Source organism: Pseudomonas sp. RIT357 (assembly GCF_000632245.1).
Classification (GTDB): domain Bacteria; phylum Pseudomonadota; class Gammaproteobacteria; order Pseudomonadales; family Pseudomonadaceae; genus Aquipseudomonas; species Aquipseudomonas sivasensis.
The window spans coordinates 57,672-115,342 of sequence record NZ_JFYX01000013.1 but is presented as its reverse complement, the minus strand read 5'-3'; the positions used below and the strand labels follow the sequence as shown (position 1 = coordinate 115,342).

Below are 57,671 nucleotides of genomic sequence, written 5' to 3'. Positions count from 1 at the left end.
GCACGGCATGGGGCGGGTGCTCGGCCTTGCCGAAGTTATCGGCGGTGCCGCTGAGCCACGAGGTGACCACGTTCCATCCGGCGCGGCCGCCGCTGATATGGTCCAGAGACGCGAACTGACGCGCCACTTGGTAGGGCTCGGTGTAGCTGACGGTCACGGTGGCGACCAGGCCGATATGGGTGGTCAATGCCGCGAGGGCTGACAAGATCGTCAGCGGCTCGAAACGGTTGAGGTAATGGGGGCTGGATTTGGCGTGTATATGCAGGCTATCGGCGATGAACACAAAGTCGAATTTGGCGGCTTCGGCCAGTTCAGTCTGCTGCTTGTAGAAGCCGAAATTCGTACTGGCATTCGGTTGTGCCTGCGGGTGGCGCCATTCGCCCCAGCCGTGGCCGACACCGTGGACCATGGCACCCAGTTTTAAATGGCGTGGTTTTAGTTGACGTGGCTGGCTCATGTTCTGTTCCTTCAGCGCGAGACTTGGTTGTTGGGGGCACGCTTGGCGTTAAAGCTTTTGTCGAAGCCCTGTGACACGTCGATGTGTTTGGTCAGCAGGCCTTCTTTTTGGTAGGTGTCGGCGGTGGTTTGCAGGCCACTGATCACGCTGTCATCGATCAACACCGGGCTCAGACGTGTTTCCTTGGCCACCGCCACATGCACGGCCAGTGGCAGGCCGGTGATTTTGGTCTGGGCGGCGGCGTATTCGTTGGGGTGCGTATTGGCCCAGGCGTAGGCGCGATCGACGCGGGCGACAAAGTCGTCCAGCTGCGTGCGCTTGTCGGCAATGGCCTGGCTGGTGGCCGCGAGGTACAGGTGGTTGCTCAACAGCGTGTTGCCACTGGCGATGATTCGCGCCTGGCTTTGGGAGGTCACCACGGTGGTGTAAGGGTCCCAGGTCGCCCAGGCATCGGCGGTGCCGTTATCCAGCACCAAGCGGGATTCGGCGGGCAACAAGAAGATGAACTGCACATCCTGGCTGGTCAGGCCCGCGCTGGCCAACGCCTTGATCGCCAGGTAATGCCCGATGGAGCCACGCCCGGTGACGATTTTCTTACCCTTGAGGTCGGCGGCCGTCTTGATTGGCGAGTCCTTGGGTACCAGCAGCGCGGTGGTGTTGCGCCCTTCGGCGTGGATGATGCTGACCACTTTTAAGGAAGCCCCGGCGCCCAGCGCGAACACGTAAGGCGCATCGCCCAAGGCACCGACATCCACCGCGCCGGCATTCAGGGCTTCGCCCAGGGGCGAGGCGGAGGGGAACTCCGACCACTGGATGGCATAGGGCACGTCTTTGGTTTCGCCGGACACTTCCAGCAGCGTCTTGATCGTCGATTTCTGATTGGCCACCCGCAGTGGTTGCAGGTCGGCGGCGTGGGCGCTGGTGGCCAGGCCAAGGGCCAGGGCAGTACCCAGGAACAGGCGCTTGAAGGGGGTGGTAAAGACCATGGGATAGAGGCTCCAGGCAGATCAAAAAAGGTGTGGGTTACCTCCGCCTGGAAAGGGGTCGGTGAAGCCTGCCCCCATTCAGAGGCAGGTGTGTTGGATGATCAGATCACGTAGAACCCATGGGTCCCATCACGGGCCAACTGGGCAACCAAACCGAACTCCCAATCCAGATATGCCTGCATGGCTTCCTTGGGGTTGTCAGTGCCTTCGTACGGACGGCGGTAGCGGTCGATCCGTGGTGAGGCCAGGTGGGTTTCGCCTTCTTCCAGGGGCAATTTCGCGTTGATCCAGCCTGCCGTGCCGTCTTCCAGCAGGAACACTTGCTTGCCGGTGATGGCTTCGACTTCGGCCACCGCCAGGCGCGCCAGTTGGCTGCTGCCGCAGGTCAGCACGTAGCGCTCGGCGCTCGGCACTTTGGCGAGGGCCTGGGGCAGTTGCGCGCGCAGGGCCCACCAGGCGCCGGGGATGTGGCGTTTGACGTAGTTGGCGCTGGCGGTGAAGTCCAGCACCACGGTGTCGCCGTGGGCCAGCCAGTCGGCGAGGGTGTGGGGGCTGATCAGTTCGGCTTGGGGCGGCGTGGGCACCGGGGCGACCCAGGCGCCTTTTTCGCTGAAGTGCGCCGCTTGCAGGTCGTCCAGCACGTGCACGTCCCAGCCCAGTTGGGCGAGCCAGGACGCGGACATGTTGGCGCGCACGCCGTCGTCATCCGCCAGCACCAGGCGTGCGCCGCGTACGCTGGCCACGTGATCGGTTTCCTGGACCAATTGGCCGCCGGGGGTGGAGCGAGCGCCGGGCAGGTGACCGGCTTCGAATTCTTCCGGGGTGCGCACATCGAACAGGTAGGTGGTGCGAGTGGTTTCCTGCTGCCAGGCGTGCAGATCGTCCAGGGTGGCACGGCCAACGCGGGCTTTGTCGGCGACGCGGCGTGCCTCGATGGCGGCGACCTGGCGATGTTCTTCCGAGGTTGGGGCAAAGCGTCGCGCCTGGCCGTGGGCGAGTGTTTGCCCGGCCAGGGTCCAGCCAATGGTGCCATTGCGCAGCGCGGATACCGGGTTGGCCACGCCCGCATTGATCAGCGACTGGGTGCCAATGATGCTGCGGGTGCGCCCGGCGCAGTTGACGATAATGCGCGTGGCCGGATCCGGCGCCAGTTCACGGGCGCGCAGCACCAGTTCGGCACCGGGCACGCTGATGCTGGTGGGAATGCTCATGGTTTGGTATTCGTCGAAGCGGCGGGCGTCGAGCACCACCACGTCGGCGTGGCTGTCGAGCAGGGCCTGCACTTCTTCGGCGGCCAGGGACGGCGTGTGACGCTCGCTCTCTACCAGTTCGCCAAAGGCTTTGCTCGGCACGTTCACGTCAATAAACAGCTCGCCACCGGCGCTGCGCCAGCCATTGAGGCCCCCTTCGAGCAGGCTGACCTGGGTGTAGCCCAATGCAATCAGGCGCTCGGCGGCGCGGCTGGCCAGACCTTCGCCGTTGTCGTAGACGGTGACCTGGGTATCACGCCGTGGAATGCGCGAATACACCTCCAGCTCCAGCTTGGACAGCGGGATATTCGCCGCGAACAGCGGGTGGGATTCAGCAAACGGCGCTTCTTCGCGCACGTCGATCAGGGCGACTTCTGCATGGTCCAACAGGGCCTGGCGAATCTGGGCGGAATTGCGGGTCGGTACGGTGCTCATAGGGCAGGGCTCTTTTCTTTGGACAAATCCCAGATGTTCGGGAGGAAGGCGTTGGAATAACCGGAGATAAACAGTTTCTCGCTGCCGTCGGGCTGGTACACCGCACGGCGTACCGCACCGATATTGGCGCCGTACACGTGAATGCTGATGGACACTTGGTCGCTGTGGGCGTTGCTGACCTGATGAATGTCGCCGACCTTGGGCGATACGGCTTCGACCTGGCCCGGCACCAGCTTAATAGGCTTGCCTTCGGCGACCAGGCTGCCGTCGGGGGCGCGTTCAAACCCTTGGGAAAACTCCGCGCCGCGCAACATGCCGATCAGCCCCCACACCCGGTGGTCATGAATCGGCGTGGTCTGCCCCGGACCCCAGACAAAACTGACGACGCTGAAGCGCTGGCGCGAATCGGCGTGCAGCAAAAATTGCTGGTAGCGCTCGGGGTTGGGTTGGGCGAATTCGTCGGGGAGCCAGTCATCATGGCTGACCAGTTGCGCGAGCAGCTTGCCGCCACGGTGCAACAGGTCGCCTTCGCGCGGATTGCCGTCGATCAGTTCCGCCAGGGCGCCAATGAAGGCTCTGAGTCTCTCGGGGTGTCGGGCCTGGGTCATGGCAATTCCATCAGTCGGTGTTGATGGGTTTATCTAAGCATAATGTTTATAGTTAATATGCTATTTTTTAATGATTAGCTTATAGCTGAAGGTAATTTAGAACCGGCGTGTATAGCGTTAGACGTTATCGATCACAGCGTGGGCTATTCAGATAACGTTCCTGCAACTATGCTTCGCGGACATCTTAATGACTGTTCTCTATGTGCGGCCCAAATGAAAATTGACGATATCGATGCCTTTGTCGAAGTGATTCGTTGCCAGTCCATCAGCCATGCCGCCGAGTCGTTGCAACTGACCCAGCCGGCCATTACTCGCCGCGTGCAGAACTTCGAGCAGGCGCTGGGGGTGGAGCTGTTTGACCGCAATACCAAGCCCCTCAAACCGACGTTGATCGGTACCCGCGTGTATGAACAATGCCGGTTGATCCTGCGCGAGATGGATGCCTTGCGTGAGCTGGTAGCCACCGACGCACCCCCCTCCGGCGTACTGCGCCTGGGCGTGCCGCAGACCATCGGCGATGTAGTGCTGCTGGACGCGCTGAAGCTGCTGCGCACTGAGTACCCCGAACTGCGCGCCCAGGTCGCGACCGGATGGGGCAGCCAGTTGGTCGGCAAGATTGAACGGGGCGAACTGGACGCGGCGGCGGCGTTGTTCCCGGCAGGCAAGATCTTCCCGGATAACATCGTTGGCGAGTCTATCGGCAAGATGGAGTTGGTGGTGGTGTGCGCCAAGGCGCAGTTGCCGAAAAAACCCTGCAAGCTGGCGGATGTGTACCAGAACGGGTGGATTCTTAACCCGGATGGCTGCGGGTTCCGTGCCGGGTTGCAACGCACTTTGTCCGATCAGGGCTTGGCGCTGCGGGTCAACCTGGAAACCTTCGGCACTGAATTGCAATTGGGTCTGGTCGCCGATGGCCTGGGCTTGGGCCTGGTGCCGCGTCCCTTGCTGGAGCGCAGCGCTCACCGCGAACAATTGGCGGTAATGCCGCTCAAGGACTTCAAACCGGTGATGGACCTTTGGCTCATCTACCCGCATTTCCTCGGCAACCTGCAAGGGCCGGTGGATGCGTTTGGCAAATGGGTGGCGGCGTCGTTGCACAAGATTCGGGATGCGGCTTGATATGAAAAAAAATAATAATTAGCTTAGATTAAAATGTGCTTTTTATTATTTTTGAGCATCCCCTAGGCTTGCCTGGAAGTCCTTAAGGCCATCCAGGAAGTTTTGCCATGAGCAGCGTCACCTCGATTTCCAGCGTCTCCAACAACGTTCGTCAACGCGTCACGCCAGAAGAGTGGGAAGTGCGCGTGAAACTGGCCGCCGCCTACCGCCTGGCGGCCTTGTACAAGTGGACCGATCACATTTACACCCACTTCTCCGCCCGTGTACCGGGCCCGGAGGAGCATTTCCTGATCAATGCCTTCGGCCTGTTGTTCGATGAAATCAACGCCTCCAACCTGGTCAAGGTCGACCTCGACGGCACGATCGTCGACGACCCCACCGGTCTGGGTATCAACTACGCCGGCTACGTGATCCACAGCGCCATCCACGGCGCGCGCCATGACTTGCAAGCGGTGCTGCACACCCATACTCGCGATGGCATTGCGGTGTCCGCGCAGAAGGACGGCTTGTTGCCGATTTCCCAACACTCCATCGCCTTTTCCGGGCGAGTGGCCTACCACGGCTATGAAGGCATCGCCCTCGACCTGGACGAGCGTGAGCGGTTGGTGGCGGATCTGGGCGACAAGAGCGTGATGATCCTGCGCAACCACGGGCTGTTGACGGCGGGTATCAGCGTCGAACATGCCTTCCAGCAGCTGCAAGGGTTGGAGCGTGCGTGCAATATTCAGATCGCGGCGCAAGCGGCGGGGAATGCTGAGCTGGTCTTTCCGCCACAGGAGGTAGTGGCGAAGGTTGAAGAACAGGCCAAGGCGCATAGCAGCGGCGAGGGGCCGGGCGTGGCGCGGCATTGGAATGCGCTGATTCGGCAGTTGGAACGCAGCGATACCGACTACAAGAACTGATCCTGAGCTTAATGAAGATAGGCAGGTGGGAGAGGGCGAGTCGAATCATCGCACCGCCCCTCCCACATTGGTTTTGCCGTGTTCTGGCTTACGCGACCTGTTTGGCCTGCTCGCGTTCTGCAATCAGTTGGCGGGTGAGGGGGATCAACCGCTTGCCGTAGTCGATCGCATCATTGAGCGGATCAAACCCACGGATCAGGAAGGTGGTGATGCCGAGGTCGTAGTAATCCACCAGCGCTTCAGCCACTTGTTCGGCGGTGCCCACCAACGAGGTTGAGTTCCCTTGCGCGCCCAGCAACCCCGCAATCCCCGTCCACAAACGCTTGTCCAGCCGGGAACCCTGTGCCGCCGCTGCGAGTAGGCGACGCGAGCCTTCATTCGGCGGTTCACGCCGCACAAATCCATTCTTCTCAGCCAACTCAGTGGCCTGTTGCAAGATGCTGTCAGCGCGTGCCCACGCCAGCTCTTCGGTCTCGGCGAGGATCGGTCGCAGCGACAGGCTGAAGCGAATCGTGCGTCCATGCTTGGCTGCTTCGGCCCGGACCTGAGTCACGATCTCGCGCACTTGCTCGTAGGTTTCGCCCCACAGTGCGTACACGTCGGCATGTTTGCCCGCCACTTCAATCGCGGCCTGGGAAGACCCTCCGAAGTACAGTGGGATATGCGGTTGCTGCGGCGACTTCACGGTGGAGTGCGCGCCTTCGACCTGGTAGTAGGTGCCGGTGAAATCGAAGGGCTGTTCGCTGGTCCATTCCTGTCGCACCACACTCAGGTATTCGTCGGTCCGTGCGTAGCGTTCGTCTTTGCCGATATGGCTGCCATCGGCGCGCAGTTCGCGGTCGTCGCCACCGGTGATGATATGCACGGCGGTGCGCCCGCCGTTGAACACATCCAGGGTGGCGAACTGGCGCGCGGCGAGGGTGGGTTGTGCAAAACCGGGGCGGTGGGCGATCAGGAATTGCAGTTTACGGGTGACGCTGGCGGCATGGGAGGCGATCAGCGTGCTGTCCGGGCTGTTGGAGTGGAAGGCCACCAGGGCGCGGTCGAAGCCGGCCTCTTCGTGGGCGCGGGCCACGGTTTCCACGTAGTCCGGTTGCAGAGTCGGGCCGCTGCGTGGATGAATTTCGGATGCATGGTGGCCGCCGATATAGCCGATGAATTCGATGCTCATGGTCTGTCCTTGTCGAGTAGGGAGTGTGTACCTCCGCCGGGCAGGGGGTCGGTCATGCTCGTCCAAGGTAGGGGCCGCGACGGCCGCTGTAAAATGCCGTTTGGTTCTAACCTAATTATTAAAAAATAGAATTATTTTTTGGTTTTATATCAGTAAATAGCATTATCTGAGTCGGCAGCGACGCAACCCCAAGTGTTTGCGAGTTTGGTGCACTTTCTGATAGACGAAAAAAAACCGGCTGATCAGGCCGGTTTGGGGGGGCCCTCGAACAGGGCGGGTTATGCGTGGTTTTCCATCAGACGATCCGAGCCACCTTCAGCTACGCGGTTTTCCATCAGACGGTCCGAGCCACCTTCAGCTACGCGGTTTTCCATCAGACGGTCCGAGCCACCTTCAGCTACGCGGTTTTCCTGCAGACGGTCCGAGCCACCTTCAGCTACACGGTTTTCCATCAGACGATCCGAGCCACCTTCAGCTACGCGGTTTTCCAGAAGACGATCCGACCCACCTTCGGCAACACGGTTTTCGATCAGTCGATCCGAACCGCTTTCAGCAACACGGTTTTCGATCAGGCGATCTGCACCGCCTTCAGCGACTACAGGGTGGGCAAATGCGTTTGCAGCGAGTACCGAGAAAGCGAGGCTAAGCAAGATTTGGCGTTTCATGATGGTGTGCTCCGAGTGTTTTAGTTTGGGTGTTGCCTGGTATGGGTTTGATGTTACGCGTTGCATTTTTTAAGAGAACTTCATTGCGCTGATGGTGACTATCGATGCCAGCGATGGACCGTTTCCAACGGCCATCGCCCGGCTGATCAAGGCATTTGCGGCAGTTCCTGAGGTCGCAGGTCGAACACCAGCACCTCGGCGTCCTGACCTTGACTCAAGTGGATGCGCTGCTCATCACGCACTCGGGCACCGTCACCTTCCTGCAAGCGCTGGCCGTTGATCTCCACGCTGCCCCGGGCCACATGGATGTACACGTGGCGATCCGGCGGCAGGTCAAGGGTTGTGGCTTCGTCACCGTTGAACAGCCCGGCGTACACCCTGGCGTCCTGGCGTACGCTCAGGGAACCGTCGGCGCCGTCCGGCGAGATGATCAACTGCAGACGCCCACGCTTTTGTGCCTCGCTGAAGTGCTCCTGTTGATAGCGCGGTTCGGCACCGGCCACGGCGGGCACGATCCAGATTTGCAGGAAATGCACCCCACGGTTTTGGCTGTGGTTGAACTCGCTGTGGGCCACGCCGCTGCCGGCGCTCATCAATTGCACATCGCCAGGGCGGATCACCGAGCCAGTGCCCAGGGTGTCCTTGTGCTCCAGGGCGCCTTCGAGCACATAAGAGAAAATCTCCATGTCACGGTGCGGGTGCTGGCCGAAGCCTTTGCCGGCGGCGACGCGATCATCGTTGATCACCAGCAGGTCGGAAAAACCCTGCTCGTTGGGGTTCCAGTAGTTGGCGAACGAGAAGGTGTGGAACGACTTCAACCAACCGTGATTGGCGGCGCCGCGTTCGGAAGCTTTGCGAAGGGTCAGCATGGTTGTGTCCTCAAGTGGGCGCTGGCTGCGAGATGCAGGGCGCTTGCGTTGAGAAGAAGGTTACTGGTTACTGAAATATTCATTAAGAAGCTGAAATCTGAATAACTGTCCCTCTCAGATTGACAGTGAAAGGCATGCCATAATGCCTCCCGCTTTCTTCCCCTCGATGGATGCCTTCTGTATGAAAACCGTGGCCATGGCGCTGTTCCCGGACTTCCTCTTGCTCGACATGGCCGGGCCGCTTGAAGTGTTTTCCATCGCCAACCGCTATCTGCCGGCGGCGGCGCATTATCAGATCCTTACTGTTGGCACCGAACCTGGCCCACTGCGCGCATCCAACGGCGTAATGGTGCAGACCGACCTGTTGCTGGAGCAGGCCGACGGTGCCTATGACCTCTTGCTGGTGCCCGGTGGCCCCGGTGCCTACAACGAATGCCATCCGGCGCTGCTGCCCTGGCTAAAAGCAGCGGCGCCACGGGCACGGCGCTTTGGCTCGATCTGCACGGGCGCCTTTGTGCTCGGGCACGCCGGGCTGTTGGACGAGCACCGCGTGACCACTCACTGGCATTACACCGAGCGGCTGATCAAGGCGTTCCCCAACGCCATCGTCGAGACCGACCGTATCTATCTGCAGGACGGGCGGTTGATTACCTCGGGCGGGGTCACGGCCGGTATCGACCTGGCGTTGTCCATCGTTGCACAGGACCATGGCAAGCAGGTGGCGGTGGATGTGGCCAAGGTGCTGTTGGTGGTGATGAAACGCCAGGGCGGCCAGGCCCAATTCAGCCCGATGACCGCGGCCGTGGCGCCCCAGGAAACCGCGATTACCCGCGTGCAGAACCATGTTCTCGCGCACCTGGAGCAGCCGTTCACCATCGAGTCCATGGCCGAGTTGGCCGGCATGAGTGCGCGCCACTTTGCCCGGTTGTTTGCCAAGGATGTGCAGATGACGCCCATGGCCTTCCTGCAAGGCGCGCGCATCGACCGTGCTCGGCAATTGCTGGAAACCACCGATCTGCCGCTCAAGACCGTGGCGTTCCACGCAGGCTTTGGCAGCGTGCGGCACATGCGCTTTTTATTCAGTGAAAAGCTCGGTCTCAACCCTACCCAATACCGACAGCAGTTCAGTTAACGACAGGATGTCCGTCTCGCACACCCGATTGTCCGTATCGCTCCCCGTGCCAGCATTGTCCTGTCATGGGTAGCTGGCAAGAATAGCGTCGAGCCCACGGAAAAGGATGCGCGAACGCCCAAGGCCGGGTGTTTCAGCGCGATTGCAGACATGAACGACCCTCAGGCGATTGACGCGGATAGCACGGTGCGCTTCGGTGCCTATGCCTTTCACCGGCAGCAGCGACTGGTCAGCAAGGCGGGTTGGCCGGTGCCGTTGGGCGGGCGGGCGCTGGATATCCTCGCGATGCTGCTGGAAGCGCCTGGGCAATTTTTCAGCAAGGCCACCCTGATCGAGCGGGTCTGGCCGAATAGCGTGGTGGAAGAGAACAACCTGCGGGTGCACATCGCCGCGCTGCGCCGTGCCCTCGACGGGCAACGGTTTATCCTCAATGACCTCCAGCGCGGCTACTGCTTCGCTGCGCCCGTGCAAGGCGTGGCCGCAGCGGTGCTGCCTAGGCACAACCTGGCCACGCGGCTCAGCCCGGTGATTGGCCGTGATGAACTGCTGGGCGTGCTGGTACGGCGTTTGTCCGGGCAGCGGCTGATGACCCTCACCGGATGCGCCGGCGTGGGCAAGAGCACCTTGGCCCTGGCCCTGGCCGAGCGCGTGTTGCCGCGCTACCGCGACGGTGTGTGGTGGGTCGACCTGGCCACCGTCGAGGCGCCGCTGATGATGCTGCGCCACCTGGCCACGGTCCTGCATCTCGAGCCCAGCGGCAGCGCCACTGAACTGTGCCGTCAATTGGCTTCCCGACAATTATTGCTGGTACTTGATGGCGCCGATCTGCTGCTTGGCGCCTGTCGACATCTGCTGCGTGTGCTTAGCGAACACGCGCCCCGGATCAGTGTGCTCGTCAGTAGCCGTGAAGCCTTGCGTGCCCCGGGCGAATGGGTGTTGCGCGTGCCCCAGTTGGCGCTTCCAGCTCCGTCGGTGTTGGGCAGCGTTGAACAGGCGATGGTGAGTCCGGCGGTGCAGTTGTTTGTTGCACGGGTGCGTGCCAGCCAGCAGGGGTTTGTGTTGCGGCCCCAGGACTTGGCACCGCTGCGTGATATCTGCCGGCGCCTCGACGGTATTCCTCTGGCTCTCGAACTGGCCGCCGCCCAAGTGGACGCCCTTGGCGTCCGTGGTGTGCAGGCGCAAGTGTGCAGGGGCTTGCAGATCCTCACGCGGGGGCGCCGCACAGCGGTTGAGCGCCACCAATCCCTCAGCGCCGCACTGGATTGGACCTACCAGCGCTTGAGCTTGCCGGAACGCTGGCTGTTCCTGCAGATGAGCCTGTTCAAAATGGCGGTGACTTTGCCCACCTTGAGTGAGCTGGTGGTCGGCACGGAGCTGGAGCATGCCGACCTGTCTTACTTGTTGAGTCGGCTGGTCGACACCTCACTGCTGAACCTTGAGCCCGGCCCAGGTTATCCGCGCTATCGCCTGCTCAACAGTGTGCGCAGCTACGCCTTGGCACTTCTGCGCGACCCGCAGCAGGTAGCACGCTTGCAACAGGGCTATGGGCATTACCTGGGGCCGTTTTCAGGCCGGCCGTTTGTCTTGCAACTCGTCGAGCAGGCGGCGCACGCGGATTAGATCCTGGGTGGCGAAGCCTTCGGTAAACCGCTCATAGACTGAACCCAGCAGGTCGCGCGCGGCCTGCACACGAGCTTGCTTGTGCCACAGCCGCGCCAAGCTGTCTGCGCATCGTAACTCCCAGGCCAGCGCGCCTTGCTGGTGCGCCAGGCCCAGGGCTTCGAGCAACAGGCTTTCGGCTGATTGGGCATCGGGCATGGCCTCGGCGCGCACGCGCAGAATCTCCGGTGTGCACCAGCCGGCCGCACCGCTTCGGGCGCGTTCGAAGAGGGCGTCATCCACTGCGATGGCGTTGAAGGTCACCAGGATGTCCTCGACCAGGCCCAACCCTTGTACTTCGGCAATCTGCGCCGTGCCTTCGTAGCATTGCGCCCAGGTGTGGAACAACTGCACTGAATGTTTTTGCGCCTGCTGCAACAGCAGGTCCAACTGATCGCGGGCCGCAAGCGTATCGCCGTTGTACTGAGCGATCACCACCCCAGCCAGGGCCAGGGTGTAGCAGATCGACGTGCCGTGGTTGATCTGCAACGCCAGCGCCAGTGCCTGGCTTGCAGTGCGCCACGCGCGTTCAGGGAAACCGCGCAGCCACAGGATGCGCGCGAGGATGGTCAGCGAAGCCACGCTTTGGTCGTACTGCACACCAAAGCCATGGGTAAACCGGTTGAGATGGCCGCTCTGGGCCATGCGCTGGATCACCTGTTCGGCATTGTGCTGCGCCAGCACCTGATTGCCGGCGAAGTGCTGCGCCAGTACTCGCAGGCGTTGGGCGCTGAGGGCCAGCAACGACTCGGCGTGTGGCCCCAACTGGTCGAAATGCAGGCTTTGCTTCAACGCCTCACGGTAGTTGCCGCTGCACAGGCTGACCGCCATTTGCCCCGACACTGCACGCAGTTGGCCGGGCAGGTTTTTGTCAGCTTCGGCCAGGCGTCGTGCGCAGGCAAAGGCGTCTATGGTCTGCGGCGTACTGCCCTGGGCGTGATAGGAAAAACTGCCGAAGGCCAACTGCAATGCCATGTGCAAGCGCTGGCTCGGCGCACTCGATTGCCCCAGTCGCGCCAGGGCCTTGCTCACGTAGAGGCCGTGTTCGCGCAGCAGCGACAGCTCCTGCCACAACGGCATGGCGCTGACGGTGAGGCGAATGCCCAGCACGTGCACACCCTGGTCGCCCAGGCCCCAGTCGAGGGCGGCACGGATGTCTTCGCGCAGCGGGGCATAGCGGTCGATCCACGGCTGGGTAGCGATCTGCTCCCAATCTTCCTGCGCCTGGTCCATCAGCGCCAGGCAGCGGTTGGCGTGACGTTCACGGGTGGCATCAAGCTCGTCGGCGACACTGAGTTTTTCCAGGGCGTAGGTGCGGGTGATGTCCAGCAGGCGATAGACCATCTCGTCATCGCCGGGCTCCACATTGAGCAAGGATTTGGCGACCAGTTGAGTGATCGAGCCCAGCACCTCGGTCGGTGCGATCTGTTCTCCGGCAATCACCGCCGCCGCGCTGGCCAGGCTGAAACCACCCCGGAACACGGCGAGACGGCGCAGGCAGATTTGCTCGCACGTCGTGAGCAGGTCGAAGCTCCAATCCAGGGTCGCGCGCAAGGTTTGATGCCGGGGCAGGGCACTGCGCCGGCCTCGGGTGAGCAGGCGGAAATTGTCTTCCATCTGCACCAGCAACCCCGGCAGGCCGAAGCGCTCGATCTGCGCCGCCACCAATTCGATTGCCAGGGGAATACCGTCCAGGCGCTGGCAGATATCAATCGCCAGGGGCAGTTCGGCTTCGCTCAGTTCGAAGCTGTCCTGATGGGACATGGCGCGTTCGATCAGCAGTTGCAGGGCAGGATAGCCCAGGGCCTGGGCGCGGTTGCCGGTGGCGGGTGGGCAGGCCAGGGGTTCCAGGCGTTGCACCGATTCGCCTTCGGCGCGCAATGCTTCGCGGCTGGTGGCCAGGATGTGCAGTTTTGGGGCATGGCGCAGCAGGGTTTCGCTGATCAGCGCAATGTCGTCCAGCAAGTGCTCGCAGTTGTCGATCACCAGCAGCACCTGGCGCTCTTGCAGGCGGCGCGCGAAGGTGGCCAGCGGTTCGTGCTCGGTGTGGGTCAGGTCGAGCAGGGCGGCGAGGTTGGGCAGGATCATCGACGGCGCGCTGAGGGGCGCCAGGTCCAGCAGGCGGATACCGTCGCGGTAATGGCCGATCAGCAATTCCGCCACGCGCAACGCCACGGTGGTCTTGCCGATGCCGCCGGCGCCCGTCAGGGTGATAAAGCGTTGTTCGGGCAGGTGCTGCACCAGGCTGTCGATCAGCGCCTGGCGGCCGAGCATGCGGGTGCGGCGCAGCGGCAGGTTGTGGCAGGGGCGTTGGGGCGTGCCTTCTGTGGGTAGGCTCATCGGCTCGATGCTCAGTGGCGCAACAAAACTGTAGCCACGCTGGGCCACCGTAACGATATAGCGCTGCCCGGCCTGGCCATCGCCCAGCGCCTTGCGCAACGCCGCCATATGCACCCGCAGGTTGCCGTCCTCTACCACGCTTTTGGGCCAGACCCGAGCGATCAGCTCCTGCTTGCTCACCACATTACCGGCCTGCTCCAGCAGGATCAGCAGGATATCCACGGCCCGCCGCCCCAGGCGCAACGGACGACCAGCCTCCAGCACCAGGCGCTGGTGGGGATGGATACGGTACGGCCCGAAGTGCACGGCCTGATCGCGTTGGTCACTCATGGGTGGCCATGCTCTGGAGAAAGTAAGCGGCCAGCATATTCCAGGTGCTTGCAGACCACTAGGCAGCGATCTCTTGAGTCTTGTGACGCAGTTGGTGGTTTCGCCAGGTCATCGGATTGACACCCTCGCTGCGGGTGAACATATGGCAGAAATGTGCCTGGTCGCAGAACCCGCATTCCAGGCTGATCTGCGTCAGGCTCAAGGAAGACTGAGTGATCAATTCCTTGGCCCGCTGGATGCGTTGCAGGCGTATCCATTCCTGGGGCGACAGCCCGGTGGTGCACTTGAATGCACGGGAGAAATGGCTGCGCGACAGCGCGCAGGCCTGGGCCAGATCGGCAATCGCCAGGCTTTCGCCGAGGTTAGCGAGGATCAATTGCTTGGCGATACGCTCGCGCCGGGGGCATAGGCCGCCGGTAGCGGATAAGCGAGGAGCGCAGTGCTCAGTTCGGGCCATGACGGATATCCGCAGTCGATGGGAGCGTTCCCGGTGAATGGATGCAGTGTAGATGGCGTCAATCTTGTTGCCGTACCGTCTGGCTGACGAGTTAATCGTTGTTAATTTCGTCAGGTGCAGTCACGGAAAAGACAGCACAGACATGCAATCAACCCCTTGTTTTGCGTGCTTAGCTGTCAGTCTGCTAACCGTTTGGATACCGCCATGAACCGCAATGACCTGCGTCGCGTCGACATGAACCTGCTGGTGATTTTCGAGGCGTTGATGTTCGAGAAGAACCTGACCCGGGTCGCCGAAAAACTCTTCATGGGCCAACCGGCGGTGAGTGCGGCCTTAGGCCGGCTGCGCGACCTGTTCGACGACCCGTTGCTGCTGCGCAACGGGCGGGGCATGGAGCCCACGCCGCGCGCCCTGGCGATACTCAAGGAGCTGCAACCGGCTATGGACACCATTTCCGGCGCGGTCAGCCGCGCCAAGGATTTCGACCCTTCCACCAGCTGTGCGGTGTTCCGTATCGGCCTGTCCGACGACGCCGAATTTGGCTTGTTTCCGCCGTTGCTCAGTCAGCTTCGCGAAGAAGCCCCCGGCATCATCGTGGTGGTACGCCGCGCCAATTACTTGCTGATGTCCGCGCTGCTGGCCAGTGGCGAGATTTCGGTGGGGGTGAGCTACACCACTGAACTGCCCGCGAATGCCAAGCGCAAGAAACTGCGGGATATCCCGTGCAAGGTATTGCGTGGGGATGACGGGGTGGCGCCGCTGACGCTGGATGATTATTGCGAACGGCCCCATGCGATGGTGTCGTTCTCCGGGGATTTAAGCGGCAACATCGATTTGGACTTGGCCCGTATCGGCCGCGCGCGGCGGGTGGTGCTGGCGGTGCCGCAATTCAGCGGGTTGCGGGCGTTGTTGGCGGGGACGCAGATCATTGCGACGGTACCGGATTATGCGGCGTGTGCGTTGACCGAGGGCACCACGTTACGGGCAGAGGATCCGCCGTTTGCGATTGATGCGGCGGAGTTGTCAATGGTGTGGAGTGGGGTGCATGACAATGATCCGGCGGAGCGTTGGTTGAGGTTGAGGATTGCCGAGCATATGGCGGGGGGAGTTGGTTGATTGAGTGCATATCCGTTGCTGCGGTAACGGCCGCCTATGGTTCCGCTCTTACAGCGGGTCACTTTTGTAAAGGCCGGAATGCCGGCCCAGACAAAAGTAACCAAAAGGCCTTCGCCCCACCACTCGGCACCTCGCTTAGGCTCGGTGTGCCCGTAATCCGACATTGATTTGGGGGGTAAACCGGCATCCCTGCCGGTTTACCCCCCAAATCAATGTCGAATTCCGGCCATCGTGGTTGACGGGGCGATTTCAGATCAAAAGCAAGGCCGCGGCGGCCTTAGAGCCGACCGGGTTCTCCGCTCCAACTCCGTCCAAATGTGGGAGGGGGCTTGCTCCCGATGAGGGTGTGTCAGTTGATGCGGCTGTGACTGACCCACTGCTATCGGGAGCAAGCCCCCTCCCACAGTTTGATCTCCATAGATCAGACAGATAGGTTCTAGCCTGCTGTTCTGCTGTTCTGCTGTCCTGCTGTCCCGCTTTTGCTCTGCTTTTGATCTGGCTCTTACATCCTTTTCGCTGACGAAGTCAGCGGTCTGTTGATCTGCGCTTTTGATTGTGATCTCAGGCGCCCCGTCAAACACGCTGGCCGAACGCAGGCTTGAATCCGTGGGTAACCCGGCAGGACGCCGGGTTAGCCGCGCTGGGCCATGGATGGCCCATCGCGGCGGCCCACGGATTCAAGCCGGAGTGCGGGCACACCGAGCCTAGGCGAGGTGCCGAGTGTTGGGGCGAAGGCCTTTTGCTTACTTTTGGGCCTTTCCAAAAGTGAGCCGCTGTAAGAGCGGAACCATAAGTAGCCGTTACCTAACCAACGGATATGTACTCAACTCAACCCCCCCCCGACTACCGGCTCTTGTAAGAAATTTCCCGCAGGAGTACAAATGTACTCCATGACGACCCTGACTCCCCGCCGCACCGCCATCCTGACCTTCATCCGCGACCGTATCGCGCAACAAGGCCAGCCCCCCAGCCTCGCCGAGATTGCCGAGGCGTTCGGCTTTGCCTCCCGCAGCGTCGCGCGCAAACACGTGGTGGCCCTGACCGAAGCCGGCTTCATTGAGGTCAACCCCAACCAGGCTCGCGGTATTCGCCTGCTCAACCAACCCATGCGTCCGGAGTGGCTGGACGTGCCCGTGCTCGGCCGAGTCGCCGCCGGCCTGCCCATCGGTGCTGACGCCGAAGTGCACAGTCGCCTGCAACTCGACCCAAGCACCTTCGCGAAAACCCCCGACTACCTGCTGCGGGTGCAGGGCGATTCGATGATCGAAGACGGCATCCTTGACGGCGATCTGGTAGGCGTACGCCGCAGTGCCGAGGCCTTGAACGGGCAGATCGTGGTGGCGCGCCTGGATGGCGAAGTCACCATCAAGCGTTTCGAACGCAGTGGCGACCGCGTGCGCCTGCTGCCGCGCAACCCCGCGTATCAACCTATTGTGGTGGGCCCTGATCAGGACCTGGCCATCGAAGGGGTGTTCTGCGGCCTGGTGAGGCAAGGCTGATGGGCGCCGTCGTTGCCCTGGACGCGCTGTTCAATGGCGGCCGCGTCTGGAAAGGCCGGCCGGCCGCGCCTCCCGCCAGTGTGCACCCCACCGGGCTGGCCGCGCTGGATGCGGTGCTGCCCAGCGGCGGCTGGCCTGAATCGGCTTTGAGTGAAATCCTCATGGCCAAGGAGGGCATCGGCGAACTGCAACTGGTGCTGCCCATCCTGGCGCGCCTGTCAAAGGCGGGGGAGCGCATTGTGTTGGTGGCGCCGCCGTATACGCCGTACCCCCATGCCTGGCAGAACGCCGGGGTGGATGTACGCCAGCTTTCAGTGATCCAGGCCGAGGAACGTGATGCGCTGTGGGCCGTGGAGCAGTGCCTGCGCTCCGGCAGTTGCGGCGCGGTGCTGTGCTGGCCGCGCAAGGCCGATGACCGGGCGCTGCGGCGCTTGCAGGTGGCAGCAGAAACCGGCCAGACCCTGGCGTTTGCCTGGCGCGCCTTGAGTGAGGGGGTCAATTCATCGCCTGCTGCCCTGCGTTTGGCGATCGATGCGAAACCCGCCCAAGTACGGGTGATCAAGTGCCGTGGCGGTTTGGCCCATCCGGCGCCGATTGCGTTGGCGGGGCACTGAGGTTGTCATGCGCTGGGTGTGTATTGTCTTCCCGCAATTGGCGCTGGACGGGGTGCAGCGTGTGCACCCCGAGCCCGACCAACCCCTCGCGCTGCTGGCCGGTACGCCACAGCGGCGCGTACTGCAAACCGTCAACGACGCCGCCCGCGCCTTGGGCCTGCGTCCAGGCCTTTCACTGACGGCGGCCCATGCCCTGGCCAAGACTTTTGCCAGCGCCGAATACGACCCCGTGGAAATCGAACGCTGGCAGCAGTTCCTGGCAGCCTGGGCCTATCGCTTCAGTTCCCAGGTCAGTGTGCATTACCCGCGTGCGTTGCTGTTTGAGATCGAATCGAGCCTGGGCCTGTTCGGTCCCTGGCCGCAGTTCGAAGCGCGCTTGCGCAAAGAATTGACCGAGCTGGGCTTTCGTCACCGCATCGTCGCCGCGCCCAACCCGGCGGCGGCGCGGGTGCTGGCCAATATTTACGACGGTCTGGCCATCGACGATGAGGCATTGATGCAGGCCCTCGCACCACTGCCCATCGACCGCGCCGGCCTTGAACCTCAGGCCGCTACCGCCTTGTCGCGCATGGGCCTGCGCACCCTGTCCCAGGTGCAGGCCTTGCCCCGGCACACCCTGGCACGGCGCTTTGATGCCGGCCTGCTCAAGCACCTGGATGCCTTGACCGGGCAACGCCCGCTGGCCCTTGGGTTTTACCAGCCGCCGGACCAGTTCGATGTGCGCATCGAATTGAATTTCGACGTGCAGTCCCACCAGGCGCTGCTGTTTCCACTGCGGCGCTTGACCGGTGATTTATCCGCCTTTCTCTGCGGACGCGACAGTGGCGTGCAGCGTTTTGACCTGCACCTGGAGCACGCCCAGTTGCCCGACAGTGTGATCAAGGTCGGCCTGCTCAGCGCCGAGCGCGAACCGGCGATGCTGTTCGAGCTGGCCCGTGGGCGCCTGGAGCAAGTGCAAGTCACGGCGCCGGTGCGCGGTTTTCGCCTGGTGGCCCAGGACTTGCCGGTGTTTGTGCCGCAGCGCCAGGACCTGTTCGACGACCGCCCGCAACAGACCCTGCCCTGGGAGCAATTGCGCGAACGCCTGCGCGCGCGCCTTGGGGATGAGGCGGTACAAGGCTTGCGTTTTCATGCCGACCATCGCCCCGAGTGCGCTTGGCAAGCAACGGCCGACAGTCGCACATGCCCGACCTTGAACAAGGTGCAACGCCCCGGTTGGCTGCTCAGGGAACCCACCTTGCTGACCGAGCAAGGTGTGCAGATTCTGATGGGCCCGGAACGTATCGAATCCGGCTGGTGGGACGGCGCCGATATCCGCCGTGACTATTACCTGATCCAGACCCGCGCCGGTCAGCAAGGCTGGGCCTACCGCAGCGTGGGGCAGGGCGATGGTTTGTGGCTGCAAGGCTGGTTTGCATGAACTACGCCGAGCTGCATTGCCTGTCCAATTTCAGTTTTCAGCGCGGCGCGTCCACCGCGCTGGAGTTGTTCGAGCGCGCCAAGCGCCAGGGCTACAGCGCCTTGGCGATCACTGATGAATGCACGTTGTCAGGCATCGTGCGTGCGTGGCAGGCGGCGAAGGCGGTGGAGTTACCGCTGATTATCGGCAGCGAAGTGCGCATCGAAAACGGCCCGAAACTGGTGCTGCTGGTAGAAAACCTCAGCGGTTACCAGCACCTGTGCCGCCTGATCACCCTGGCCAGGCGGCGTGCGGAAAAAGGCAGTTATCGCCTGCTGCACGAAGACTTCGACGCACCGCTCAACGGCCTGTTGGCGCTATGGGTCGCCGACGACAGCGACACCCAGGCCTCGATCCAATGGCTGCGCCGTACGTTTGCCGAGCGCCTGTGGCTGGCGGTGCACCTGCATTGCGGCCAGGACGATGCGCGCCATCTGGAGCAGCGCCTGCACCTGGCCGCCAACCTGAATATCCCGGCGGTGGCCTGTGGTGATGTGCACATGCACGCACGCGGTCGACGCGCCCTGCAAGACACCATGACCGCCATCCGTCATCACGTCCCGGTGGCCGAAGCCGGCACGCGCCTGCACCCCAATGGCGAGCGGCATCTGCGCGGCCTTGATGCCCTGGGCACGCTGTACCCCCATGCCTTGCTCGATGAAACCCTGGTCATCGCCCGCCGTTGCACCTTCGACCTCGGCCAGTTGCGTTATCACTACCCGCGCGAATTGGTGCCCGAGGGGCATGACGCCGAATCCTGGCTGCGCGCCGTCACCGAAGAAGGCATCGCCCTGCGTTGGCCTCACGGAATCGACGCCAAGACCATGCAGCAGATCAATCACGAACTGACATTGATCAGCAAACTGGGTTACGAAAGTTATTTCCTCACCGTGCACGATATTGTGCGCTTCGCCCGCAGCCGTTCGATCCTGTGCCAGGGCCGCGGGTCGGCGGCCAACTCGGCGGTGTGTTTTGCCTTGGGCATTACCGAGATCAACCCGAGCCTGACGAATATGCTGTTTGAGCGCTTCCTGTCAGAGGAGCGCAACGAGCCACCGGATATCGACGTGGACTTCGAGCACGAACGCCGCGAAGAAGTGCTGCAGTACGTTTTCCAGCGCTACGGCCGCACCCGCGCGGCGCTGACGGCGGTGGTCAGCAGCTACCACGCCGCCGGTGCGGTGCGCGATGTGGCCAAGGCCCTTGGGTTGCCGCCGGACCAGATCAACGCCCTGGCCGACTGCTGCGGGCGCTGGAGTGATGATGCGCCACCGCTGGAACGCCTGCGTGAAGGCGGCTTCGACCCGGACAGCCCGATCCTGCGCCGTGTGCTCACGCTCACCCAGCAACTGATCGGTTTTCCTCGGCACCTGTCCCAACATCCCGGCGGTTTCGTGATTTCCGAATACCCGCTGGACACTCTGGTGCCGGTGGAAAACGCGGCCATGGCCGAGCGCACCATTATCCAATGGGACAAGGACGATCTGGATGCCGTGGGCCTGCTCAAGGTGGATATCCTCGCCTTGGGCATGCTCAGTGCGATTCGCCGCTGTTTCGATTTGCTGCGCCGCCACCGCAACCTCGACCTGGCCCTGGCGACGATCCCCAAGGAAGACCCGGCCACCTACGCGATGATCAGCAAGGCCGACACCATTGGCGTATTTCAGATCGAGTCGCGGGCGCAGATGTCGATGCTGCCCCGGCTCAAGCCGCAGACGTTTTATGACCTTGTGATCGAGGTCGCTATTGTGCGACCCGGTCCGATCCAGGGAGGGATGGTGCATCCGTATCTGCGACGACGTAACAAGGAAGAAAAAACCACCTACCCGTCACCGGAACTTGAAAGCGTATTGAAGCGCACCCTGGGCATTCCGCTGTTCCAGGAGCAAGTGATGCAGATCGCCATGGTCGCCGCCGACTACAGCCCTGGCGAGGCCGACCAGTTGCGCCGCTCAATGGCCGCGTGGAAACGTCACGGCGGCCTGGAACCCCACCAGGACCGCTTGCGCACCGGCATGCTGAAAAACGGCTACACCGAGGAATTTGCCGCGCAGATTTTCGAGCAGATCAAGGGCTTTGGCAGCTATGGCTTTCCTGAGTCCCATGCGGCCAGTTTCGCCTTGCTGACTTACGCCAGTTGCTGGCTCAAATGCCACGAGCCGGCGGCATTCGCCTGCGCGTTGATCAACAGCTGGCCTATGGGTTTCTACAGCCCGGACCAGATACTGCAGGACGCACGGCGCCATCGCTTGCAGATTCGCCCGGTGGATGTGCAGGCCAGCGACTGGGATTGCAGCCTGGAACCCATTGACGGCCAGCAACCGGCGATCCGTATGGGCTTGCGCATGATCGCGGGGTTTCGTGAAGAGGATGGTCGGCGCATCGAGGCCGCCCGCCCTGGCACAGGTTTCAGTGACATTGCTGATCTGGACCAGCGCGCCGGTCTGGACGCCCGTGCCCAGGCGTTGCTGGCCGACGCCGGCGCCCTGCGTGCCCTGGCTGGAAACCGGCACCAAGCCCGCTGGGACGTGGCGGGGGTGCACAAACAATTGGGGCTGTTCGCCGGGCTGCCCAGCCCCGACGAAGCCGTGGTCGCGTTACCCGCACCGACGGTCGGCGAGGACTTGCAGGCTGATTACGCCACCGTCGGCACCACTCTCGGCCCGCACCCGCTGGCGTTGTTGCGCGATGAGCTGCGCAAGCGGCGTTGTCGCAGCTCCCGCGAGCTGATGGCGGTGGAGCATGGGCGTAATGTGAGTGTCGCGGGGTTGGTCACGGGGCGGCAACGTCCGGGCACGGCCAGCGGTGTGACCTTTGTCACCTTGGAAGATGAGTTCGGCAATCTCAATGTGGTGGTCTGGCGCGACCTGGCCGAACGTCAGCGCCAGGCGCTGGTGGGGTCGCGCTTGCTCAAGGTAGACGGGCGCTGGGAGGCGGTCGGCGAGGTGCGCCACCTGATCGCCGGGCGGCTCACCGACCTCACGCCGTTGCTGGAAGGCATGTCTGTGCGCAGCCGGGATTTCCACTGAGGTGACCCCAAATTAATACCAGATGAAACCATCTGCTCCGTGTAAGCTCCAAAAATGGCGACTGTCTTCTCTTTTGCACTGAGCCGAACGATGCAATTTTTATCCAACCCCCACGGCTGTGAAGGTTGGGCCGGTGAAATGGCCCAGCGCATTCGCGCGTTCGATTGGTCGGCCACGGACCTCGGTCCCATTAACCAGTGGTCCACCAGCCTGGTCTGTAACGTGCAGATGATGCTCGCATCGCCGATGCCGATGGTGATGTTGTGGGGGCGGGCCGGGTACATGATTTACAACGACAGTTACTCGGTCTTTGCCGGCGGCCGCCACCCGTCTTTGCTGGGGGCTCCGGTGGAGTTGGGTTGGCCGGAGGTGGCGGATTTCAATCGCCATGTGGTGGACACCTGTCTGGCCGGCGGCACTCTGTCCTTCAACAACAAAGACCTGGTGCTGCTGCGCAATGGCCAGCCGGAAACCGTGTGGCTGGATTTGTATTACAGCCCCGTCGCCGGCGACAACCAGCAACCGGCCGGCGTGTTGGCGATTGTGGTCGATACCACCGAACTGGTGAAGTCCGAACAGGTGCGCCAGGAACTCACCCATAACCTCGAACAACGGGTGGCCGCTGAAGTGCAGGCGCGCTCCAGTGCCGAGGACCAGTTGCGCCAATCGCAAAAACTCGAAGCCATCGGCGGCCTCACCGGCGGCGTGGCCCATGACTTCAATAACCTGTTGCAAGTGATCGCCGGCAATCTGCACTTGCTGGCCCGCCATGAGCCAGACAATGCCCAGGTGCAGCGCCGCGTCAACGCGGCCATCGCGGCAGTGGAGCGCGGGGCCAAGCTGTCGGCGCAACTGCTGGCCTTTGCCCGCCGCCAGCCGTTGTCGCCGGCGGTGTACAACCCGCAACGCATCTATGCCGGCCTTGGCGAACTGTTGCAGCGCGCACTGGGAGAAACCATTCATATCGATGTGCAGTTGCCCCAGGATTCCTGGAGCATCAACGTCGACCGTAACCAGTTGGAAAATGCGTTGCTCAACCTGGCGATCAATGCCCGCGACGCCATGAAAGGTGAGGGGGTGATCCGCATCAGCGGCGAAAACATCATCCTTAACCCCGGCGATTGCATCGGCAAGAGCGTCAGTCCCGGAGAATATGTGCGCCTGGCGGTCACCGACACCGGGGTGGGCATGCCACCTGGGATCCAGGCCAGGGTGTTCGAACCGTTCTTCACCACCAAGCGCGACGGTCACGGTACCGGCCTGGGCTTGAGCATGGTGTTCGGCTTTGTGCGTCAAAGTGGCGGGCATGTCGAGGTCAGCAGCGAAGAAGGCCAGGGCACCGTGGTGCAGTTGTACTTCCCGCGCAGCCTGGGCGAGGAGTGCCTTGAGGCGTCAGACGAGCCCGTTGCGTCCGTAGGAGGCCAGGAAACGATCCTGGTGGTCGAAGACAATGAAGGCGTGCGCCTGACGGTGGTGGACGTGCTCGAACAGTCGGGCTACACCGTGATCACCGCCGAGGACGGCGACCAGGCCATGTCGAAGCTTAAAGCTGGCCTGCAACCCGAGTTGATTTTTACCGACGTGGTCATGCCCGGCCGCCTTAAAAGCACCGACCTGGCCGCCTGGGCCCGTGCACAAACCCCTCCCGTGCCGGTGCTGTTCACTTCCGGTCACACCCGCGACATCCTCTCCAGCAACCACCTGCTGAGCCCCGACATTCATCTGCTGAGCAAGCCCTACAGCCCCGAAGCCCTGACGCTACGGGTGCGCAGCGTGCTCACCGCACGATAAGGTTGACCATGACTTCACAGCGCAACATCCCTGCGATCACTGCCCAACGCCCAGGCTTTGTCAGGGTGCGCGGCGCCCGCGAGCACAACCTGCAAAACGTCGACGTGGATATTCCCCGGGATGCCCTGGTGGTGTTTACCGGCGTGTCGGGTTCGGGCAAGTCGTCCCTGGCGTTTTCCACGGTGTATGCCGAGGCCCAGCGGCGCTACTTCGAATCGGTGGCGCCTTACGCGCGGCGCCTGATCGACCAGGTTGGCGTGCCCGACGTGGACAGCATCGAAGGCCTGCCGCCCGCCGTGGCCCTGCAACAGCAGCGTGGCACGCCCAGCGCGCGATCTTCGGTGGGCAGCGTCACCACGTTATCGAGCCTGATCCGCATGCTCTATTCCCGCGCCGGCAGCTACCCTGCGGGGCAAGCGATGCTGTATGCCGAGGACTTTTCGCCGAATCTGCCCCAGGGTGCGTGCCCGCAATGTCATGGCCTGGGCCGCGTGTATGAAGTGACCGAGGCGCTGATGGTGCCCGACCCTTCGCTGAGCATTCGCCAGCGCGCGGTGGCCTCCTGGCCGTTGGCGTGGCAGGGCCAGAACCTGCGCGACATTCTGGTGACCTTGGGCTATGACGTGGATATCCCATGGCGCGACCTGCCGAAAAAGCAGCGCGACTGGATCCTGTTCACCGAAGAAACCCCCACTGTGCCGGTGTATGCCGGTTTCACCCCGGAGCAAACCCGCGAGGCGTTGAAGCGCAAGCTGGAGCCTAGTTACCAGGGCACGTTCAGCGGCGCGCGGCGCTACATCCTGCACACCTTCAGCCACACCCAAAGCGCGCTGATGAAAAAGCGCGTGTCGCAGTTCATGCAGGGCAGCGCCTGCCCGCTGTGTGAAGGCAAGCGGCTGACCAAGGCGGCGCTCTCGGTGAAGTTTGCCGGGGTGGATATTGGCGAGTTGTCGCAGCTGTCGTTGTCGCAGCTGGCCGAACTGCTGCGGCCGGTGGCGGCGGGGCAGGACACGATGAAGCTCTCGGTGGAGAAGCGCCTGGCTGCGCAGCGTATCGCCCAGGACTTGCTGGAGCGGGTCAGCACCTTGATCGAATTGGGCCTGGGCTATCTGTCCCTGGAGCGCAGCACACCGACCTTGTCGTCCGGGGAGTTGCAACGTTTACGCTTGGCCACGCAATTGGGCTCGCAATTGTTTGGAGTGATCTATGTGCTGGATGAGCCTTCGGCGGGCTTGCATCCGGCGGATGGCGAGGCTTTGTTCACCGCGCTTGAGCGCTTGAAGGCCGCCGGTAATTCGTTGTTTGTGGTGGAGCACGACTTGGAAACCATGCGCCGCGCCGACTGGTTGATCGACGTAGGCCCGGCCGCTGGCGAGCATGGCGGGCAAGTGCTGTACAGCGGGCCACCTGCTGGGTTGGCTGACGTAGAGGCGTCGCAGACCCGTGAGTATTTGTTCGCCGAGCGGCGTACATCAAATCCCTCTCGCCGCGAACCCAGTGGTTGGTTGAAGTTGGAGGGCGTGACGCGCAATAACCTCAATGGTCTGAACGTGGATTTTCCCTTGGGCTGCTTCACCTCAGTGACCGGCATTTCCGGCTCGGGCAAGTCCAGCCTGGTCAGCCAGGCGCTGCTGGAATTGGTGGGCAGTGGCCTTGGGCGTGTGGTGGAGAACGACGAAGAGCCGAGCCTGGAAGATGAGACGCCGCAAACCAGTGGCGGGCGCATCAGCGCCGGGCTGGAACAGATCCGACGCCTGGTGCAGGTGGATCAGAAACCCATCGGCCGTACGCCACGTTCCAACCTGGCGACCTACACCGGGCTGTTCGACAACGTGCGCAAACTGTTCGCCGCCACGCCTGCGGCAAAGAAGCGCCATTACGATGCGGGCCAGTTCTCCTTCAACGTCGCCAAGGGCCGTTGCCCGAACTGCGAGGGCGAGGGCTTTGTCAGCGTCGAGTTGTTGTTTATGCCGAGTGTGTACGCCCCGTGTCCGACCTGCCACGGCGCGCGCTACAACCCCGAGACCTTGGCGATCAAATGGCAAGGCTTGAGCATCGCTCAGGTGCTCGGGCTGACCGTCGAGCAGGCAGTCGAGGTCTTTGCCGAGCAGCCAGGGGTACTGCGCTCGTTGCAGGTGCTGCGGGATATCGGCCTGGGTTATCTGCGACTGGGTCAACCGGCTACCGAACTGTCCGGGGGGGAAGCGCAGCGGATCAAATTGGCCACCGAGCTGCAACGCAATGCCCGTGGGTCGACCTTGTATGTGTTAGATGAGCCAACGACCGGGCTGCATCCGCGGGATGTGGATCGCCTGCTCAGCCAGCTCAATCACTTGGTGGATGCAGGGCACACGGTGGTGGTGGTCGAGCATGAAATGCGTGTGGTGGCCCAGAGTGACTGGGTGATCGATATCGGTCCGGGGGCAGGGGATTTGGGCGGGCAAGTGGTGGCCAGCGGTACGCCGCAAAAAGTTGCCAAGAGCAAGAAAAGCCGGACTGCGCCCTTCCTGGCCCGAGCGTTGATCTAACAGTTAAACAGGTCCACATGTGGGAGGGGGCTTGCCCCCGATAGCGGTGGGTCAGTCACCCCATCAAGTGCCTGACAGATAGCTATCGGGGGCAAGCCCCCTCCCACAGAGTGATCAGTGTCTGGTCAGTTGGATTTGTGCCTTGGCCTGCTTCACCACATGCTCCACCGTAAACCCAAACTTCTCCTGCAACTTCGCCAACGGCGCCGAAGCCCCGAAGCTGCTCATCACCACCTTGGCGCCGGTTTGCCCGACATAGCGGTCCCACCCCAAAGGCCCGGCCTGTTCCACCACCACACGTGCCGTCACCGCTGGCGGCAACACACTGTCGCGATAGGCCTGGTCCTGTTCTTCAAACAACTCCCAGCTCGGCATCGAGACGACTTGTGCGGCAATCCCTTCGCCCTTGAGCTGTTCATAGGCCGCCACCGCCAGGCTGACTTCGCTGCCGGTACCGATCAAAATTACCTGGGGTTTATCCGCCCCCGCCAACACATAAGCGCCTTTGGCTGCACCGGTCGCCGCTGCGTATTGCGTGCGATCCAGAGTCGGCAGGGGCTGGCGTGACAGCACCACACAGCTCGGCCGATGGGTTTGCGCCAGCGCAACTTTCCACAGCTCCAGGGTTTCGTTGGCGTCGCCAGGGCGAAGGGTCAGCAACCCTGGGGTGGCGCGCAACTGCGTCAGGTGCTCAATGGGCTGGTGCGTCGGCCCATCTTCACCCACGCCGATGGAGTCGTGGGTAAACACGAACACCACCGGCAACTCCATGATCGCCGCCAGACGGATCGGCGGTTTCATGTAGTCGCTGAATACCAGAAAGGTCGAGGTGTACGGCCGCAAATACGACAGCGCCATGCCATTGGCAATGGCGCCCATGGCGTGTTCGCGAATACCGAAATGCAGGTTGCGCCCGCTGTAGTCATCGGCGCTGAAGCGCCCGGCACCGTCGAAGGTGAGGTTGGTTTTGGTCGAAGGCGACAAGTCCGCCGAGCCGCCGAGCAGCCAGGGGATTTGCTGGGCGAAGGCATTCAGTACCTCGCCACCCGCCGCGCGGCTGGCGACGCCCTTGGCATCGGCGGCAAAGTCGGGCAGGTCAGCCTGCCAGTGCTCGGGCATCTCCCCGGCGCGCATCCGCCGTAGTTCATCGGCCAATTGAGGGTCGAGACGGGCCAGGGTCTGGTTCCATTGCTGGTACAGCGGTTCGGCGCGGGCGTGCAGGGCGTCGCGCAAGAGCGTGCGCGCCTCATCGGGCACCAGGAAGCTGGAATCCTGCGGCCAACCATACGCAGCTTTGGTCAGGCGGATTTCGTCCTCACCCAACGGCTCGCCATGGGCGGCGGCGGTGTTGTGCTTGTGGGGCGAACCGTAGCCGATCACGCTGTCGACCACGATCAGCGTCGGCGCGCCGGTATTCGCCTGAAAGGTCTCCAGGGCTGCGCTCAGTGCCTGCAAGTCGTTAGCATCGGTGACGTGCAAGGTGTGCCAGCCATAGGCCTGGAAACGCTTGATCACGTCTTCGCTGAAGGCAAGCTCAGTGTGGCCTTCGATGCTGATGGTGTTGTTGTCGTAGATCCAGCACAGGTTATCCAGTTTCAAATGGCCGGCCATCGACGCCGCTTCGCTGCTGATGCCCTCCATCATGTCGCCGTCGCCACACAGGGTGTAGACGTTGTAATCGAACAGCACATGGTCGTCATGGTTAAAGCGCTCAGCCAGCCAACGCTCGGCCATCGCCATGCCCACGCTGTTGGCGCAGCCCTGGCCAAGGGGGCCTGTGGTGGTTTCCACGCCTGTGGTCATGCGGTATTCCGGATGCCCCGGCGTCTTGGAGTCGGCCTGACGGAATTGCTTGATATCGTCCAGGCTGATCGCCGGGTGCCCGGTGCGCTTGCCATGGGCATCAATTTCTTTCACACCGGCCAAGTGCAGCAGCGAATACAACAGCATGGATGCATGCCCCACTGACAACACAAATCGGTCACGGTTGGGCCAGTCGGGATGCTCGGGGTGATAGCGCAGAAACCGGCTCCACAGCGTGTATCCCACCGGCGCCAGGCCCATGGGCGTGCCCGGATGGCCTGAGTTGGCCTTCTGCACGGCGTCCATCGCCAGGGTGCGCAGGGTGTTGATGCATAGGGTGTCGACAGTGGTTGCGGCGTTAGTCATGAAACCGGTCTCCCTCAAGTGACGATCTACTGTGGAGGGCCGGGCGCCGCGAAGGTTTGATCCCATTGCCGTTGCCGCGACGAACGGGGACGTATTGACTTCAAACATGACAAGACCCTTTGCAATGGTCTAGCTTCAAGGGCGTAGGCCATTGATCAACTTGCGGAGGTACGTCATGCCAGTGAAACACGACCTGTATCAGGATTTGGGTTTGAGCAAGGAAGTCGTTCACGAACGCAGGGCGAGCGATAAACGGCTGGACTCGCTGCTCACCCAATACGACGCTGCCGACGGCGAGGTGCTCCGGGCGGAATCAGAAAAGGCCGACGACACGGTGGTGGAGGTGTTGAAGAAGAAACGCCTGCTGATCAAGGACGAAATCGCAGGGCGCCTCGACGCCTGAAACGCGGCAAGGTTTGTTCAGATTTGACTGAGGGACATCGTGGGAATCACTCCTTATGATGCGCCCCGTCCGCCCGGCTCTGGGGACGTTTTGCGGCGCAAGGATTGTGCTGTCGAGCCGGGTGGACGCTGTCTTTCAAGCCAGCAGCGCTTCAGTGCATGCATCGATCGAGCGCTGTTGGGTCTCGCTGTACAGCTGCAATTCATCGATGGTCTTGCGCCCCAACGCCTTTTCGAATTCCGCCTGGTTTGAATTGGCGGCGTAATGACTCTGTGCCGCATCCCCCAAATTCGACTGGAAAATCCCCGCCGCACTCACCGGCAGAAAATCCTCATACACCAACGGCTCTACATCCACATGACCGGCGGCGATCAGTGCTTGCAATGTGCGTGGTTGATCGGCTTGGCCGCGTGCCGCCAGGCCTTGTTCCGTGGCGAAGTAGCGGAAGTACGCCAGGCCTTGTTCGCGCATCTGCCCGTGGTTGTCGGGGAAGGCCTGGAAGTGTTGTTCCATCAAGTGCATGTAGCGCGCGGCGTTGGATTCGTTGGGGAACGCGCCCAGTTCGTCGCGGGCGGCGTTCAGCAGTTGGTCGTAGAGGGTGCGGCCTTTGGGCGTGAGGGCGACGCCACGCTGTTCGATTTCACCGAAGCGGGCGCTGTGGCTGCCTTGGGCGTCGGTGAAGGCGATGGCTTCGTCGAGGGCCTTGAAGCTGGTCTGGCGCAGCAGGATCGGGCACTGGCGGCGCGGTGGGCCTTCGATCACGGCCTTGGGGGTTATGCCCTTGGCGGGCATGGCGGTCTGTACCTGATCAATGTCCAGGGTGCGCGGGGTGAGGTGGTTGATGTGCGGCCCCTTGAAGGCCACCACATCGGCGATCAGGCGGTGCTGGTCACTGAGTTGCTGGTACTGCGCGGCGGTAACGGTGGCGGTGTGGTGCCAGCGGAAGGTTTCCAGGGCCTGGCGGATGAATTCGGCGGCCTCGTCGGCGTTGAGGCCGCCGTTTGTTTCCGCTTTTGCGATAAGCGCCAAGGCGCCGGGGGTGAAGATCGAGCGCTTTGCCAATGCAGTTTCGGCGAAGGCGCGAAGTTCGGCATTCTCGATCAATTCCAGGCGCAGCAGGGAGGTGAACACCCGAAACGGGCTGGCTTGCAGCGCGTGTTCATGCACCGCGCGAAATGCTGTGGAATGCACCGGCACGCCCGCTGGCGTGAGGTCGTAGTAGCCCACGGGCTGCATGCCCATCACCGCAAACAGTCGGCTGATTGTGGCCAATTCCGCTGCTGTGCCCAAGCGAATGGCGCCGTGGCGTTCCATGTCCAGACGCTGGATTTCGCCGGTGCGTTGCAGCTGTTGCGCCAGGCTCGGTTCGCTGTCGAGCACGCGGCTATTGGTCTCGGCCACCAACTCCATCAGCGCGCCATACAGGGGAACTTCATCTCGGTACATATCGGACATGGCCTTGGAAAACCCCTTGCGGATCTCGTCTGGGCTGACATGTGCGGTACTGGGCATAGAAAAATTCCTGATGACGGTGGAGAGGGTGATGGTCTTTTACTGGATTTTGTTGGGCCCCAGGTGCGCTTGCAAACGAAGATTCCTCTGGACTTCATTCTGCAAATGAATGAACGGCATTCTCTTCCAAGTCTTCATGTGCACGCGGGTGTGGATGGGCTCTACACTGCTCCTCACCTTGTCGGCGATGGAGGACCCAATGACGGCCACGCCCGTAACGCAAACGATTGAAGGCCAACGCCTGGCCACTGAAGACGCCGAGCGCTGGCGCGAATGGGGCCCATACCTGAGTGAACGCCAATGGGGCACCGTGCGTGAAGACTACAGCGCCGATGGCGATGCCTGGCGCTACTTTCCCCATGAACACGCGCGCAGCCGCGCCTACCGTTGGGGTGAGGACGGCCTGGCCGGTTTCAGCGACAAGGCGCAACGCTGGTGCCTCGGGCTGGCGCTGTGGAACGAGCGCGATGCGATCCTCAAGGAGCGGTTGTTCGGTCTCAACAACGCCGAGGGCAACCATGGCGAGGACGTCAAGGAACTGTACTTTTTCGTCGATGGCGTACCGAGTCATGCCTACATGCGCATGCTCTACAAATACCCCCATGCCGCCTTTCCCTATGCTGACCTGATCACCGAGAACGCCCGTCGCGGGCTGGGTGATGCCGAGTATGAAATCCTCGATACCGGCGTGTTTGAGGACAACCGCTATTGCGATGTCAGCGTCGAGTACGCCAAGCAGCAGCCTGACGATATTTTCATGCGAGTCACGGTGCATAACCGCTCGGAGCAGCCGACGCGTTTGCAGGTAATGCCTCAACTGTGGGCGCGTAACGACTGGAGCTGGACCTTTGATGCGCCCAAGCCGCAGTTGCGGCTGGACGGCGAGCAGGTGTTGGCCCGTCATCATGAATTGCCGGATCGTTATCTGAGTGCCTGGGGCCAGGATGGCTTGGAATGGTTGTTCTGCGAAAACGAAAGCAATGTCGTCAAGCTGGACGGGCAGGTGGCACCGGGCCCGTTCAAGGATGGCATCAACGATTACGTGGTCAGTGGCGCTCAATCGGCGATTCGCCGGGACACCGGTACCAAGGTTGCCGCGCGGTTCATCCTTGAACTGGCAGGGCAGGAAAGCAAAACCTTGTACCTGCGCTTTTCCGCCGTGGATGCGCCCCCGGCCAACGCCCGTAAATTATTCGAGCAACGTCGTCAGGAAGCCGATGACTTCTATGCGGCCCTGCAACAGGGCATTGGCGATGCGGACGCGCGCAATGTGCAGCGCCAAGCCCTGGCCGGCTTGTTGTGGTCCAAGCAGCTCTACTATTTCGACGTGAACCAATGGCTCGATGGTGACCCAGCCCAGCCCGCGCCGCCGACTGAGCGCCTGCATATCCGCAATACCCATTGGCGGCACCTGTCCAACTTCGACATCCTTTCCATGCCCGACACCTGGGAATACCCGTGGTATGCCTCGTGGGACCAGGGCTTTCAGGCAGTGGCGATGGCGCTGATCGATCCGGGTTACGCCAAGCAACAGTTGTTACTGCTGGTGAAGGATCGCTTCATGCATCCCAACGGCCAACTGCCGGCTTATGAATGGCGCTTCGATGATGCGAACCCGCCGGTGCATGCCTGGGCCAGTTGGCGGGTGTACCAGCAGGACAAGGCGTTGACCGGTGTAGGCGACATGGGTTTTCTAGAGCGGATTTTCCATAAGCTGCTGCTGAATTTTTCCTGGTGGGTCAACCGCAAGGACGCCGAGGGCCGCAACCTGTTCCAGGGCGGTTTTCTCGGGCTGGATAACATTGCGTTGTTTGACCGTTCGGCGGCATTGCCGCCGGGGTATCAGTTGGACCAGGCCGACGGCACCGCGTGGGTTGCCGCGTATGCCCTGGACCTGATGCGCATCGCCCTGGAACTGGCCAGGCGCAATGCCGTGTACGTGGATATTGCGGTGAAGTTTTTCGAACATTTCCTGTATATCGCCGGTGCCATTAACCGGGTCGATGACAGTGCCGAAGGTTTGTGGGATGAGCAGGACCTGTTCTTCTACGACGTGCTGCACAGCCCCGATGGGCAGAACGAGCCGGTACGTTTGCGCTCCATCGTCGGCCTGATGCCGTTGTTCGCCGTGCTGGTGCTGGAGCAGCGCGAGCATGAAGGCCTGGAGGGTTTGCGCGAACGGTTGCTGGGCTTTATGAAACACCGGCCGGACTTGGCTAAATTGGTCTCACGCTGGAACGAGCCGGGGCAGGGCAATCGCTTGTTGCTGGCGTTGTTGCGGGGCGAACGCACAAAGGACCTGCTTCGGCGCATGTTGGAGGACAGTGAGTTCCTCTCTGCGTTTGGCGTGCGCTCGCTGTCCAAAGCCTTCGCTGAGCAGCCCCTGGCGCTGAAGATGAACGGCGACACCCTCAGCGCGCGTTACCAGCCTGGCGAGTCCGACTCACGATTGTATGGCGGCAACTCGAATTGGCGGGGGCCCGTGTGGATGCCTGTCAACTACATGCTGATTGAATCGCTGCGTGAATTTCATCGGTACTACGCGGATAACTTCTCGGTGGAGTACCCAACGGGCAGCGGGTATCTGTCATCCCTGGAGGAAGTGGCTGAAGGCCTCAGCCAGCGGCTGACCGGGCTGTTTCTAAGGGATGACAATGGATGTAGGCCATCGATGGCGGGGTATTCGCAGTTGGAAGCGGACCCGCTCAGCCGTGATCTGGTGTTGTTCCATGAGTATTTTCACGGGGAAACCGGGCGCGGGTTGGGGGCGTCTCATCAGACGGGGTGGAGTGCGTTGGTGGCGTTGCTGCTGCAACCGAAGGTCTGAGTTGCACTGCTGAGCTGCCGCCTCGGACCTTGATTGATCCCAGGTTAGTTGGCAAAAAAAATCCCGCCTGGAGAGGCGGGATCGAGATGCAAGCTTGCCTGTGAATCAGGAAGGGAACAGCTCACTCAGTTTCATCGCCAGCATCATGTCGCCTTCAGTGCGCAGTTTGCCGCCCATGAAGGCCTGCATGCCGTCAGTCGAACCGTCGACGATGCCTTCCAGGGTCGCGCTGTCCATGACCAGGGTCACTTGTGCGTCCGGGTTTTCACCTTCATGCAGTTCGCAGGTTTTGTCTTTGACGACCAGGGAAAAGTTCTTGGTGTCATCGATACGGAAACCGAACACCAGGTCCAAGCCGTCGGCAGCGCTTGGGTTGAATTTGGCTTTCATTGCTTCTACAGCTTTGGCTACGTCAGTCATGGTTTCGATCCTTTTGGGTGGAGTCCAGTGACCTTGGGGTCACGGTTGGCCGCACTTCATCGGAAGGTGATGAGTTGCGGCGCCTTCAACAGTTGCAAGTGGCTATGACTGTTGAAGGAAGCCAGTGCCACCTCGCGACCGCGGAATTTCAGCTGGTTGAGCGAGGTGTTAACAATTTGCCAGTTCAGTTCGAAAGCCTGTGTAGCAGGCATTCGGGTAATCAGGTGGAGCAGGGCGGTGATGGTGCCGCCGGAGGTGAACACGGCGATTTTCTGTGTGTTGTCTGCGGCATCGAGAATGCGTTGCAAGCCACCCTGAACGCGCTCGACAAACCCCAGCCAGCTTTCCAGTCCCGGCGTGTCATAAGTGCCGGCCAACCAGCGTTCGATGATCAGGGCGAAGATGCGTTGGAATTCGCTGCGGTTCTGCGCGGCATTGCGCAGGATGTCCAGGGCGTCGGGTTCGGTGGTGAGCAGGTCGGGGAGCAGGGCGCGGATGATAGCTTCAGCATCGAATTCGTTGAAGGCGCTGTCGGTTTCCAAGACCGGAACCGGCAGGCCAAGGGCGCGGTATTGATCGAAGGCAGCCGTGGCGGTGTGCTGCTGACGGCGCAGATCGCCTGCCACGCAGCGGTCGAACACGATGCCCATGTCCGCCAGGTGGCGACCGAGCACTTGTGCCTGCTCCACACCAACGGGCGACAGGACGTCATAGTCGTCTGCACCGAAGGAGGCCTGGCCATGTCGAATCAGATAGATGCTGCCCACGTCCGTTTTCCCGGTACGTTGAAAGTCTGGCGAGGTTATGGGGATGCCAGGGAGCTGTCAATGAAAAAACATACGCTTGTTTTAAAAGCTCCTTAGAGGCCTTGGCTGCCGACGGTTTGATCACTGGCCCGAATGCGGTGCCATCGGTATGCTTGGGCAATCCGCGCCTGGCGCACTGCTCTTGTAAATGCACTTGTAAGGAGTCACATGGATTTTTTGGCCGAATATGCCAGCTTCCTGGCGAAGACTGTCACCCTGGTGGTCGCTATTCTGATGGTACTGATCAGCTTCGCCGCACTGCGCAGTAAAGGTCGTCGCAAATCCGCCGGCCAACTGCAGGTCAGCAAGCTCAATGATTTCTACAAGGGCCTGCGCGAGCGCCTGGAGTCGAGCCTGCTCGACAAGGACCAGCTCAAAGTCCTGCGCAAGTCCGAAAGCAAAACTGAAAAGAAGAACAGCAAGAAAAAACCCGAGGCCAAGCCACGGGTGTTCGTGCTGGATTTCGACGGTGACATCAAGGCCTCGGCGACCGAGAGCCTGCGCCATGAAATCACCGCATTGCTGAGCTTGGCCACGCCCAAGGACGAAGTGGTGCTGCGTCTGGAAAGTGGTGGTGGCATGGTGCACAGCTACGGCTTGGCCTCGTCACAATTGGCGCGTATCCGCCAGGCGGGCGTGCCATTGACCGTGTGCATCGACAAGGTCGCGGCCAGCGGCGGTTACATGATGGCGTGCATCGGCGAGAAGATCATCAGCGCGCCGTTTGCCATCCTGGGCTCCATCGGCGTCGTGGCGCAGTTGCCCAACGTCAATCGCCTGCTCAAAAAACACGATATCGACTTTGAAGTGCTGACCGCCGGCGAATACAAACGCACCCTCACCGTGTTTGGCGAAAACACCGAAAAGGGCCGCGAGAAGTTTCAGGAAGACCTGGATATCACTCATCAACTGTTCAAGAACTTCGTGTCGCGGTATCGCCCGCAGTTGGCGATTGATGACGTGGCCACGGGTGAAGTGTGGCTCGGCGTTGCAGCTCTCGACAAACAGTTGGTCGACGAGCTGCAAACCAGCGACGAATACCTGGCCACCAAGGCCAAGACCGCCGAGGTGTTCCACCTGCACTATGCCGAGCGCAAAAGCCTGCAAGAGCGCGTGGGCCTGGCGGCCAGCGGTTCGGTGGACCGGGTGCTGCTGACCTGGTGGAGCCGGTTGACCCAGCAGCGGTTCTGGTAACCCCACCTTCAGAATGCATGGGGTCCCCTGTGGGAGGGAGCAAGCCACCTCCCACAGGGGCATGGGTTTCAAAGACAGGTTTTGTAATAGTTTTGCGTTGTGGGAAACTTGCTTTTCGCCTGTAGGATTCAAGTCCTTTTTGTTATTTCAGGATTTGCATGAACACCCTCTCGGAGCCCCCCAGTCGTCTTTCCCCAAGACATCCGCTGCTGCCGTTCCCGCTGAAACATCCCGTATTCCGACTGCTAACCTTGTTCCGGTCCACTGACCGCGCTTTGCCGTGTCCGGCATTCTGAAACCTAGATAGAGATTTATATAAATGGAATGGTTAGCGGATCCAACGGCCTGGCTCGGCCTGTTGACCTTGATTGTGCTGGAACTGGTGCTGGGTATCGACAACCTGGTGTTTATCGCGATCCTGGCGGACAAGTTGCCACCGGAGCAGCGTGACCGTGCGCGGTTGATCGGTTTGTCCCTGGCATTGCTGATGCGCCTTGGCCTGCTGGCGAGTATTTCGTGGTTGGTGACCCTTACCCAGCCGCTGTTCGAGGTGTTCGACAAGAGTTTCTCCGGCCGTGACCTGATCATGCTGTTCGGTGGTGTATTCCTGCTGTTCAAGGCCACCATGGAATTGCACGAGCGCCTTGAAGGGCATGTGGCTCAGCGCACGGGCAACGTGGCGTATGCGATGTTCTGGCCGATCGTGGCGCAGATCGTGGTGCTTGATGCGGTGTTCTCCCTGGATGCGGTGATTACCGCCGTGGGCATGGTGGATGAACTGGCGGTGATGATGATCGCGGTGATCATTTCCATCGGCCTGATGATCGTGGCGAGCAAGCCGCTGACGCGCTTCGTGAACGCCCACCCCACAGTGATCATGCTGTGCCTGGGCTTCCTGATGATGATTGGTTTTGCGCTGACCGCCGAAGGCCTGGGTTTCCATATTCCGAAGGGTTACCTGTACGCAGCCATTGGCTTCTCGATCCTGATCGAAGTGTTCAACCAGATTGCCCGCGCCCGTCGCAAGAAATCGGCGCAGGGCGTGTTGCCGGTGCGCGAGCGTACTGCCCATGCGGTGATGCGCTTGCTCGGCGGTCGCAGCCTGGCGGTAGAAGAGGTGGGCGAAGACGTGGCCGACTTGCTGGGCGAGACAGATGCCAATCAGGGCCCGCTGTTTGATCGACGTGAACGCGTGATGATCAGTGGCGTGCTGCAACTGGCCGAGCGGCCGATTCGTACCTTGATGACGCCGCGGGCCAAGGTCGACTTTATCGACCTGGCGGACGATGCCGACACGATTCGCCTGAAACTGATGCATTCGTCCTACTCTCGCCTGCCGTTGATCCGCAACGGCGTGGTGGATGAGCCGTTGGGCTTCGTGCATAAAAAGGAACTGCTCAAGGAATACCTGGCCGGCAACGAGCCGAACCTGGAGCACCTGGCGCGTCGAGCGATCAACCTGCTGGAGAGTTTTTCGATCCTCAACGCCCTGGAACAGATGCGTCAGGAATCGACCCACATCGCCTTCGTGATCAACGAATTCGGCGACTTCATGGGCGTGTTGAGCATGACCGACATTCTCGAGTCCATCGCCGGTGAATTGCCGGATGCCAGTGAGATCGAAGGGCCGGATATTGTCGAAGAGGGCGACGGCTTCCGTGCCAATGGCGCCTTGAACCTGACCCAGATTCGTCAGCGTACCGGCTTCAAGGTTGTCGCGACGGAGGATTACCAGACTCTGGCCGGGTTGGTGATGAGCCTGCTCGACCGCCTGCCCGTGGTGGGCGATAGCCTGGAGCATGAGGGCTGGCGCTTGACGGTGGCTGCGGTCGAGGAGCGGCGGGTGACGCAGGTGGTTTTGCGCGCTTGTGGGGGGCATAGAGCATGAATGCGTTTTCGATCGTCTGCACTTGTTCGTCCTCGGGGCCGAACCCTCTGAACGTCTGCATCAGTGTGCCGTTGAGATAAATCAGCAGCGTTGGGGTACCCGTAACCTTCGGGTGCCTCGGGGTTTTCGCGCAATCAAGTACCAGGCTCACCACTGAGCTGTACTTGCGGGCAATCCTCTGGAACAGCGGCCCGGAAATCGCGCAGCCCGGGCAGTGATCTGAGACAAACAGCAGGAATACCGGCCGCGACGTGCTCAGTACGCGCTGGTAATCCTCGGCATTGGCAATGGTCGCGGTGGCAATCCCCATGATGATCTCCTTACGAGCGGCGCGGGTTTCTGCCAACGCTAAGCTCGAGGGTCATCGTCGTCTACTGTCAACCTTCACAGGTCCGCGTCACGCTCCAGGCGTTCGCGGGCCTTGCGTGCCTGGTTCGCGCACTTGCGGTATTCCTCATTGTCACTGGACGCTTTGGCGCGGCGATAGCCATGGTGGTTTTGGCTGCTGTAATTGATGTCGAAGGCTTCTTTGAGCTTGCGCAATTCTTCTTTGCATTCGCGGCGGTCGTTGTTGGCCGACGCGCTGCCGGCGGCCAGAAACGAAAGCAGTACCAGGGTGAGACTGAGCTTCATCGCAATGCAGTCCTTGTCGTTGGGTGTGTGCCAAAGGCTAGCCCAGCACAGGGGTTTTTCCATGGGGCGGGCGCACCGTCGGGGTGCGCGGTAACGGGGCGGTGACGCACGCCAATGGCGCTGTGATCCCCTGTGAGGCCTTGGGTAGCAATCTGAATCCGGATGCTGGCGCAACGCCGCATCTTACGCCTCGCGTTATCTATCTGATTACCAAGGACTTTACCCAGGCCGTAGTTTTCGCTAAGCGCGTATGGCACACTTTCTGCTGTCTATTCCGTTGTTACATACTAAGTTCCGGTATAGCGGAATACACAACTTCTGGAGTGCTTGTCATGCATCACCGACCTTCCGTGTTCAAAGCGTGTGTTTTTCTCTTCGCCGCATCGGCTTCCCTCGCAGGCGTTGTGCAGGCGGCGGACAGCAAGCTCGATAACGTGCTCAAACGTGGGCATTTGATCGTGGGTACAGGCAGTACCAATGCGCCGTGGCACTTCCAGGGAGCGGATGGCAAGTTGCAGGGGTTTGATATCGACATCGGCCGCATCGTGGCCAAAGGTTTGTTCAACGATCCGAGCAAGGTCGAGTTTGTGGTGCAGTCGTCTGACGCGCGCATTCCCAACCTGCTGACGGACAAAGTCGACATGAGCTGCCAGTTCATCACCGTCACCGCCAGCCGTGCACAGCAGGTGGCGTTCACCCTGCCTTATTACCGCGAAGGCGTGGGCCTGTTGCTGCCGAACAACAGCAAGTACAAAGAGATTGAAGACCTGCAGGCGGCGGGCGATGGCGTCACCGTGGCCGTGCTGCAAAACGTGTATGCCGAAGAACTGGTGCACCAGGCGCTGCCCAAGGCCAAGGTCGACCAGTACGACAGCGTCGACCTGATGTACCAGGCCGTGAATTCCGGTCGCGCCGATGCCGCCGCCACCGACCAATCCTCGGTCAAATACCTGATGGTGCAGAACCCCGGCCGCTACCGCAGCCCGGCTTACGCCTGGAGCCCGCAAACCTACGCGTGCGCGGTCAAACGTGGTGATCAGGACTGGCTGAACTTCGTCAACACTGCCCTGCATGAAGCCATGACCGGTGTGGAATTCCCAACCTACAAAGCCTCGTTCAAGCAGTGGTTCGGTGTCGACCTGCCAGAACCGGCGATTGGTTTCCCTGTTGAATTCAAGTGATCCGGAACAACCGGGGTGCCTGCCAAGGCGCCCCAACTAGGTACTGTCGACCATGAACTATCAGTTGAACTTTGCCGCCGTGTGGCGCGATTTCGACACCTTGCTGGCGGGGCTCGGTCTTGGCCTGCAACTGGCATTGCTGTCGATCGCCATCGGCTGCGTGATCGGCCTGTTGATGGCGTTTGCCATGCTGTCCAAACATCGTGCGCTGCGCATCTTCGCCTCGGTGTATGTGACAGTGATTCGCAACACGCCGATCCTGGTGCTGATCCTGTTGATCTACTTCGCCTTGCCCAGCCTGGGTATCCGGCTGGACAAGATCCCCTCGTTCATCATCACGCTGTCGTTGTACGCCGGTGCCTACCTGACCGAAGTGTTCCGCGCCGGTCTGTTGAATATTCCCAAGGGGCTGCGTGAAGCCGGATTGGCGATTGGCCTCGGCGAGTGGCGTATCCGTGCGTATATCACCGTGCCGGTGATGTTGCGCAATGTGCTGCCGGCGCTCTCGAACAACTTTATCTCGCTGTTCAAGGACACCTCGCTCGCCGCTGCGATTGCGGTGCCCGAGCTGACCTATTACGCCCGCAAGATCAACGTCGAAAGCTACCGGGTGATTGAAACCTGGCTGGTCACGACCGCGCTCTACGTGGCTGCCTGTTACCTCATTGCCATGTTGCTCCGCTAGCTGGAACAGCGTCTGGCGATCCGTCGTTAAGGAGGGTTTTTATGTACGAATCCCCCAGTTGGCTACACGAGTTGTGGGTCGCCCGAGAGACCCTCTGGGCCGGCTTTCAGACCAGCATCTACTGCTCGGCGCTGGCGATTGTCTTTGGCACCCTGATCGGCATCTTCGCCGGGTTGGTGCTGACCTACGGCAAATTCTGGATGCGTGCGCCGTTTCGCCTGTATGTGGATTTGATCCGCGGTACACCGGTGTTCGTGTTGGTGTTGGCGTGTTTTTACATGCTGCCGGCGCTCGGCTGGCAGATCAGCGCGTTCCAGGCCGGTGCCGTCGGGCTCACGCTGTTCTGCGGCTCCCATGTGTCGGAAATCGTGCGCGGCGCACTGCAAGCCATTCCCCGTGGGCAACTGGAAGCGGGTAAGGCGATTGGCCTTACGTTCTACCAGTCCCTGGCCTACGTGCTGTTGCCCCAGGCATTGCGGCAGATCCTGCCGACCTGGGTCAATTCCTCCACGGAGATCGTCAAGGCCTCGACCTTGCTCTCGGTGATCGGCGTGGCCGAGTTGCTGCTCAGTACCCAGCAAGTCATCGCACGTACCTTCATGACCCTGGAGTTCTACCTGTTCGCCGGGTTTATGTTCTTTGTCATCAACTACGCCATCGAGTTATTCGGGCGCTACATTGAAACGCGGGTGGCCTTGCCATGAACCAACCTCAAACAACCGAGCCGCTGCTGAACATTCGCGGCCTGCGCAAACAATACGGCGATGTGGAAGTGCTCAAGGGCGTCGACCTGTCCATGCAGCGCGGCAACGTAGTGACCCTGATCGGTTCCAGCGGCTCGGGCAAGACCACGCTGCTGCGTTGCGTCAACCTGCTGGAAGAGTTCCAGGGCGGCCAGATCACCCTGGACGGCGAATCCATCGGCTACAGCGACATTGGCGGCAAGCGCGTGCGCCACCCCGAACGCGTCATCGCCCAGCACCGGGCGATGACCGGCATGGCATTCCAGCAGTTCAATCTGTTTCCGCACCTGACCGCCTTGCAGAACGTCACCCTGGGCCTGCTCAAGGTCAAGAAGATGGGCAAGGATGAAGCCGTGGCTTTGGCGGAAAAATGGCTGGACCGCGTAGGACTTTTAGAGCGCCGCAATCATTTCCCCGGCCAGTTGTCCGGCGGCCAGCAACAGCGTGTCGCGATTGCCCGTGCGATTGCGATGAACCCCAGCTTGATGCTGTTCGACGAAGTCACCTCAGCCCTCGATCCGGAGTTGGTAGGTGAAGTGCTCAGTGTGATCAAAGGCCTGGCGGAAGAGGGCATGACCATGTTGCTGGTCACCCACGAAATGCGCTTTGCCTATGAAGTCTCGGACAAGATCGTATTCATGAACCAGGGGCGGATTGAAGAGCAGGGCTCGTCGAAGGATATCTTCGAGCGGCCTCAATCGCCGCGCCTGGCGGAATTTCTCAAGAACATTCGTTTTTAATCAGGAGCATCGTTTTATGAGCATCACTCGTTACGGAGCCGGCAGTACTGCCGGCGGTGGCCAGCCTCGTCCCTTCGCCCGCGCGGTGGAAGCGGACGGTTGGCTGTACGTCTCGGGCCAAGTGCCTGCGGTGGACGGCGAAATCATCACCGGCGGGATCATCGAACAAACCCGCCAGACCATGCGCAACGTGGTGGCGATCCTCGAAGAAGCCGGCTACGAGCTCAAAGACGTGGTGCGCGTCGGCGTATGGCTGGAAGACCCTCGGGACTTCTGGAGTTTCAACAAGGTCTTCGGCGAATACTTCACACCCGAACATGCCCCGGCGCGGGCCTGTGTACAGGCCAATATGATGGTGGATTGCAAGGTGGAGATTGATTGTGTGGCCTACAAGAAAAAGGGCTAAATTGCCCCACTCTTAAGCACCAGAGATCAAATGTGGGAGGGGGCTTGCCCCCGATAGCGGTGTATCAGTAACAGAGGTGTTGATTGACACGCCGCCATCGGGGGCAAGCCCCCTCCCACAGCGGACCTGCGCCAGCCCTACCATTTCGACCGGACCGAAATTGCCATGACCGAAGACACCATCAAACGCCGCGCCAAAGGCCTGGACCGTGCATTCGACATCCTTGATTTCCTCAAGGAAGTCGGCCAGCCCCTGCGGCCGAATGATATCGCCAGCGGCATTGGCAGCCCCAAGTCCACCGTCTATGAATTGGTCGCATCCTTGCTGGAGCGCCGCATTCTGGAAACCGTCGGCAAGGACGGTCACGTCTACCTCGGTCGCCAGTTGTACTTCCTCGGCCAGGCGCACCTGCGACACTTCGACCTGACTCGCGAGGCCGATCACGCCTTGCAGGAGATCGTCAGCCAGACCCATGAAACCGCGCAGATGTGCCTGCTCAACGGGCGCAAATACACCGTGGCGCTGATGCGCGAAGGCGAGCGGCATTTCCGGATTTCTTCGGACATCGGCGAAAACGCCCCGATCCCCTGGACCGCCTCCGGGCGCCTGCTGCTGGGGCACCTGAGTGACCAGCAAATTGTCGACCTGATCGACCACGATGACTTCATCCTGCCGGACGGCCAGCGTCTGCCGCTGGAAACGTTCCTCGCGCAAATCCGTCAGGCTACCCTCGATGGGTTCTTTTCCTTCGACAGTGTGGCCGACACCTTTACCCATTGCTTTGCCGCCCCGGTGCGGGACGCGCAAGGCATCAGCATTGCGACCCTGTGCATCGTCGCCCCTCGGGCCGATGCGCAAAAAAACTACAACGACTATCGCCGGGTGTTGATCGACAGCGCCAATCACCTGGCGCGTCGCATCAACGAATAGGAGCTTTACATGTCTGCCATCAACGCCGTTGAAAAAGGCGCCGCCGCCGTCGGCGCCCACCTGGTCCGAGACGTCAGCCTGCCGGCCCTGGTGCTGCACCGCGACGCCCTGGAACACAACATCCGTTGGATGCAGGAGTTTGTCAGCAACAGCGGCGCCGAACTCGCGCCCCATGGCAAGACCAGCATGATGCCGGCACTGTTCCAGCGTCAGATCGCCCAGGGCGCCTGGGGTATTACCCTGGCCAACGCCGTGCAGACCCGCGCCGCCTATGCCGGAGGTGTGCGCCGTGTGTTGATGGCCAACCAACTGGTGGGCGCGCCGAACATGGCGTTGATCGCCGACCTGCTGGCGGACAAGGATTTTGACTTCCACTGCATGGTCGACCACCCGGACAACGTCGCCGACCTGGGTCTGTTCTTCGCCGCCCGTGGCCTGCGCCTGAACGTGATGATCGAGTACGGCGTGGTTGGCGGCCGTTGCGGTTGCCGCAGCGAGCAGGAAGTGCGCGACCTGGCCAAGGCGATCAAGGCCCAGCCGGCCCTGGCCCTCACGGGTATTGAAGGCTACGAAGGCGTGATCCATGGCGAGCACGCCGTCAGCGGCATCCGCGACTTCGCCGCCAGCCTGGTGCGCCTGGCGGTGGACTTGCAGAACAACGGTTCTTTCGACTTGGCCAAGCCGATCGTCACAGCGTCGGGTTCGGCGTGGTACGACCTGATCGCCGAATCCTTTGAAGCGCAGAACGCCGCCGGCCGCTTCCTCAGCGTATTGCGCCCCGGCAGTTATGTGGCCCACGACCATGGCATCTACAAAGAAGCTCAATGCTGCGTACTCGACCGCCGCAGCGACCTCAGTGAAGGCCTGCGCCCGGCCCTGGAAGTCTGGGCTCATGTGCAGTCGTTGCCTGAGCCCGGTTTTGCGGTGATCGCCCTCGGTAAGCGCGACGTGGCCTACGACGCCGGGTTGCCGGTGCCACTCAAGCGCTACAAGGCCGGTATTGTGCCGGCGCAAGGCGATGATGTGAGCGCGTGCAAGGTCACGGCCGTGATGGACCAGCATGCGTTCATGGTCGTGGCGCCTGGGGTTGAACTGCGCATTGGCGACATCATTTCCTTTGGCACTTCCCATCCTTGCCTGACGTTTGACAAGTGGCAGGTGGGTTGCCTGGTGGATGAACAGTTGCAGGTGATCGAGTCCCTGCATACCAGCTTCTAGATCGCGTCGCTCCTATCGGGGGCAAGCCCCCTCCCACATTTGAAATGTGTTCACACATCAAAGTATGGGAGGGGGCTTGCCCCCGATGAGGCCATCAGCCCCCCCCCCGAGACAGCAGCCATGACCACCCATCCACGCATCGCCCTCATCGGTGAATGCATGATCGAACTGCAACACCGCGCCGACGGTAGCCTGCAACAAAGCTTCGGCGGCGACACTCTGAACACGGCGATGTACCTGCGCCGTGAGTTGGGCCCGATCGGCAGCGTCGATTACGTCACCGCCTTGGGCGATGACAGCTTCAGCGACGCCATGTGCCAGCAATGGACCGACGAAGGCCTGGGGCTGGGCTTGGTCCAGCGCCTGCCGGGGCGGTTGCCGGGCTTGTACTGCATTCAGACCGACGCCAACGGCGAGCGTAAATTCCTCTACTGGCGCAACGAAGCCGCGGTGCGCGACTGTTTCACCACGCCGGCCGCCGAGCCCATCCTGGCCGCGTTGCCGGCCTATGACGTGGTCTATTTCAGCGGCATTACCCTGGCGGTGCTGGGGGAGGTTGGGCGCGAGCGTTTGCTGCAAGCGCTGGTTGACGCGCGCCGACGCGGCGCTAAGGTGGTGTTCGACAACAACTACCGGCCGCGTCTGTGGGGCAGTGTCGAGGCGGCGCGTGCGGCTTATCGCACGGTTTTGGCCGAGGTAGATATCGCCTTGCTCACCGAGGATGACGAGCGCGCTCTGTTTGGCTATGCCGACAGCGAGCAGGTGTTCGCGGCCTATCCGGCGATTGAGGAAGTGGTGCTAAAACGTGGGGCGGATGCGTGTTTGATCCGCTGCGCGCAGGAGCGCTTTGCGGTGCCGGCGTTGAAGGTCGAGAAGGTGGTGGACACCACGGCGGCGGGGGATTCGTTCAGTGCGGCGTATCTGGCCGGGCGGCTCAAGGGTGATTCGCCGGAGGAGGCTGCGTTGGCGGGGCATCGGTTGGCGAGCCGGGTCATCCAGGTACCGGGGGCGCTTATTCCCAGAGACTAAGTGAGTGGCCGCCTGCGGCGGATCGGGCCCACACGTGACCGCATTTCATCGGGAGGAATGCGATCCCTGTGGGAGGGGGCTTGCTCCCGATAGCGGTCTTAAGTCAAAGCCTCAGTCGCGGTAAAACACCTGCACCAAGTGATACCCAAACTTGCTCTTGATCGGCCCGTGAACCACCTTCACCGGCTTCTTGAAAATCACCGCATCAATCGCCCCGACCATCTGCCCCGGCCGCACTTCACCCAAATCGCCGCCACGTTTGCCCGACGGGCAGGTGGAGTACTTCTTGGCCAACACATCAAAGGCTTCGCCCTTGGCAATGCGCTGCTTGAGTTGTTCGGCTTCTTCACTGGTTTTCACCAGGATATGACGGGCTTGGGCTTTCATTGGTCTCTACCAGGTGTGCGACGGCGCGCGATTATGCCTGAACTCATTCGGCTACGTTGATCATGCTGCGGATTTTAGTCGCCAGCAGGTCGATGGAAAACGGCTTGGCCACCATGTCCATCCCATCTTCCAGGAAGCCCTGGCGCTCGGCGGCTTTTTCGGCGTAGCCGGTCATGAACAGCACCTTCAAGCCTGGGCGATGCTGGCGGGCAATCTCCGCCAGTTGCCGGCCGTTCATGCCCGGCAGGCCGACGTCGGTCACCAGCAGGTCCACGCGCAGATCCGACTCCAGCAGTGGCAACGCGGTGCGTGAATCCGCTGCCTGATGCGCGGTGTAGCCCAATTCATCCAGCACATTCACCACCAGCATGCGCACCGCCGCGTCGTCCTCAACCACCACGACTGCTTCACCGGCCAGTGCCACCGGCACTTCGCCGAGGCTGGCGGGCAGGTTGCTTTCCAGTGCGGTGCCATGCAGGCGTGGCAGGTACAGGCGCACGCAGGTGCCCTGGCCAGGTTCGCTCTGGATCGTGACGTGGCCGCCGGACTGCTGGGCAAACCCGTAAATCATCGACAGGCCCAGGCCGGTGCCCTGGCCGATGGGTTTGGTGGTGAAGAAAGGATCGAATGCTTTGGCGAGGATTTTGGGTGCCATGCCGGTGCCGTTGTCGCACACACCGAGCATCACGTAGTCGCCGGCCTTGACCGGTTCGAGGGTGGTTATGTCGGTGCCGTCCAGGTAGCTGTTGGCGGTTTCAATCAACAATTCGCCGCCGTCGGGCATGGCGTCGCGGGCGTTGATCACCAGGTTGAGCAGGGCGTTTTCCAGCTGGCTGGCGTCGGTGTTGACTGGCCAGATGTCTTGACCCAGTTGCACCTTGAGCGTGATATGCGCGCCTTTGGTGCGCTGGAACAGGTCCTCCAGGGACGCTACTAACTGATTGGGGTCGGTGGGGCGACGGTCCAGTGACTGGCGCCGCGAAAACGCTAACAGACGGTGAGTGAGGGCGGCAGCGCGGTGAGCCGACGACACGGCGGCATCGGTAAAGCGCCCGATTTCCTCACTGCGCCCAGCGACGATATAGCGCTGCATCAGGTCCAGGCTGCCGATAATGCCGGTGAGCATGTTGTTGAAATCGTGGGCGATGCCGCCGGTGAGCTGGCCCAACGCTTCCATTTTCTGCGCATGGCGCAATGCATCTTCGGCGCGCTCGCGCTCGAACATCTCGTTTTGCAGGCGTTGGTTGGCCTCGGCCAGGGCCTGGGTGCGCTCGGCCACGCGTTCTTCGAGGTTATCGTTGAGGTGGCGCAGGGCTTCTTCGGTTAGTTTGCGTTCGGTCTCGTCAATCACAAAGATGTAGAAACCATTGACCGAGCCGTCATTGCTGAAACGCGGCAAGTATTTCATCAGCGCATGGCGGGGACGCCCGTCGCGGTGGGGCGTGATGGTCATGAAGCTGCACGCCTTGCCCTTGAGTGCGGCAGCGATCTGGTGTTCGCGCCCGGCATACACTTCGTCGCCTAATACTTCGCGGATGCTCTTGCCGTACAGTTCCTGGGGCGTCATGCCGTACCAATCAAGGTAGGCGCTGTTGTTCAGGCGAAAGCGCTGCTCGTGGTCGACGTAGCCGATCAGCACCGGCATGGCGTTGATGATCAGCTGCAATTCGGTCTGGCTTTGGCGCAGGGCCTGCTCGGTGTGCTTGCGCTCGGTCAGGTCCAGGGCGGCACCGAGGAAGCGCGCGGGGCGGCCGTGGTGATCCTTGTAGCAACGGCCTCGGGCAAACACCCAGCGGACCTGGCCATCGGCTTGCTGCAGGCGGTATTCCTCAGCGTATTCGGTGCCGTGGGTGATGCAGTGCTTGATACTGCGCGCCACCGTGGCCCGGTCTTCGGGATGCACACCTTGGAGGTAATCGCTGATGGGCAGCCGGTTCGCGTCGTCGGGGTCGACACCGTGCAGGTAGGCGAAGTGGGCGTCGGCAATAAAGTGATCCTCGCCGATGTCCCAATCCCAGGTGCCCACGGCGTCGGTCGCCGCCAGTGCAAGCTGCAAGCGTTGCTCGGTGTTGTGCTGGGCCTTGCGGCGCTCGTTGGTTTCGATGGCAGTGACGAGGATGCCGGCCACGTTGGCGCTTTCATCGCGGATCGGGCTGTAGGTCAGGTCGAGCCAGATTTCCGTGTCGCGATTATTGCGTTGCAGGACAAAGCGCTGCTCGCTGAAGGTGCGCACTTGGCCGCTGAGCACGGCGTCGTAGACCGGGCCGGTAAAGCTTTCCAGCTCTGGCCACGTCTGGTGCGCCGGTTGGCCCATGGCTTCGGGGTGTTTGTTTCCCGCCAGCAGGGCGAACCCGTCGTTGTAGAGTTGGGTGAGTTGGCTGCCCCACAGCAGGAGCATGGGCATCGGCGAATGGACGACAATATCGACCGCTGTGCGCAGGCTTTGCGGCCAATCATTGGCCTCACCGAGTGGGCTTCGTGCCCAGTCCAGCCGCGCAATTAATGCAGCGGCGTCGCTACCGGTGGATGTTCCTTTCATAAAAAGCCCTGAGCGTAACGCTTTGAAAAATGACAACACCCATTATCCCGTGAGTCGAGAATGGGTGACTACCCCCGAAAAATAGCATGCATTCGGCGTTTGTCTTCAAATGAGTGCGTCAGCGCTGAATCCTTTCATCTTTATGCCAGTTCCGGGCGGTCGCGGAACTGTTCCAATGCCTGCGGGTTGGCCAGGGCGTCGGTGTTCTTGACCGGCTCGCCATGCACCACATTGCGCACCGCCAATTCGACAATCTTGCCGCTGATGGTACGAGGGATATCGCTGACAGCCAGGATTTTGGCCGGCACATGGCGCGGTGTGGTGTTGGCGCGGATCACTTGGCGGATCTGCTGTTGCAACGCCTCATCCAACTCGATGCCCTCATCGAGGCGCACAAACAGCACCACGCGCACGTCGTCTTGCCAGCGTTGGCCGATGGCCAGGCTTTCCAGTACCTGTGGGACTTTCTCCACTTGGCGATAGATCTCCGCCGTGCCGATGCGCACGCCGCCGGGGTTGAGCACCGCGTCGGAGCGGCCGTGAATCAGCAGGCTGCCATTCGGGCGTTGCTCAGCGTAGTCGCCTTGGGCCCACACGCCGGGGAACTGACTGAAATACGAGGCGCGCAGCTTCTTCTGGTCGGGGTCATTCCACAAACCGATGGGCATGGCCGGGAAGTGCCGGGTACACACCAGCTCGCCTTTTTCACCGACCAACAGCTGGCCGTGGTCGTCCCACACTTCAATGGCCATCGCCAGGCTCTTGCACTGCATTTCGCCTCGGCGCACCGGCAACACCGGGTTGCCGATAACAAAGCAGGACACGATATCGGTGCCGCCGGACATGGAGGATAAACACAGCTCGCCCTTGATCTCGCGGTACACATAGTCGTAGCTCTGGGGTGACAGCGGCGACCCGGTCGAGATCAGCCCCTTGAGGCTGCCCAGGTCGTGGCTCAGGCGCGGTTGCAGCCCGGCCTTTTCCAGGGTGACGAGGAATTTTGGGCTGGTGCCGAACACGCTGATCTTTTCGGCATCAATCAAGTCGATCAGGCGCTCAGGTCCGGGATGAAAGGGTGAACCGTCATACAGTACAGCCGAGGCGCCGATGGCCAGTACCGAGACCAGCCAGTTCCACATCATCCAGCCGCAGGTGGTGTAGTAGAACAGGCAGTCCTCGCGGGACAGATCGGCATGCAGGCCGTGTTCCTTGAGGTGTGTAAGCAATACGCCGCCGGTGCTGTGGATGATGCACTTGGGCACGCCGGTGGTGCCGCTGGAATAGAGGATGTACAGCGGATGATCGAAGGGCACCGCGACAAACTCAGGCTCGCCACCGGGTTGGTAAAAGTCCTGCCATAGCACAACCTTCGCCTGGGTGCGGTAGTCCTCGACCTGCGCCTCGGGCCGCGCGTACGGCACCACAATCAACTGCTCCAGGGACGGCAGCCGTTCGAGGATTTCATTGAGTTTGGCGCTTTGGTCGATGGGTTTTCCGGCGTACCGATAACCGGCGCAGGTAATAAGCACCTTGGGCTCGATCTGGCCGAACCGGTCGATCACGCCTTGGGTGCCGAAGTCCGGCGAGGAGCACGACCAGATTGCGCCCAGGCTGGTGGTGGCGAGCATGCCCACCAGGGTTTGCCAGGTGTTGGGCATGCACGCCGCCACCCGGTCACCGATGCCGACGCCAGCCGACCGCAGACTGTTTTGTAGGCCGGCGACGTGTGCGGCCAGTTCGGCGTAGGTGAGTTGTTCGCGCTGGCCGTCTTCGCTGATTGCGACCACGGCCGGGTGGTGGTCACGCCGACGCAGCAGGTGCTCGGCGAAATTCAGGGTCGCGCCGGGAAACCACTGGGCGCTGGGCATCTCGGCGCCTTCGATCAGTACCGCGCCGGGCGGGCTGCGAAACTGCACGTCGAAGTAGGCGACGATCGCCTGCCAGAAGTCCGGCCGCTGGTCGATACTCCATTGGTGGAGGGCGGGGTAGTCGCCCAGTTGCAAGGCGTGGCGGTCGTTGATGAAGCGGCGGAACTGGTCCATCCGCGTGTGGCGGATGCGTTCCGGTGAGGGTTGCCAGAGGATCTCGGACATCAGCAAGGTCTCTTGTTCTTATGCAGGTCTTCAAAACAATAGAATTCTACTGTGGGAGGGGGCTTGCTCCCGATAGCGGAGTACCAGCTAGCCCGTGTGGTCTGACCCACCGCCATCGGGAGCAAGCCCCCTCCCACAATTTAGAACGCCAGTGTCTGTTTTTATTGGGCCAGCCAGCCGCCATCAATGTTCCACGCCGCGCCACGTACCTGCGCACCGGCCTCGCTGCACAAAAACAACACCAACTCACCCAACTGCGGCGGCGTCACAAACTCCAGGGACGGCTGTTTCTCCGCCAGCAAATCATGCTGCGCCTGGTGCGGGTCCACACCTTTGGTTACGCGATCATCAATTTGCTTCTGCACCAGCGGCGTCAGCACCCAGCCGGGGCAAATCGCATTACAGGTCACATTGCTGGTTGCCGTCTCCAGGCCTACCACTTTGGTCAAACCGATCACGCCATGCTTGGCCGCCACATAGGCTGCCTTGCCCACCGAACCGACCAGGCCGTGAACCGAGGCGATATTAACGATACGCCCCCAGCCCTTGGTCTTCATGCCCGGCAGGCTCAGGCGCGTGCTGTGGAACACCGAGGACAGGTTGATCGCGATGATCGAGTCCCAGCGTTCGGCCGGGAACGCTTCCACCGCCGCCACATGCTGAATGCCGGCGTTGTTGACCAGGATGTCCACGCCACCGAACTCACGCTCGGCGTAGGCGAACATTTCGGCGATCTGCGCCGGGTCGCTGACGTCCGCAGGGTGATGCCCCACCTTGCCACCAAACGCCTGCACCTGCGCGATCACCGCGCTGGCGTCGCCGAAGCCGTTGAGGATCAAGTTGGCCCCTGCCTGTGCCAGGCTCAAGGCAATGCCCAGGCCGATGCCACTGGTGGAGCCGGTGACCAGGGCGGTCTTGCCATTCAAAGTCGTCATGAAAACCTCACACAATGCCGGTGGCGTAGAAAGTACCGATCACCACGAACACCGCGAGGGTCTTGATAATCGTGATGCCGAAAATGTCCTTGTAGGCTTCGCGGTGGGTCAGGCCGGTCACCGCCAGCAGCGTGATCACCGCGCCGTTGTGGGGCAGGGTGTCCATGCCGCCGCTGGCCATGGCCGCGACCCGGTGCAGCACTTCAAGGGGAATATTGGCCGCATGGGCCGCCGAAATAAAGCTCTCGGACATGGCTGCCAGGGCGATGCTCATACCACCGGACGCAGAGCCGGTGATACCGGCCAGCAGGGTCACGGTAATTGCTTCGTTGACCAGCGGGTTGGGGATGCCCTTGAGCCAGTCCGCCAGCACGAGAAAGCCTGGCAGCGAGGCAATCACCGCACCAAAACCGTATTCCGACGCGGTATTCATTGCTGCCAGCAAGGCGCCGCTGACCGCACTTTTGCTACCTTCGGCGAGCTTGCTTTTGATCGCCGACCAGCCGAAGGCCAGCACCATCAGGATCCCGACCAGCAACGCCGCCTGCACCGCCCAGATCGCGGTGAGCTTGGCGATTTCAGTGGTCACTGGCGCGCTCATGCCCGGCAGGCTCAGGCTGTGGGTCTTGCCGTACCACTGCGGGATCCAGTGGGTGAACAACAGGTTCATCACGCCCACTAGGATCAGCGGCGACAGCGCGATCCACGGGTTGGGCAGAGTGAGGTTTTCGGCGGTCTCTGGCTCGTTGCGCAACTCAGTGCCATAGCCTTCACCCGCGCGCTGGGCCTTGTTGCGTTGCCGCGCCAGGTACAGCATGCCGGTGCAGAATACGAAGATCGTGCCGATCAACCCCAGCCACGGCGCCGCCCAGGCGGTGGTGTTGAAGAAGGTGCTGGGGATGATGTTCTGGATCTGCGGCGTGCCGGGCAGGGCATCCATCGTGAACGAGAATGCGCCGAGGGCGATGGTCGCCGGAATCAGGCGCTTGGGGATATTGCTCTGGCGGAACATCTCCGCCGCGAACGGGTACACCGCGAACACCACCACAAACAACGATACGCCGCCGTAGGTGAGCAGGGCGCAGACCAGCACGATCACCAGCATCGCCTGACGCGTGCCAAGCAAGCGGATCGCAGCGGCCACGATGGAGCGCGAGAACCCCGACAGCTCGATCAACTTGCCGAAGACCGCACCGAGCAGGAACACCGGGAAATACAGTTTGATAAAGCCGACCATTTTCTCCATGAACACCCCGGTAAAGGCGGGGGCGACAGCGGACGGGTCGGTGAGCAGTACCGCGCCAAGGGCGGCGATGGGGGCAAACAGGATAACGCTATAGCCACGGTAGGCGGCCAGCATCAGCAGCGCGAGCGCGGCCAGGGCAATGATCACACTCATGGTGTGTCTCCATCGGATTGTTATTTTTGTGGGTGAAACTGTGGGGAGGGCTATAGCGAGATGTGTGCCATATTTTCAAGCTATTGAAATATATGGATATTTTTTAATTTCTTTCGAGTGTTTTTGGGTTTTGTCTCAATTTCGAGACAAGCGAAGATCAAATGTGGGAGGGGGCTTGCCCCCGATAGCGGTGCATCGGCCAGCACATGTGTTGACTGACCTGATGCTATCGGGGGCAAGCCCCCTCCCACATGGATTGTCTTTATATGGAGAACTTAGTCTCTTTGTGGAGATTAGGCGATGCCCAGAGCCACCATCTTCTTGTACAACGTCGACCGTCCCAGCCCCAATCGCCTGGCCGCCTCGACCACGTTGCCGTCACAGGCCTTAAGTGCCGTCGCAATCAGCTGTCGATCAAACCGCTCCCGCGCCGCTGCAAACGTCTCACCCTCAACCGTGTCCACCACCCCGCGTTCTACCGGGCTGAACGTGCCGATCGCCGCGCGAATGTCCGTGGCATTCAACACCAAGTCATCACTCAGCAACGCCGCCCGCTCCAGCACATTACGCAGCTCACGGATGTTCCCTGGCCACGCATGCTGTGCCAACAGCGCCAGAGCCTCGCGGTCCAGCTCATGCTGGCTGCGCAGTTCTTCGAGGATCGCCTCGCTCAATGCGGGAATGTCCTCCAACCGATCACGCAGCGGCGGCACGTGGATCGGCAACACATTCAGCCGGTAATACAAATCGGCGCGAAACTCACCACGCTTGATCGCCGCTTCCAGGTCCATGGAGGTCGCCGCGATTACCCGCACATCGCTGTGCAGCATTTCGTTGGAACCCACCGGTTCGAATTCCTTTTCCTGCAACACCCGCAGCAATTTGCTTTGCAGCGGCAGCGGCATATCCCCTATTTCATCGAGGAACAGCGTGCCGCCCTGGGCAATCTGGAATTTGCCTGGACGGCCCTTGCGATCAGCGCCGGTAAAGGCGCCTGGCGCGGTGCCGAAGAATTCGGCTTCGAGCAGGTCGTGGGGAATCGCCGCGCTGTTGACGCTGACAAACGCCTTGTGCGCCCGTGGCGAGGCACCGTGGATGGCCTGGGCCAGCAACTCTTTGCCGGTGCCGGTTTCGCCGAGCAACAACACCGGCGACTCGGCACTCGCGCTGCGTCGGGCACGGCGTTTGACCTCAAGGCTGGCGGCGCTGGTGCCGATAAAGTGCGCGAAGTTGTACTTGCTCTGGCGTGAGCGCAGCAGCGAGCGGGTGGAGGCCAGCTCCTGCTGCATGCTCAGGTAACGTTCGATCAACGGCGACAGGTTGCGCAGTTCATCGAACAACGCGAAACCAATCGCGCCGATCACCGCGCCAGCGTCGTTGTGGATCGGCAGGCGCATCACCACCAACGGGCCTTTGGGTGTGTCCTGGATATCCAGCAGGATCGGCTGGTCGTTACGTACCACTTGGCGCAACAGGCTATTGGAAATCACCTGCTCGCACGGCTGGCCGATGGCTTCGTCAGCGCTTTTGAGGCCGAAGCGCTTGGCGTAGCGCTCATTCATCCACACGATATTGGCGTCGCGGTCGACAATCACCGTGCCTTCGCTGGACTGCTCGATGATCTCGAACAGCGACTGGATCGCCAGGCCGCGAACCTGTTGGTAGTCCTTGAGGCTGGTGCTCATGTCGACAGCCCGCACGCCGCCGCCAGCAACTCTTTGGTGTAGGGATGTTGTGGCGATTCGAACACATCATGGCTCGCGCCGCGCTCCACCACCTTGCCGTCCTTGATCACGATCATGTCGTGGGCCATGGCGCGTACCACGGCCAGGTCGTGGCTGATGAACAAGTAGGTCAGGCCGTACTTTTCCTGCAGCTCGCGCAGCAGTGCAACCACCTGTTTTTGCACCGTGCGGTCAAGCGCCGAAGTCGGTTCGTCCAGCAGCATCAGCGCGGGTTTCAACACCAGGGCGCGGGCGATGGCGATGCGTTGCCGCTGGCCGCCGGAGAATTCATGGGGGTAGCGATGGCGGCTGGCGGGGTCTAGGCCCACGTCCTTGAGCACCTGGATCACTTGCGCGTCGCGGTCGGCGAGGCTGCACGGCGCGTGGACTTCCAAGCCTTCGCTGATGATTTGCTGTACCGACATACGCGGGCTGAGGCTGCCGTAAGGGTCCTGGAAAACCACCTGCATCTGTTTGCGCCAGGGGCGCATTTGCTGATGGTTCAGCGGGTCGAGGGCTTCACCCTGGAAGCGGATGCTGCCGGTGGAATCCAGCAGGCGCAGGATCGCCTGGCCCAGGGTGGATTTGCCCGAGCCGGACTCGCCGACAATCCCCAGGGTCTTGCCGCGCTGCACGTTGAGGCTGATGCCATCCACGGCGCGCAGGTAGGTTTTGCGCCGAAACAGCCCACCGCCGAGGGGGAACTCTACGGTCAGGTCATCCACTTCCAACACGGTCTCGCGCGGATCGCTGCACAGCACATCGCCGGACGGCTCGGCGTCCAGCAACAGGCGGCTGTAAGGGTGTTGCGGCGCCGTGAACAAGGTCTCGCAGTCAGCCTGCTCGACAATCTCCCCGGCGCGCATCACGCACACGCGCTGGGCGATGCTGCGCACCAGGTTGAGGTCATGGCTGATCAACAGCAGCGACATACCCAGGCGCTGTTGCAAGGACTTGAGCAGCAGCAGGATCTTGCGCTGCACGGTCACGTCCAGCGCGGTGGTGGGTTCGTCGGCAATCAGCAACTCCGGCTCGCAGGCCAGGGCCATGGCGATCATCACGCGTTGGCGTTGGCCGCCGGACAGTTGGTGCGGATAAGCCTTGAGGCGCTCCTGGGGTTTCTGGATGCCCACCAGTTCGAGCAGTTCAATGATGCGCGCCTGCGCCGCCTTGCCGCCCATGCCCTTGTGCAGCAGCAACGTTTCGCCGATTTGCTTTTCGATGCTGTGCAGCGGGTTGAGGGAGGTCATGGGCTCCTGGAAGATCATCGCGATACGGTTGCCGCGCAGTTTCTGCAGGGTCGCCGTCGACGCGCCGATCAACTCCTGGCCGCGATATTTAACCGAGCCCGTGGTAGCTGTGCCGGCTTCGGGCAGCAATTGCAGGATCGAATGGGCCGTCACCGACTTGCCCGAGCCCGACTCGCCCACCAGTGCCAAACACTCGCCGGGGCGCACGTCCAGGCTCAGGTTACGCACCACGGTCTGGCCGCTGAAGGCGACACTGAGGTCGCGGATTTCGATCAGGTTCATAGGGACTCACTCATGAACGTGGGTCGAAGGCGTCACGCAACGCCTCGCCAATAAAGACCAGCAGCGACAGAATCAGCGCCAAGGTGAAAAACGCCGTCAGGCCCAGCCATGGCGCTTGCAGGTTCTGCTTGCCCTGGGCGATCAGTTCGCCCAGGGATGCGCTGCCCGCCGGCATGCCGAAGCCGAGGAAATCCAGAGCGCTCAAGGTGGAAATCGCGCCGGTCAAAATAAACGGCAGGTAGCTCAAGGTGGCGGTCATCGCATTCGGCAGGATATGTCGGCGGATGATCTTGCCGTCGCCCAGGCCCAGCGCCCGTGCGGCCTTGACGTACTCCAGGTTGCGCCCGCGCAGGAACTCGGCGCGCACCACGTCCACCAGGGCCAGCCAGGAAAACAGCGCCATGATCCCCAGCAACCACCAGAAATTGGGCTCGACAAAACCCGACAGAATGATCAGCAGGTACAGCACCGGCAGACCGGACCAGACCTCAAGTACCCGCTGGCCGATCAGGTCGACCCAGCCGCCGTAGTAACCCTGCAACGCGCCGGCGGCGATGCCAATGGCTGCGCTGATGGCCGTCAGCGCCAGGGCGAACAGGATCGACACCCGCGCGCCGAAAATGACCCTCGCCAGCACGTCGCGGGACTGGTCATCGGTGCCCAGCCAGTTCACCGCCGAGGGCGGGCTGGGGGCAGGGCGGGTCAGTTCGTAGTTGGGGGTGTCATCGCTGAAAGGGATCGGCGGGAACAACATCCAGCCGCCGTCCTGTTTGATCAGCTTTTGCACATAGTCGCTGCGGTAGTCGGCTTGGAACGGCAGCTGGCCGCCGAACTGCTGCTCGGTGTAACGCTTTAACACCGGGAAATACAGTTCGTTCTTGAAACTCAGCACCAGGGGTTTGTCGTTGGCGATCAGTTCGCCGCCGAGGGTCAGGATAAAGAGGCCGATAAACAGCCACAGCGACCACCAGCCACGGCGATTTTTCTTGAAACGCTCGAAGCGTCGGCGTGCCACGGGAGACAAGTTAAGCATCAGGCGTTCCTCGCGGCGAAGTCGATACGCGGGTCCACCAGGGTGTAGCAGAGGTCACCGATGAGTTTTATCAGCAGGCCGAACAGGGTGAAGATAAACAGCGAACCGAACACCACCGGGTAATCCCGCGAAACCGCCGCTTCGTAGCTCATGCGACCGAGGCCATCCAGGGAGAAAATCACCTCGATCAGCAAGGATCCTGCAAAAAACACGCTGATAAATGCCTGGGGAATCCCCGAGATCACCAGCAGCATGGCGTTGCGGAACACATGGCCATACAGCACCCGTCGTTCGCTCAAGCCTTTGGCCCGCGCGGTCACCACGTATTGGCGGGTGATTTCATTGAGGAACGAGTTTTTGGTGAGAATGGTCAGGGTGGCGAATCCGCCGATTACCAAAGACGTCACCGGCAACACCAGGTGCCAGAAGTAGTCGGCGATCTTGCCCACGGTGCTCAGCTCTTCGAAGTTCTCCGACACCAGTCCGCGAACCGGGAACCAGTTCAGGGAGGTGCCGCCGGCGAACACCACGATCAGGAACATCGCGAACAGGAACGCTGGCATCGCATAGCCGATCACGATGGCGGTGCTGCTCCACACATCAAAGCTGCTGCCGTGGCGTACCGCCTTACGTATCCCCAGCGGGATCGACACCAGGTAAGTGATCAGCGTGGCCCACAGCCCGAGGGAAATGGTGACGGGCATCTTTTCCAGGATCAGGTCGATCACCGTCGAGCCGCGAAAGAAGCTGTTGCCGAAATCCAACTGGGCATAGCTCTTGAGCATCAGCCAAAGGCGTTCCGGTGCGGACTTGTCGAAGCCGTACTGTT

At 61.5% G+C, this 57,671-nt stretch carries 46 protein-coding genes and 1 pseudogene (2 of these 47 cut by a window edge); 23 read left to right on the top strand and 24 right to left on the bottom strand.

All coding sequences use genetic code 11. From position 1 onward, the window contains the following. The 4 genes from BW43_RS15440 to BW43_RS15455 form a co-directional block, all read right to left on the bottom strand. Nucleotides 1-457: the 5' end (the start) of an LLM class flavin-dependent oxidoreductase gene (locus BW43_RS15440; protein WP_032886600.1), read on the bottom strand. It extends 902 nt beyond the left edge of the window; the window shows 457 of its 1,359 coding nt (coding positions 1-457); it begins with the start codon at nt 455-457; its stop codon lies beyond the left edge, outside the window. Between the two features lie 11 nt (nt 458-468). Beyond that, nucleotides 469-1,443: an ABC transporter substrate-binding protein gene (locus BW43_RS15445; RefSeq protein ID WP_032886599.1), complete on the bottom strand. Its 975-nt coding sequence runs from the start codon at nt 1,441-1,443 to the stop codon at nt 469-471. Nucleotides 1,444-1,544: 101 nt separating this feature from the next. Then, nucleotides 1,545-3,128 (bottom strand): rhodanese homology domain-containing protein, encoded by a 1,584-nt coding sequence (locus BW43_RS15450; protein ID WP_032886598.1) that lies wholly within the window; start codon nt 3,126-3,128, stop codon nt 1,545-1,547. After that, the gene (locus BW43_RS15455; RefSeq protein WP_032886597.1) at nt 3,125-3,736 is read right to left on the bottom strand and encodes a cysteine dioxygenase; all 612 of its coding nucleotides are present in this window, start codon (nt 3,734-3,736) and stop codon (nt 3,125-3,127) included. Before BW43_RS15455 ends, BW43_RS15450 begins: the two co-directional genes overlap by 4 nt. A 213-nt stretch (nt 3,737-3,949) precedes the next feature. On the opposite strand from BW43_RS15455, the gene BW43_RS15460 reads away from it, so the two are divergent. Together BW43_RS15460 and BW43_RS15465 are read left to right on the top strand one after the other, a co-directional pair. Beyond that, complete coding sequence (locus tag BW43_RS15460) at nt 3,950-4,855, top strand: LysR family transcriptional regulator (protein WP_032886595.1); 906 nt, start codon at nt 3,950-3,952, stop codon at nt 4,853-4,855. Between the two features lie 107 nt (nt 4,856-4,962). Then, the gene (locus BW43_RS15465) at nt 4,963-5,757 is read left to right on the top strand and encodes a class II aldolase/adducin family protein (protein ID WP_032886594.1); all 795 of its coding nucleotides are present in this window, start codon (nt 4,963-4,965) and stop codon (nt 5,755-5,757) included. A gap of 88 nt (nt 5,758-5,845) precedes the next feature. On the opposite strand, the gene BW43_RS15470 is transcribed toward BW43_RS15465, so the two are convergent. The 3 genes from BW43_RS15470 to BW43_RS15480 form a co-directional block, all read right to left on the bottom strand. Continuing rightward, nucleotides 5,846-6,928, bottom strand: a complete 1,083-nt coding sequence (locus BW43_RS15470) for an LLM class flavin-dependent oxidoreductase (RefSeq protein WP_032886593.1) — start codon at nt 6,926-6,928, stop codon at nt 5,846-5,848. Between the two features lie 278 nt (nt 6,929-7,206). Continuing rightward, nucleotides 7,207-7,593 carry a hypothetical protein gene (locus tag BW43_RS15475; protein ID WP_032886592.1) on the bottom strand — a complete coding sequence of 129 codons (387 nt, stop codon included), beginning with the start codon at nt 7,591-7,593 and terminating at the stop codon, nt 7,207-7,209. A 146-nt stretch (nt 7,594-7,739) separates the two neighbouring features. After that, the gene (locus BW43_RS15480; protein ID WP_032886591.1) at nt 7,740-8,462 is read right to left on the bottom strand and encodes a pirin family protein; all 723 of its coding nucleotides are present in this window, start codon (nt 8,460-8,462) and stop codon (nt 7,740-7,742) included. Nucleotides 8,463-8,643: 181 nt separating this feature from the next. Between BW43_RS15480 and BW43_RS15485 the strand changes: the two genes are divergently transcribed. Continuing rightward, nucleotides 8,644-9,594, top strand: coding sequence for a GlxA family transcriptional regulator (locus BW43_RS15485; protein WP_032886590.1), 951 nt, complete (start codon nt 8,644-8,646; stop codon nt 9,592-9,594). A gap of 150 nt (nt 9,595-9,744) precedes the next feature. Continuing rightward, entirely contained in the window at nt 9,745-11,214 is a 1,470-nt protein-coding gene (locus tag BW43_RS15490) for a winged helix-turn-helix domain-containing protein (protein WP_032886589.1), read from the top strand. Here the strand turns inward: BW43_RS15490 and BW43_RS15495 are convergent. Further along, entirely contained in the window at nt 11,161-13,923 is a 2,763-nt protein-coding gene (locus BW43_RS15495) for a winged helix-turn-helix domain-containing protein (RefSeq protein ID WP_032886588.1), read from the bottom strand. The two genes, BW43_RS15490 and BW43_RS15495, sit on opposite strands and share 54 nt — an antisense overlap. Before the next feature lie 58 nt (nt 13,924-13,981). Beyond that, nucleotides 13,982-14,380 carry a helix-turn-helix domain-containing protein gene (locus BW43_RS15500; protein ID WP_032886586.1) on the bottom strand — a complete coding sequence of 133 codons (399 nt, stop codon included), beginning with the start codon at nt 14,378-14,380 and terminating at the stop codon, nt 13,982-13,984. A gap of 204 nt (nt 14,381-14,584) precedes the next feature. Between BW43_RS15500 and BW43_RS15505 the strand changes: the two genes are divergently transcribed. The 7 genes from BW43_RS15505 to uvrA all read left to right on the top strand — a co-directional run bounded on the left by BW43_RS15505 (nt 14,585) and on the right by uvrA (nt 26,416). Then, a complete protein-coding gene (locus BW43_RS15505; protein ID WP_032886585.1) occupies nt 14,585-15,496 on the top strand; it encodes a LysR family transcriptional regulator in 912 nt (303 codons plus the stop codon). A gap of 881 nt (nt 15,497-16,377) precedes the next feature. Beyond that, nucleotides 16,378-16,995 (top strand): transcriptional repressor LexA, encoded by a 618-nt coding sequence (lexA, locus tag BW43_RS15510; RefSeq protein WP_032886583.1) that lies wholly within the window; start codon nt 16,378-16,380, stop codon nt 16,993-16,995. Then, the gene (gene imuA, locus BW43_RS15515) at nt 16,995-17,609 is read left to right on the top strand and encodes a translesion DNA synthesis-associated protein ImuA (protein WP_032886582.1); all 615 of its coding nucleotides are present in this window, start codon (nt 16,995-16,997) and stop codon (nt 17,607-17,609) included. Before lexA ends, imuA begins: the two co-directional genes overlap by 1 nt. A 7-nt stretch (nt 17,610-17,616) precedes the next feature. Continuing rightward, a complete protein-coding gene (locus BW43_RS15520; RefSeq protein WP_032886581.1) occupies nt 17,617-19,029 on the top strand; it encodes a DNA polymerase Y family protein in 1,413 nt (470 codons plus the stop codon). Beyond that, a complete protein-coding gene (locus BW43_RS15525) occupies nt 19,005-22,097 on the top strand; it encodes an error-prone DNA polymerase (protein WP_218186592.1) in 3,093 nt (1,030 codons plus the stop codon). Before BW43_RS15520 ends, BW43_RS15525 begins: the two co-directional genes overlap by 25 nt. Before the next feature lie 90 nt (nt 22,098-22,187). Further along, nucleotides 22,188-23,888, top strand: a complete 1,701-nt coding sequence (locus BW43_RS15530) for an ATP-binding protein (protein WP_032886579.1) — start codon at nt 22,188-22,190, stop codon at nt 23,886-23,888. Nucleotides 23,889-23,896: 8 nt separating this feature from the next. Then, complete coding sequence (gene uvrA / locus BW43_RS15535; RefSeq protein WP_032886577.1) at nt 23,897-26,416, top strand: excinuclease ABC subunit UvrA; 2,520 nt, start codon at nt 23,897-23,899, stop codon at nt 26,414-26,416. 114 nt (nt 26,417-26,530) lie between these two features. Here uvrA and tkt read toward each other — a convergent pair whose 3' ends face one another. Then, on the bottom strand, nt 26,531-28,585 hold the full coding sequence (tkt, locus tag BW43_RS15540; RefSeq protein ID WP_032886575.1) for a transketolase: 2,055 nt from the start codon (nt 28,583-28,585) through the stop codon (nt 26,531-26,533). Nucleotides 28,586-28,760: 175 nt separating this feature from the next. On the opposite strand from tkt, the gene BW43_RS15545 reads away from it, so the two are divergent. After that, entirely contained in the window at nt 28,761-28,988 is a 228-nt protein-coding gene (locus tag BW43_RS15545; protein WP_032886572.1) for a YdcH family protein, read from the top strand. Nucleotides 28,989-29,123: 135 nt separating this feature from the next. Here the strand turns inward: BW43_RS15545 and BW43_RS15550 are convergent, their stop codons facing one another. Beyond that, entirely contained in the window at nt 29,124-30,500 is a 1,377-nt protein-coding gene (locus tag BW43_RS15550) for a VOC family protein (protein ID WP_032886570.1), read from the bottom strand. Nucleotides 30,501-30,699: 199 nt separating this feature from the next. On the opposite strand from BW43_RS15550, the gene BW43_RS15555 reads away from it, so the two are divergent. Next, nucleotides 30,700-33,327, top strand: a complete 2,628-nt coding sequence (locus BW43_RS15555; RefSeq protein WP_032886568.1) for a glucosidase — start codon at nt 30,700-30,702, stop codon at nt 33,325-33,327. Nucleotides 33,328-33,432: 105 nt separating this feature from the next. Here BW43_RS15555 and BW43_RS15560 read toward each other — a convergent pair whose 3' ends face one another. Together BW43_RS15560 and BW43_RS15565 are read right to left on the bottom strand one after the other, a co-directional pair. Further along, nucleotides 33,433-33,747, bottom strand: a complete 315-nt coding sequence (locus BW43_RS15560) for an SCP2 sterol-binding domain-containing protein (RefSeq protein ID WP_032886566.1) — start codon at nt 33,745-33,747, stop codon at nt 33,433-33,435. 56 nt (nt 33,748-33,803) lie between these two features. Then, complete coding sequence (locus tag BW43_RS15565) at nt 33,804-34,514, bottom strand: histidine phosphatase family protein (protein ID WP_032886565.1); 711 nt, start codon at nt 34,512-34,514, stop codon at nt 33,804-33,806. A gap of 207 nt (nt 34,515-34,721) precedes the next feature. On the opposite strand from BW43_RS15565, the gene sohB reads away from it, so the two are divergent. Both sohB and BW43_RS15575 read left to right on the top strand, forming a co-directional pair. Next, on the top strand, nt 34,722-35,747 hold the full coding sequence (gene sohB, locus BW43_RS15570; protein WP_032886563.1) for a protease SohB: 1,026 nt from the start codon (nt 34,722-34,724) through the stop codon (nt 35,745-35,747). A gap of 319 nt (nt 35,748-36,066) precedes the next feature. Then, nucleotides 36,067-37,635 carry a TerC family protein gene (locus BW43_RS15575; protein ID WP_032886560.1) on the top strand — a complete coding sequence of 523 codons (1,569 nt, stop codon included), beginning with the start codon at nt 36,067-36,069 and terminating at the stop codon, nt 37,633-37,635. Between the two features lie 19 nt (nt 37,636-37,654). On the opposite strand, the pseudogene BW43_RS28345 reads toward BW43_RS15575, so the two are convergent. Beyond that, nucleotides 37,655-37,945, bottom strand: a pseudogene (locus BW43_RS28345) (thioredoxin family protein); the annotation flags it as partial. 74 nt (nt 37,946-38,019) lie between these two features. After that, the gene (locus BW43_RS15580; protein WP_032886558.1) at nt 38,020-38,268 is read right to left on the bottom strand and encodes a hypothetical protein; all 249 of its coding nucleotides are present in this window, start codon (nt 38,266-38,268) and stop codon (nt 38,020-38,022) included. Nucleotides 38,269-38,600: 332 nt separating this feature from the next. On the opposite strand from BW43_RS15580, the gene BW43_RS15585 reads away from it, so the two are divergent. The 8 genes from BW43_RS15585 to BW43_RS15620 all read left to right on the top strand — a co-directional run bounded on the left by BW43_RS15585 (nt 38,601) and on the right by BW43_RS15620 (nt 45,200). Next, on the top strand, nt 38,601-39,449 hold the full coding sequence (locus tag BW43_RS15585) for a transporter substrate-binding domain-containing protein (RefSeq protein ID WP_032886556.1): 849 nt from the start codon (nt 38,601-38,603) through the stop codon (nt 39,447-39,449). Nucleotides 39,450-39,501: 52 nt separating this feature from the next. Then, nucleotides 39,502-40,134, top strand: a complete 633-nt coding sequence (locus tag BW43_RS15590) for an amino acid ABC transporter permease (RefSeq protein ID WP_032886555.1) — start codon at nt 39,502-39,504, stop codon at nt 40,132-40,134. Nucleotides 40,135-40,175: 41 nt separating this feature from the next. After that, nucleotides 40,176-40,838 (top strand): amino acid ABC transporter permease, encoded by a 663-nt coding sequence (locus tag BW43_RS15595; protein WP_032886552.1) that lies wholly within the window; start codon nt 40,176-40,178, stop codon nt 40,836-40,838. Continuing rightward, nucleotides 40,835-41,617 carry an amino acid ABC transporter ATP-binding protein gene (locus BW43_RS15600; RefSeq protein ID WP_032886550.1) on the top strand — a complete coding sequence of 261 codons (783 nt, stop codon included), beginning with the start codon at nt 40,835-40,837 and terminating at the stop codon, nt 41,615-41,617. The genes BW43_RS15595 and BW43_RS15600 overlap by 4 nt, the downstream gene beginning before the upstream one ends. Nucleotides 41,618-41,633: 16 nt before the next feature. Beyond that, nucleotides 41,634-42,023, top strand: coding sequence for a RidA family protein (locus BW43_RS15605; RefSeq protein ID WP_010210958.1), 390 nt, complete (start codon nt 41,634-41,636; stop codon nt 42,021-42,023). A 165-nt stretch (nt 42,024-42,188) separates the two neighbouring features. Next, nucleotides 42,189-42,953: an IclR family transcriptional regulator gene (locus BW43_RS15610; RefSeq protein WP_032886547.1), complete on the top strand. Its 765-nt coding sequence runs from the start codon at nt 42,189-42,191 to the stop codon at nt 42,951-42,953. A 9-nt stretch (nt 42,954-42,962) separates the two neighbouring features. Further along, complete coding sequence (locus BW43_RS15615; protein WP_032886545.1) at nt 42,963-44,171, top strand: amino acid deaminase; 1,209 nt, start codon at nt 42,963-42,965, stop codon at nt 44,169-44,171. Nucleotides 44,172-44,291: 120 nt separating this feature from the next. Further along, nucleotides 44,292-45,200 carry a sugar kinase gene (locus BW43_RS15620; protein WP_032886542.1) on the top strand — a complete coding sequence of 303 codons (909 nt, stop codon included), beginning with the start codon at nt 44,292-44,294 and terminating at the stop codon, nt 45,198-45,200. 111 nt (nt 45,201-45,311) lie between these two features. Here BW43_RS15620 and BW43_RS15625 read toward each other — a convergent pair whose 3' ends face one another. From BW43_RS15625 to BW43_RS15665, 9 genes are all read right to left on the bottom strand, one after another. Next, nucleotides 45,312-45,587 carry a peptidylprolyl isomerase gene (locus tag BW43_RS15625; protein WP_003174397.1) on the bottom strand — a complete coding sequence of 92 codons (276 nt, stop codon included), beginning with the start codon at nt 45,585-45,587 and terminating at the stop codon, nt 45,312-45,314. A gap of 43 nt (nt 45,588-45,630) precedes the next feature. Continuing rightward, nucleotides 45,631-48,126, bottom strand: a complete 2,496-nt coding sequence (locus BW43_RS15630; RefSeq protein WP_032886541.1) for a PAS domain-containing protein — start codon at nt 48,124-48,126, stop codon at nt 45,631-45,633. 140 nt (nt 48,127-48,266) lie between these two features. Then, nucleotides 48,267-50,219 (bottom strand): acetoacetate--CoA ligase, encoded by a 1,953-nt coding sequence (locus tag BW43_RS15635; RefSeq protein ID WP_032886539.1) that lies wholly within the window; start codon nt 50,217-50,219, stop codon nt 48,267-48,269. 161 nt (nt 50,220-50,380) lie between these two features. Continuing rightward, on the bottom strand, nt 50,381-51,154 hold the full coding sequence (gene hbdH, locus BW43_RS15640) for a 3-hydroxybutyrate dehydrogenase (protein WP_032886538.1): 774 nt from the start codon (nt 51,152-51,154) through the stop codon (nt 50,381-50,383). Nucleotides 51,155-51,161: 7 nt separating this feature from the next. After that, on the bottom strand, nt 51,162-52,553 hold the full coding sequence (locus BW43_RS15645) for a GntP family permease (protein ID WP_032886537.1): 1,392 nt from the start codon (nt 52,551-52,553) through the stop codon (nt 51,162-51,164). A gap of 293 nt (nt 52,554-52,846) precedes the next feature. Next, nucleotides 52,847-54,238, bottom strand: coding sequence for a sigma-54-dependent Fis family transcriptional regulator (locus BW43_RS15650; protein ID WP_032886536.1), 1,392 nt, complete (start codon nt 54,236-54,238; stop codon nt 52,847-52,849). Beyond that, nucleotides 54,235-55,809: an ABC transporter ATP-binding protein gene (locus BW43_RS15655; protein WP_032886535.1), complete on the bottom strand. Its 1,575-nt coding sequence runs from the start codon at nt 55,807-55,809 to the stop codon at nt 54,235-54,237. The genes BW43_RS15650 and BW43_RS15655 overlap by 4 nt, the downstream gene beginning before the upstream one ends. Before the next feature lie 10 nt (nt 55,810-55,819). Next, on the bottom strand, nt 55,820-56,842 hold the full coding sequence (locus BW43_RS15660) for an ABC transporter permease (protein WP_032886534.1): 1,023 nt from the start codon (nt 56,840-56,842) through the stop codon (nt 55,820-55,822). After that, nucleotides 56,842-57,671 carry the 3' portion of a microcin C ABC transporter permease YejB gene (locus BW43_RS15665; protein ID WP_032886533.1) on the bottom strand. 232 nt of this gene lie beyond the right edge of the window, so only the last 830 of its 1,062 coding nucleotides appear in the window; its start codon lies beyond the right edge, outside the window; it ends in the stop codon at nt 56,842-56,844. Before BW43_RS15665 ends, BW43_RS15660 begins: the two co-directional genes overlap by 1 nt.

What these genes read in the sequence shown, in the direction of transcription:
- BW43_RS15635 (WP_032886539.1), bottom strand. Translation starts at nt 50,219, where the DNA reads ATGTCCGAGATCCTCTGGCAACCCTCACCGGAACGCATCCGCCACACG.
- BW43_RS15595 (WP_032886552.1), top strand. Translation starts at nt 40,176, where the DNA reads ATGTACGAATCCCCCAGTTGGCTACACGAGTTGTGGGTCGCCCGAGAG.
- hbdH (WP_032886538.1), bottom strand. Translation starts at nt 51,154, where the DNA reads ATGACGACTTTGAATGGCAAGACCGCCCTGGTCACCGGCTCCACCAGT.
- BW43_RS15495 (WP_032886588.1), bottom strand. Translation starts at nt 13,923, where the DNA reads ATGAGTGACCAACGCGATCAGGCCGTGCACTTCGGGCCGTACCGTATC.
- BW43_RS15650 (WP_032886536.1), bottom strand. Translation starts at nt 54,238, where the DNA reads ATGAGCACCAGCCTCAAGGACTACCAACAGGTTCGCGGCCTGGCGATC.
- lexA (WP_032886583.1), top strand. Translation starts at nt 16,378, where the DNA reads ATGTACTCCATGACGACCCTGACTCCCCGCCGCACCGCCATCCTGACC.
- BW43_RS15530 (WP_032886579.1), top strand. Translation starts at nt 22,188, where the DNA reads ATGCAATTTTTATCCAACCCCCACGGCTGTGAAGGTTGGGCCGGTGAA.
- BW43_RS15580 (WP_032886558.1), bottom strand. Translation starts at nt 38,268, where the DNA reads ATGAAGCTCAGTCTCACCCTGGTACTGCTTTCGTTTCTGGCCGCCGGC.
- BW43_RS15605 (WP_010210958.1), top strand. Translation starts at nt 41,634, where the DNA reads ATGAGCATCACTCGTTACGGAGCCGGCAGTACTGCCGGCGGTGGCCAG.
- BW43_RS15620 (WP_032886542.1), top strand. Translation starts at nt 44,292, where the DNA reads ATGACCACCCATCCACGCATCGCCCTCATCGGTGAATGCATGATCGAA.
- BW43_RS15520 (WP_032886581.1), top strand. Translation starts at nt 17,617, where the DNA reads ATGCGCTGGGTGTGTATTGTCTTCCCGCAATTGGCGCTGGACGGGGTG.
- sohB (WP_032886563.1), top strand. Translation starts at nt 34,722, where the DNA reads ATGGATTTTTTGGCCGAATATGCCAGCTTCCTGGCGAAGACTGTCACC.
- BW43_RS15460 (WP_032886595.1), top strand. Translation starts at nt 3,950, where the DNA reads ATGAAAATTGACGATATCGATGCCTTTGTCGAAGTGATTCGTTGCCAG.
- BW43_RS15590 (WP_032886555.1), top strand. Translation starts at nt 39,502, where the DNA reads ATGAACTATCAGTTGAACTTTGCCGCCGTGTGGCGCGATTTCGACACC.
- BW43_RS15470 (WP_032886593.1), bottom strand. Translation starts at nt 6,928, where the DNA reads ATGAGCATCGAATTCATCGGCTATATCGGCGGCCACCATGCATCCGAA.
- BW43_RS15655 (WP_032886535.1), bottom strand. Translation starts at nt 55,809, where the DNA reads ATGAACCTGATCGAAATCCGCGACCTCAGTGTCGCCTTCAGCGGCCAG.
- BW43_RS15555 (WP_032886568.1), top strand. Translation starts at nt 30,700, where the DNA reads ATGACGGCCACGCCCGTAACGCAAACGATTGAAGGCCAACGCCTGGCC.
- BW43_RS15610 (WP_032886547.1), top strand. Translation starts at nt 42,189, where the DNA reads ATGACCGAAGACACCATCAAACGCCGCGCCAAAGGCCTGGACCGTGCA.
- BW43_RS15550 (WP_032886570.1), bottom strand. Translation starts at nt 30,500, where the DNA reads ATGCCCAGTACCGCACATGTCAGCCCAGACGAGATCCGCAAGGGGTTT.
- BW43_RS15600 (WP_032886550.1), top strand. Translation starts at nt 40,835, where the DNA reads ATGAACCAACCTCAAACAACCGAGCCGCTGCTGAACATTCGCGGCCTG.
- BW43_RS15445 (WP_032886599.1), bottom strand. Translation starts at nt 1,443, where the DNA reads ATGGTCTTTACCACCCCCTTCAAGCGCCTGTTCCTGGGTACTGCCCTG.
- BW43_RS15500 (WP_032886586.1), bottom strand. Translation starts at nt 14,380, where the DNA reads ATGGCCCGAACTGAGCACTGCGCTCCTCGCTTATCCGCTACCGGCGGC.
- BW43_RS15630 (WP_032886541.1), bottom strand. Translation starts at nt 48,126, where the DNA reads ATGAAAGGAACATCCACCGGTAGCGACGCCGCTGCATTAATTGCGCGG.
- BW43_RS15625 (WP_003174397.1), bottom strand. Translation starts at nt 45,587, where the DNA reads ATGAAAGCCCAAGCCCGTCATATCCTGGTGAAAACCAGTGAAGAAGCC.
- BW43_RS15455 (WP_032886597.1), bottom strand. Translation starts at nt 3,736, where the DNA reads ATGACCCAGGCCCGACACCCCGAGAGACTCAGAGCCTTCATTGGCGCC.
- BW43_RS15465 (WP_032886594.1), top strand. Translation starts at nt 4,963, where the DNA reads ATGAGCAGCGTCACCTCGATTTCCAGCGTCTCCAACAACGTTCGTCAA.
- BW43_RS15485 (WP_032886590.1), top strand. Translation starts at nt 8,644, where the DNA reads ATGAAAACCGTGGCCATGGCGCTGTTCCCGGACTTCCTCTTGCTCGAC.
- BW43_RS15615 (WP_032886545.1), top strand. Translation starts at nt 42,963, where the DNA reads ATGTCTGCCATCAACGCCGTTGAAAAAGGCGCCGCCGCCGTCGGCGCC.
- BW43_RS15475 (WP_032886592.1), bottom strand. Translation starts at nt 7,593, where the DNA reads ATGAAACGCCAAATCTTGCTTAGCCTCGCTTTCTCGGTACTCGCTGCA.
- BW43_RS15575 (WP_032886560.1), top strand. Translation starts at nt 36,067, where the DNA reads ATGGAATGGTTAGCGGATCCAACGGCCTGGCTCGGCCTGTTGACCTTG.
- BW43_RS15545 (WP_032886572.1), top strand. Translation starts at nt 28,761, where the DNA reads ATGCCAGTGAAACACGACCTGTATCAGGATTTGGGTTTGAGCAAGGAA.
- BW43_RS15585 (WP_032886556.1), top strand. Translation starts at nt 38,601, where the DNA reads ATGCATCACCGACCTTCCGTGTTCAAAGCGTGTGTTTTTCTCTTCGCC.
- uvrA (WP_032886577.1), top strand. Translation starts at nt 23,897, where the DNA reads ATGACTTCACAGCGCAACATCCCTGCGATCACTGCCCAACGCCCAGGC.
- BW43_RS15480 (WP_032886591.1), bottom strand. Translation starts at nt 8,462, where the DNA reads ATGCTGACCCTTCGCAAAGCTTCCGAACGCGGCGCCGCCAATCACGGT.
- imuA (WP_032886582.1), top strand. Translation starts at nt 16,995, where the DNA reads ATGGGCGCCGTCGTTGCCCTGGACGCGCTGTTCAATGGCGGCCGCGTC.
- BW43_RS15490 (WP_032886589.1), top strand. Translation starts at nt 9,745, where the DNA reads ATGAACGACCCTCAGGCGATTGACGCGGATAGCACGGTGCGCTTCGGT.
- BW43_RS15645 (WP_032886537.1), bottom strand. Translation starts at nt 52,553, where the DNA reads ATGAGTGTGATCATTGCCCTGGCCGCGCTCGCGCTGCTGATGCTGGCC.
- BW43_RS15660 (WP_032886534.1), bottom strand. Translation starts at nt 56,842, where the DNA reads ATGCTTAACTTGTCTCCCGTGGCACGCCGACGCTTCGAGCGTTTCAAG.
- BW43_RS15560 (WP_032886566.1), bottom strand. Translation starts at nt 33,747, where the DNA reads ATGACTGACGTAGCCAAAGCTGTAGAAGCAATGAAAGCCAAATTCAAC.
- BW43_RS15505 (WP_032886585.1), top strand. Translation starts at nt 14,585, where the DNA reads ATGAACCGCAATGACCTGCGTCGCGTCGACATGAACCTGCTGGTGATT.
- tkt (WP_032886575.1), bottom strand. Translation starts at nt 28,585, where the DNA reads ATGACTAACGCCGCAACCACTGTCGACACCCTATGCATCAACACCCTG.
- BW43_RS15450 (WP_032886598.1), bottom strand. Translation starts at nt 3,128, where the DNA reads ATGAGCACCGTACCGACCCGCAATTCCGCCCAGATTCGCCAGGCCCTG.